Raw genomic sequence first — 57,671 nt, 5'->3', positions numbered from 1 at the left:
GAATGACCCCGAATCCGGTTCCGGCAATCCCGAACCCAACCAGCATTTCCAGAAGCTGGTGCTGGCCCGGGGTAATGGCGAATGCCGAGGCAACCAGCCCGACCACGTAACAGATACCGCCCACCAGGATAGCTTTGCGATCACCGTAGCGTTCAGCAAAGGCACCAAAGATGGGTTGCCCGATTCCCCAGAACAGGTTCTGAATGGCGATGGCCAGAGAAAACGACTCCCTTGGCCAGGCAAATTCCAGGGCAATCGGCAGTTGAAACAGACCAAACGAGGCCCGCACGGAAAAACCAACCAGAATAATAATACAGCCTGCGACAAGTACAGGGTTGATAAGTCGATCGTAGGTGCCGGAGGCCGTGCCAGACATGGTTACAGATTCCCGGAGCTGAACAGTCGGTGCGCCATAATAAGCGCGAAGCCAATGAGTATACCTGAAGCGGCGAAAGCCAGTGTAAAGCCGCTCAGTTCAAGTAGCAGGCCAAAGAACAGGGGCGCCAGAAAGTGCACCGCCCGGTTTGCCATCAAACGCATACCCAATGCCCCTGCGCGCCGCTCACGTTCCACAGACTCCGCCAGGATCACCATGGATAAAGGCTGGGTAAGGCCGGAACCGATACCGACCAGCATGGCCAGGGCAGCCATCAGCAGCAACTGCTCAGACGCCCCCAGAAAAGCCAGGCCAGTGGCAAGGGTACCGAGCGAGAGCAACACTGTCGGCACGCGGCCCCCGGCGAGCGCAATAATGCGCGCCATAAACGGCCGAACCAGCATGGAAACGCCGGCTCGAAGACTGACCAGAACTCCAATAATCAACGGGCTGATGGCCAGGCTCTCCAGATACACCGGCAGGTAGCTGCCGTAGACCCCGAGCGCGAACATCCCCAATACCGTGACCAGAATCGACAACTGCACCCCGCGGTTACTGCCGACAAGCTGCCATTGCGCCCGGAAGCCCGCCTGCTTTCGGGTAACGTGAATACGTTCCCTCGCCTGCCCGGTCAGGCGGAGTATTACAACGCCCGAGGCCAGCGCAAACAGAGCCATCACAAGGAACACGTACTGGGTACCAGAAGACTTCAGCACAACACCGGCCAACAGCGGGCCGATAACCTGCCCGCCCGACAGCCAGGTGGCATACCAGCCAAAGTACTGCTCCAGCCTCGGCCCGGTGCCCAGGTTGGAAATGATGGTTTGGGCGGCCAGAACCATCTGGAGGTGAGCCAGCCCCACCAGCAACTGACCAGTCACGAGGCCCGCATAGCCATACCACGCATGCATCGATAGCAAACCTGCCACCATAATGCCCGCCCCGGCCAGCAGCGTGGCCCTGCCACCAAACCGGCTCACGATGCCGCCCAGGGGAATAGCCAGGATCAGCGGCAGCAGATACTGGGCGCTTAACACCGCACCCAAAACAAGCGGAGACGCGCCAAGCTGAAGCCCATACACAGGCACCGCCACAATCAGCATTGAGTAGACGACAAAACACAGCGTCAGTGACAGACAGACCGCGAAGAAATTTTGCGAGGCCTCAGAGGCTCGCCCGGAAGGGTCGCGGTGGCTGGAATGGTTGCTTTGCAAGTGGATGCCCGATTCGAATGATGCAGCTAAAGCGGGCTATGGTAACGCGAATGGCTCGCAACAGAAATGCGAGGAAAGGAGAAGCCGGGGGAAGCGATCCCCCGGCCCAAGCCGGCTTTATTCAGCCGACGCAATCAGGCTGGCGTTACCGCCGGCCGCTGTGGTGTCGATACACAGATGCCGCTCAATCACGTAGCGCTGATCCAGCTTGTGTTCTGTGATCACCGGCAACAGCGCGCCCTCACGCTTGCACAGCGCCATGCGGTACTGCTTGAGCAGAGGCTTCTCGGCTACGCTCACCACCGCTTCAAAGCCGGTCAGGTGGCTCAGAGCGTCCGGATCAAGCATGCCATCGCTAGCCACAACCGGAAGGCCCGCCTTGATGGCATCGGCCAGTGCCTTCTCGGCGCCCGGTGCAATCACCACCACCTTGTTACCCTGCGACAGGGCGGTGCCGGCCTGCTCCAAGGCAGACTCGGCGTCTGGTCCAAGGCACAGTACCAGACCGCGACCATGGCAGGACAGATGGTTCTGCTCGCCAGTCGGCCCCGGCATTTCCTCGTACCCCTCGTCCAGAGGCGCCGGCACCTTGCCGAAGAAGGGAACCAGCAACGCCTGGCGGCCTTCTGCCTCCGGTACCTCCACTTTAGCGAGCTTATCGATCAGCTTCTGGGCCTTGTCAGCACTGAGCACCTTGTCGCTAGACTGGGCCGGCTTTTCAACCACCTCACCGCGCAGGAAGCGACGCACGTATTGCGGGCCACCGGCCTTCGGCCCGGTCCCAGACAGCCCCTCGCCACCGAATGGCTGGGAGCCGACGATGGCACCAATCTGGTTACGGTTCACGTAGGTGTTACCCACCTTGATACGACTGGCAATGTGCTCGATCCGGCGGTCAACGCGGCTATGAATACCGAAGGTCAGGCCGTAGCCCTTGGCGTTGACGGCATCAATCACCTTGTCGATGTCCTTGGCTTCAAACGTAGCCACGTGCAGAACCGGGCCGAAAATCTCCTCTTCCAGTTCTTCAATTCCGCTCACCTGAAGCACTGCCGGCGATACGAACAGGCCCTTCTCCGGTACGTTCAGTTTCTTGAGCAGCTTGCCCTGCTGCTCGAATTTCTGGCAATGGTCGGTAATCTTCTTGCGGGCATTTTCGTCGATCACCGGGCCCACATCGGTCGACAACTGCCACGGATCACCAATACCCAGTTCCTCCATGGCACCGTAGAGCATTTCCAGCAGATTATCGGCAATGTCCTTCTGCACATACAGCATACGAAGTGCAGAACAGCGCTGACCGGCACTCTGGAAGGAGGATGCCAGCACGTCACGCACCACCTGCTCCGGCAACGCGGTGGAATCCACAATCATGGCGTTCAGACCACCGGTTTCTGCCACCAGCGGTGCATCCGGCTCCATGTGTTCGGTCATGGCCTTGTTGATCCGCTGTGCGGTCGCGGTTGAACCCGTGAAACACACACCGGTCACCCGGGCATCTGAGGTCAGCCCGGAACCCACGGTGGCGCCGGTACCAGGCAATAGCTGGATTGCAGCCCGGGGGATGCCCGCCTGATGCATCAGCTCCACGGCCCGGAAGGCCAGCAGCGAGGTTTGCTCTGCCGGCTTGGCCACCACCGCGTTACCGGCCGCCAGGTTCGCCAGAATCTGGCCAGTAAAGATCGCCAGCGGGAAGTTCCAGGGCGAGATGCAGCACATCACACCACGGGCTTCGCCGTCATGCTTGTAACGGATGCCTTCGTTGGCATAGAACATGGCAAAATCCACGGCCTCGCGAATCTCGGCCACGGCATCCAGCAGGGATTTACCGGCTTCTCGGGTGGTTAGCGCAAACAGCTCGTGCACGTTCTCTTCGTACAGGTCGCCGACCCTGCGAATCATGGCCGCACGCTCTTCCGCCGGTACCGAAGACCACTGCTTGAAGCCCTCCTGAGCAGCGTCCAGAGCTGACGAAATATCCGCCTCTGAGGTATAGGTGATGTGACCGACCAGGTCGTCCGGGTTTGCAGGATTCCGCACCTCAACCACTTCGTCACTGACAGAATCCACGGCCAGTATCGGGCCACCTTTCCACTGATGGCTCTTGTAACGATTACGACCTTCATCAATCTCGGCCACCGTCACCGGATCCGTAATATCCCAGCCCTTGGAGTTTCGACGCTGCTCACCAAGGATTTTAGACGGATGCACAATCGCTTTGCTGGACAGGTTATGGCCAAGGCCCACCACCACATCAATAGGGTCTTTGGCGATTTCTTCCGGGGTGATGCTGGTATCCACAATCTGGTTAACAAAGGAACTGTTGGCACCGTTCTCCAGCAACCGGCGAACCAGGTAAGCCAGCAGGTCTTTGTGGGCACCCACCGGCGCGTAGATCCGGCAGGGCACACCACTGTCCTCCAGAACCTGATCGTGCAGGGATTCCCCCATACCATGCAGGCGCTGGAACTCGAATTTATCCCGACTCAGATCCTTGGCCAGTTCCAGTACCGCTGACACCGAATGGGCGTTGTGGGTGGCGAACTGCGGGTAGATACGGTCGGTCATGCCCAGAAGCTTGCGAGCACCAGCCAGGTAAGCGACGTCGCTGCAGGCCTTGCGGGTGAAGACCGGAAAGTCTGACAGGCCCATCACCTGGGCACGCTTGATCTCGGCATCCCAGTAAGCACCTTTAACCAGCCGCACCATGATGCGACGATCCAGCTTTTCAGACAGCGCATAGAGCCAGTCCAGGGTCTGTGAGGCGCGCTTGCCGAAAGCCTGAACCACGACACCAAAGCCTTGCCAGTCTTTCAACTCCGGGTCGGACAGGATGGCTTCGATCACATCCAGGGAAAGATCCAGACGATCCTGCTCCTCGGCATCAATATTGAAGCCCATGTTGGCCGCCGCCGCCTTCCTGGCGAGCTTGAGTGCCCGTGGCATGAGCTCACTCATCACCCGCTCTTTGTGCCCGTACTCATAGCGCGCCAGCAGCGCCGAAAGCTTCACCGAGATCCCCGGATTCGTTCTTACATCGCCTTCGCAGCGCTTGCTGATGCTGTCAATAGCGTCTGAGTAGGCCTGGTAATAACGCTGGGCATCGGCATCGGTGCGGGCGGCTTCGCCCAGCATGTCGTAGGAATAGGTATAGCCCCGCTCTTCCTGGGCCTTGCCGCGGTCCTGCGCCTCTTCAATGGTGCGGCCCAGTACAAACTGGCGCCCCATTTCCTTCATGGCCTGGCCCGCCACGGTGCGCACAACCGGTTCGCCCAGGCGCTTGACCAGCTTGCGCAAGGTATCCCCCACGCTCTGGCGCTCGGAATCCTTCAGCAGGTTGCTGGTCATCAGCAGGGCCAGGGTGGCCGAGTTGATCATTCCGGACTTGGCCTTGCCCACATGGGCGCCCCAGTTACCCGAGGTGATCTTGTCTTCAATCAGATCCTGGATGGTGAGATTGTCGGGTACCCGCAGCAGAGCCTCCGCCAGACACATCAGGGCCACACCTTCTTTGGTGGTCAGCCCGTATTCGGCCAGAAACTTTTCCATGATGGTCGGGCGGGCGCTGTTGCGCACATCCCGCACCAGCTCTGCTGCCCGGGCCGAAATGGCCTTGCGGGTTTCATCCGACAACTGGGCCTCAGCAATCAGCCGGTGGATCACTTCGTGTTCATCTGCCAGGTAGTTTGCTCGGATCGCCTGGCGAATGTCGTTGAGCTCCGGTGCCACGGATTGCTGAAGACTCATGGTGTACCCTCCTGATTGTTTGAATACTGACCGCATTTTAGCGAAGCAGGTACATGCAATTAGCCTGTTCAGCTGAAAAATAGATTATTATTTTCCTTTTTTAATATCCGAAAAATTATCTATAAGCCTGCACTTTCGCTAATATTAGACGTTTCGGCCTTTTAAAAAGATTCCATCCACTATCTCAAAGGATAGCAGCCATGGCAGATCTCGACAGAATCGATCTTTCCATCATCCGGGAACTGCAGAAGAACGGCCGCATTACCGTGACCGACCTGGCCTCCCGGGTAGGTTTATCAAAGACTCCCTGTCAGGTACGTATGAAACGGCTCGAAGATCAGGGGTACATTACCGGCTACAGTGCCATGGTGAACCAGACCAAGCTGGGGCTCTCTCATATTGCGTTCGCCCAGGTCACCCTGAATGACACCAGCAGCAAGGCACTGGCGGCCTTCAATGAGGCCGTCCGGCAAATCTCGGCGGTGGAGCAGTGCCATATGATGGCGGCGAATTTCGACTATCTTCTGAAAATACGTACACGCAACATGGCCGAATACCGGCAGGTTCTGGGAGAACAGATCTCCAGCCTGCCCCACGTACTGCAGACCAGCACCTTTGTAGTGATGGAAAACGTTAAAGACCGAGGACAGTAAGATGCGGATCGTTGTTGCCCCCGACTCTTTCAAGGAATGCCTCTCAGCGCAGCAGGTTGCCTCTGCCATCGCCCGTGGTTGGCGCAACGCTGCCCCGGAGGATGCGATTGTAGAAATCCCCCTCGCCGATGGGGGTGAAGGAACCACAATGGCCCTGACAGAGGCTCTGGGCGGGCAACTGCATACGGTGGCCGTCACGGGCCCGCTGGGTGAGCATATCGAGGCCCGCTTTGGCCTGGCCAATAACAACGAAACCGCCGTGATCGAGGTAGCTGAAGCCAGTGGCTTGCATTGTGTACCCGCCGGGGCCCGTGATGCGCTCCGGGCAACCAGCCGTGGTACCGGAGAGTTGATTCTGGCAGCCCTGAAACACCGGCCGAAAACATTGATCATGGGCCTGGGAGGAAGCGCCACAACGGATGGCGGCGCGGGCATACTGCAGGCTCTGGGGGCGCGCCTGCTGGATAACCAGAGCGAGGAAATCGGGCCCGGCGGTGCAGGCCTGGCACGACTGGCCACGGCGGACCTTGAACCTGCCATTCGCAGACTCAACGGCATCCAGTTGATTGTGGCCTGTGATGTTACCAATGCGTTGCTGGGCCCGGAGGGAGCGGCAGCGGTTTTCGGGCCGCAGAAAGGCGCCAATGAAGACGACGTTCGTCAGCTGGACGCCAATCTTGCGCATTTTTCCCGTCTGGTTAAGGCGCAGGGCCTGGACATTGCCAGCTTTCCCGGCAGTGGCGCGGCCGGGGGTATCGGTGGCACGGTCAAGGGTATTCTGGGCGCCCGACTCCAACCGGGAATAGAGCTGGTGATGGAGGCCGTCAAACTGGAGCAGCATATCCGCAACGCGGATCTGGTGATCACCGCGGAAGGTGCCATCGATGCTCAAAGCGCCTTTGGAAAAACGCCGGCCGGCGTGTCCAGACTGGCACATGCCTGCGGTGTACCAGTGATTGGCCTGTGTGGAAAATTAGGGGCTGAACTGGCTCCGCTCCATAGCGTTGGGTTAACAGCGGCTTTCTCGATCACCCCCGCGCCCATCACCCTGACGGAAGCCTATGGCCGGGCAGAAGCGAACCTCGAGAAGTCTTCAGAACAGCTGGCGCGCCTGGCGCACAGTTTATCACGCAGGTGAAGCGGTTTTCCGTAATCCGGTGAGTTCTACCCGGCCGCGGGCCAAACGAACCTGGCCCCGGCGTTCAAGCTCTTTAAGCAGTCGGCTGACCACTTCCCTGGCCGTTCCCAGCTCCACGGCCAGCTCCTGATGGGTAATATTCAGTACACTCTGACCAGCAGCCGCACGGACCTGAAGCCACTCCTCCAGACGCTCATCCATGCGGTGAAACGCTACTTCTTCAACCAACAACATCAGATCGTCAAGACGACGGCCATAGGACTCCATAATCCCCAGCCGGAACTCTGCCGACTGATCCATCAGCCGATCGAATAATCCGCGCGGGATAATGGCGGCTTCTGCCTCATCTTCAACGATGGCTTCAGCCCGGTAGCCACGCCCCGTCATCAGACAGCCAATGGACAACGTGCAGATATCGTCAGCGCCCATACGGTAGAGCACGATGCTGTGGCCAGATGCTCCGGTCATCTGCACCTTGATACTGCCATCCAGCACCAGGGGAAGCCCCCGGCAATGTTCTCCGGCACTGAACAGCACCTGCCCGGGAGGGAAACGCATGGCCTGGAGACCCTCCAGGGCATCTTTGCGCAGGGAGTCGTGTAGTGTGTCGAGAATACTGTGCCTGGCCATTCCGCATTGCCTTGTATCGAAAGTCGTCTGCCTGTGTGACTTTATCACTGAACCCGGCCAATAACAGGCCTATAGTCAAACCATCATCCGACATCACACAGGAGAGACCAAGATGACGGTAAACATGGGTTCCGCTGATCGTATTATTCGTGCCATCGTGGGTGTTGTCCTGCTGGCCCTAGTCTTTGTTGGCCCTCAGACACCCTGGGGCTGGATTGGCATTGTACCGCTGGCCACAGCACTGGTGGGTAACTGCCCTGCCTATTCCCTGCTCGGCATCAAGACCTGCAAAACAAGATAGGCCTGCAAGCTCCAGAAACACAAAGGCCAGAGCAGCTCGCGCCACTCTGGCCTTTTGTCGTTCTTCAATGCAGACAGGCTTACGGCTGCCTCAACGCACCGGCGTGTTCAGCACATCCAGCACTTCCTCAAGCTCGGTGATCATCTGACGGATCAACTGCCTGTACTGTGAGGTATCATCCTTCACTTCGCTGCTGCTGAGCTTCTGTTTGGCACCACCAATGGTGTAGCCCTGATCGTACAGCAGGCTGCGGATCTGGCGGATGGTGATCACATCCGCGCGCTGATAGTAACGGCGATTGCCCCGGCGCTTGACCGGCGACAGCTGCGGGAATTCCTGCTCCCAATAGCGCAACACATGCGCCTTGACCGCACACAGCTCGGCTACTTCACCAATGGTGAAATAACGCTTGCCCGGAATAACCGGGAGCTCATTGTTATGACTGGGTTCCAGCATACGCTTCTACTTTCTGCTTCAGTTTCTGACCTGGTCGAAACGTAACTACGCGCCGTGCACTGATGGGAATTTCCTCACCCGTTTTCGGGTTCCGTCCCGGTCGCTGCTTCTTGTCCCTGAGATCGAAGTTGCCGAAACCCGACAACTTCACCTGCTCGTTGTGGCTGAGTGCGCCTCTGATTTCGTCGAAGAAAGCTTCCACCATTTCCTTGGCTTCCCGCTTGTTAAGCCCCAACTCCTCGTACAAGCGCTCTGCCATGTCCGCTTTCGTCAAAGCCGCCATCTGTCAACTCCTCAGTGTTGCCCCCAACTCTTCTTTCAGGGCATCGATAACCCCATTGAAGAGCGAATGCACTTCGTCCTCGTTAAGCGTGCGTTCAGGATGCTGCCAGAACAGGCTCAAAGCCAGGCTTCGGTTACCCTCACCCAGGCTTTCACCTTCATAGACATCAAACACACGCAACGCCGTGAGGTGCTCGCCAGCATGTTTACGGGCCACATGTTCTACCTGGGCGAACGCCACATCGCTCCCGATAATGATAGCCAAATCCCGGCGAACTTCCGGGAATTTTGAAATATCTTTGAAATTAGGCACATAACCGGCAACGATCGAATTCAAGAATAGCTCAAACATCAGGATCGTGCCATTAAGTTCAAGATTTTTCTGAACTTGTGGATGCAGTGCACCCAGCCAGCCCACATGCTCGCCATCCCTCAACAGTTCCGCCGTCTGGCCCGGATGCAGCGCAGGGTGCTGGCTGGCAATAAAATCAACCTCGATGCCAAGCAGTCGGAACAGGCTTTCCAATTCCCCTTTTACATCAAAGAAATCCGTGGTTCTGCGACCGTTTACCCAGTTTTCGGGATTCTGGTTACCAACCACCACCCCTGCCAGCATCGGCTGCTGACTGATGCCATCGGCATCCTGAACGAATCGCAAACCGGTCTCAAACAGGCGAATACGGGGCTGCTGCCGGTTCTGGTTGTAGCCCACGGTTTTAAGCAGGCCGCTCCACAGCGTCGTGCGCATCACCGAAAGATCCGACGAGATGGGATTGGCCAACGCAATCCCCTCACGTTCCGGATCCACCAGCTGTTGAACCTTGGGATCAACAAAGCTGTAGGTCACCGCTTCCTGGTAGCCATGGGCGACGAAAAAGTTACGCACAGCAGACAGCGGCCGAACCGCTTCTTCCCGGGCCCGCAGCCCAAGCGAGCCGGTTGGCTCGGTGACCGGCAGATTGTTATAACCAAAAATGCGACCGACCTCTTCGATCAGGTCTTCTTCGATGGAAATATCCGGCCGGAAGCTGGGCACACTGATACGCCAGCCGTCTTTCAACAGCTTGTCGATGTGCAGGCCAAGCCGGCTGAGAATCTCTTCAACGGTAGTGCGGTCAATTCTAAGCCCCAACACATCCGCCAGGCGCTGCTCACGCAGATCAATCACCCGCGCCTTTGGCAGGTGTTCCTTGCTGGCCACTTCGACAATTTCGCCGGGCTCACCCCCGACAATAGCCATCAGCAGACCGGTTGCCCGCTCCATGGCATCCCGTGCCAGCTCATAATCCACGCCCCGCTCAAAACGGTGGGAGGCATCTGTATGCAGGCCATATTGACGAGCCTTGCCGGCCAGCGTGATCGGGTCAAAATAGGCGGATTCAAGCACCAGATCCCGGGTTTTCTCACTCACCCCGGAATGCTCGCCCCCCATCACACCGGCAATGGCCACTGGCTTCTCGTGGTCGGCAATCACCAGCGTTTCCGGAGTAAGCTCGACCTCCTGACCGTCCAGCAATACCAGTTTTTCGCCCGAGCCAGCCATGCGCACAACAATCCCACCTTTGATCTCATCCCGGTCAAAGGCATGCATGGGCTGGCCCAGTTCCAGCATGACGTAGTTGGTGACATCCACCGCCGCATCAATGGAACGGATACCGGAACGACGCAGCTTCTCCTGCATCCAGAGCGGCGTTTCTGCCTGCAGATTGACGTTTCTCAGAACACGCCCCAGATAACGGGGGCAACCCTCAGGGGCTTCCACCCGGATATCAGGCACTTCCGAGTGCACCGCTTCCACGTGCGGAATGGAAGGCGCATTGGTGACCAGGCTGTTCAACACGCCCACTTCCCGGGCCAGGCCCTTGATGGACAGACAGTCGCTGCGATTCGGGGTCAGATCCACATCAATGGTGATGTCATTCAGCTTCAGATAGTCAACCACCGGCTGCCCAACCTCGGCATCCTCCGGGAGCTCCATCAGGCCGTCATGGTTATCGGACAAGCCCAGCTCGGATTCCGAACACAGCATACCCTCGGAGGGCTGCCCCCGGAGCTTGGCTTTCTTGATCTTGAAATTGCCGGGCAGCACAGCGCCCACCTCGGCAAAAGGCACCTTCAGCCCGTCGCGAACATTGGGGGCACCACAGACCACCTGCACGGTCTGCTCGCCATTGCTCACCTGACACACCCGCAGCTTGTCGGCATCCGGATGGGGCGCAACGGAAACGACCTCACCCACAACCACGCCGGAAAATTCGCCAGCCACGGCCTCAAAGCCGTCGACTTCTAGCCCCGCCATGGTGATCTGGTCCATCAATTCCTGAGAGCCAATGTTCGGGTTTACCCACTCGCGCAGCCACTGTTCACTGAATTTCATTATCCTGGTCCTGTCCTGATTCGGTTGATTCTGAGCCTGTTACGCCAATTCCTGGTGTCGTATCAACGGAACTGACGAAGGAAACGCAGGTCGTTTTCGAAGAACATACGCAGGTCTTTTACTCCATAACGAAGCATGGCCAGGCGCTCAACACCCAGACCAAAAGCAAACCCGCGATATTCCTCGGAATCAATACCGCAATATTCGAACACTTTCGGATGCACCATGCCGCAGCCCATCACTTCCAGCCACTTGATGCTGCCATCCGGCTCACGTCCCCATTCAATATCCACTTCCGCCGATGGTTCGGTGAACGGGAAGTAGGAGGGACGGAAGCGAACTTTCAGATCCCGCTCAAAGAAAACCCTGAGGAATTCCTCCACGGTGCTTTTCAGGTCCGCGAAGCTGACATTCTTCTCCACCAGCAGACCTTCCACCTGATGGAACATAGGGGTGTGAGTCATATCGGAATCACAGCGATAGACCCGTCCGGGGCAGATCATGCGGAACGGCGGCTTGCCTGCCTCCATGGTCCGAATCTGTACCGGTGAGGTGTGGGTACGGAGCAAGGTACCCGGATTGAAATAGAAAGTATCGTGCATGGCACGGGCCGGGTGGTGCCCGGGAATATTCAGAGCTTCGAAGTTGTGGTAATCGTCTTCGATTTCAGGCCCTTGCTCTACGCTATAACCGGCACGGGCAAAGATTTCCTCAATGCGCTGCAGGGTGCGGGTTACCGGATGCAAACCACCCAGGTCCTGCCCCCGCCCCGGAAGTGTTACGTCAATGGATTCCGCCGCAAGCCTGGCTTCAATGGCCGCTTTCTCAAGATCTGCCCGCCGTGCGTTGATGACTTGCTCCACCTGCCCCTTGGCTTCATTGATCTTCTGGCCGGCCGCCGGGCGCTCCTCCGCAGAGAGCTTGCCCAGAGTTTTTGCCTGCTGGGTAATCACACCCTTTTTGCCGAGGTATTCCACACGAATTTGATCAAGCGCCTGCAGGTTGTCGGCCTTTTCTACGGCATTCAACCCGTCCTGAACCAGTTGCTCCAGGTTTTCCATTGACCCTGCTCCAAACCAGAAATGGGGTAGGTTAAAACAAAAATAGGGGAAGAGCGTGCCCTTCCCCTATCAGAAGGCGCCGTCATGAAACATGGGGCGCCCGGATCGATCAGCAATCGATGAAAGAGCTTAAGCGATCACAGGGACGCTTTGGCCTTCTCAACAACAGCGGCAAACGCCTGCTGTTCGTTCATGGCCAGATCGGCCAGAACCTTACGATCGATTTCAACATTCGCCTTCTTCAGACCAGCGATCAGACGGCTGTAAGACAGACCGTTTGCACGGGCGCCAGCGTTGATACGGGCAATCCACAGAGCGCGGAATGCACGCTTACGGTTGCGACGGTCACGGTAGGCATACTGACCAGCCTTGATAACCGCTTGCTTGGCAACGCGGTAAACACGGCTACGGGCACCGTAGTAACCTTTGGCCTGATTGAGAATCTTCTTGTGACGACGACGTGCTACCACGCCACGCTTTACACGAGCCATACTTTAATCCTTCTACCTTTACTTTCTAAGGAATGATTCGCGCGGCTGAATCAGCACGCGGTCATGCGCTTGATAGACGCTACGTCCGACTTGGCGATGAGCTTGGTACCGCGCAGCTGACGCTTACGCTTCGGGCTCTTCTTGGTCAGGATGTGGCTGGTGAAGGACTGCTTGTGCTTGAAGCCAGTGGCGGTCTTCTTGAACCGCTTGGTAGCTCCGCTCTTGGTTTTCATCTTCGGCATTTTTAAAACTCCGCATTCTATTTTGGATAAACAATTGTGCCCCTGAACGACAAATCCCCCGCTAATGCGGGGGACCCGTCACGGGATCAGGTTCACTTCTTCTTACGGGGTGCGATAACCATGGTCATCTGCCGGCCTTCCATTTTCGGCCGCATCTCAACCTGGGCTATTTCTGCCACATCTTCCTCAATCCGCTGCATGAGCTTCATACCAATTTCCTGGTGTGCCATCTCACGTCCACGGAACCGGATTGTGATCTTGCCGCGGTCCCCGTTCTCAAGGAAACGTACCAGGTTGCGTAGTTTGACCTGATAATCCCCTTCTTCCGTTCCTGGTCGGAACTTCAGCTCTTTGACCTGCGTCTGCTTCTGCTTTTTCTTGGCAGCCGCCTTGGCCTTTTTCTCTTCAAAGATCTTCTTGCCGTAGTCCATTATCTTACAGACGATCGGATCGGAATCCGTAACCTGCACCAGATCCAGGGTCGCCTCTTCCGCCATACGCAGGGCGTCTTCGATCGGAACAATCCCGACCTGATTGCCTTCGGCATCAATCAGTCGGACTTCAGTTGCGTCAATATTCTCATTGATAGGCGCCTTGGGTGCGCGCCCACCCCGATTCGCTCGCTGTTTAATAATCAGATCTCCGTTTTGGTTCTACCTTTGCGCTCGACGTCAGCTGCAAGCAGCTTTTCAAAATCGTCGACCGACATGGTTCCCAGGTCTTCGCCCTTACGTGTCCGGACGGCAACGGCGTTGTTCTCGATTTCTTTATCGCCAACAACAACCAGATAGGGAACCTTATTTAGAGTATGCTCGCGGATTTTAAAGCCGATCTTCTCGTTTCTCAAGTCAGCATTAACCCGATAGCCTAAAGAATCCAGTTTTTTGGCCAGATTCTGACAGTAATCACGCTGTTTATCGGTAATATTCAGGACAGCAACCTGTGTCGGTGCCAGCCAGGTTGGGAAAGCACCCTCGTACTCCTCGATCAGGATACCGATGAAGCGCTCAAAGGAACCCAGTACAGCCCGATGCAGCATAACCGGCGTTTTGCGCTCGGAATTGTCGGCCACATACTGCGCCCCCAGACGACCCGGCATCGAGAAGTCGACCTGGATGGTACCACACTGCCACACCCGACCGAGGCAATCTTTCAGAGAAAACTCGATCTTGGGGCCGTAGAAGGCACCTTCGCCCGGCAACAGCTCCCAGTCAACCCCTTCACGGTTCAGCGCCTGCTCGAGCGCTGCCTCGGATTTGTCCCAGACTTCGTCCGACCCGACCCGCTTTTCAGGGCGGGTGGACAGCTTGTAAAGGATTTCACTGAAGCCGAAGTCTGCATATATCTCGTGCAACATGGCAATAAATGCAGACACTTCTTCCTGGATAGCATCTTCCTCACAGAAGATATGGGCATCATCCTGGGTAAAACCACGCACCCGCATCAGTCCATGCAACGCGCCAGAAGCTTCATTCCGGTGGCAGGAGCCAAACTCGGCCAGGCGCAGCGGCAGATCCTTGTAGCTCTTCAGGCCCTGATTAAACACCTGCACGTGACACGGACAGTTCATGGGCTTGATGGCGTAATCGTGCTTCTCGGACTCAGTGGTAAACATGTCGTCCTTGAACTTGTCCCAGTGGCCGGACTTTTCCCACAGGGTCCGCGACACCACCTGAGGTGTCTTGATCTCCTTGTAGCCATGCTTATGCTGCTGGGCACGCATGTACTGTTCCACCTCCTGATAGAGGGACCAGCCATCCGGATGCCAGAACACCATACCCGGGGCTTCTTCCTGCATGTGGAACAGGCCCAGCTTCTTGCCAATCTTGCGATGATCCCTTTTTTCAGCTTCTTCCAGGCGGTGCAGGTAGGCCTTGAGGTCTTTCTTGTTACCCCAGGCAGTACCGTAGATACGCTGCAGCTGCTCATTACTGGTATCGCCACGCCAATAGGCACCGGCCACCTTGGTCAGCTTGAAGGCCTTGAGCTTACCGGTGCTGGGCACGTGAGGACCACGACACAGATCGATGAAGTCGCCCTGACGATAGAATGACAGGTCTTCCTCTCCCGGAATGTCTTCGATGATGCGAACCTTGTACTCCTCGCCCATCTCGTTAAACAGCTTGATCGCTTCGTCCCGGGACATAATGGAGCGGGAAACCGGCAGATCCTGTTTCGCGAGTTCTTCCATACGCTTTTCAATGCGCGCCATGTCTTCATTGGTAAACGGGCGCTCATATTTGAAGTCGTAGTAGAAGCCGTTCTCGATTACCGGACCGATGGTGACCTGGGCGCCAGGGAACAGCTCCTGAACCGCCATGGCCATCAGGTGAGCAGTGGAGTGGCGAATAATATCCACGCCGTCTTCATCACGCTCCGTCACAATCGCCAGCTCTGTATCGTTTTCAATCAGGTGGCTGGTATCCACAAGCTTTCCGTTAACCTTTCCGGCCAGGGCCGCTTTGGCCAGGCCCGCGCCAATGTCTGCGGCAACGTCGTGTACGGTTACGGGTTCAGCAAAACTGCGATGACTGCCATCTGGCAGGGTAATGACGGGCATGATGATCTCCTCGTGGTTTCTCAGCGGTGATCTATACCAAAGATCACTTGGTTGCCGGACTGCGCGACACAAACCGCGAGCCGGATTTGAGGGCGAGTCTAACAGAAAAAAACCCGGCAGCAACGCCGGGTTTTTACGGAGCCGAAGCCAATCAGGCCGGCTGGGGTTGAGCATCCTCCCGTGCCTTGCGCCTGAGCTGTCCGAAAGCGACCAGGCCCAACAGTAAAAGTGCCGGGATAAACATCAACTCTTTTGGTGGCCGCTCCAGCTCAATCTGTACTGCATCAATGGTCCAGCCAAACTGGATACCGGCATCTTCCGCGGCACTGCCAAAGTTGACGAAATCCACCACCAGATCACCGCCCTGCTCTGACACTTCCAGGCCTGCACCCGCCAGGCGCTCCTGCGCGGTTTCACCTTCAGGGATCTCAAGCTCGACGTAGGTGGTGACATCACTGCCATCCAGCGCCATGCCTGACACCTTCAGCACCACCTCACCGTCAGCAGGCACATCCGCCACATATTCCATAACGGCTGTCCCCGGCCGTTCTTCGTTCGGCGGATAGATCATGTCCCACCAGAAACCGGGCCGGAACATGGTGAAGGTAATCAGCAACAACAACAGGGTTTCCCACTTCCGGCTCCGGGTGAACCAGAAGCCCTGAGTTGCCGCCGAGAACACCAGCATGGCCGTGACGGCACTGAACACCGTAACCAGCAGATCAAACCAGCCAGTCAGGCCAATCAACAACAGCTGCGTATTGAAGATGAACATGAACGGCAGGATGGCGGTTCGAATATCGTAGGTAAAACCCTGGACACCCGTTCGGATCGGGTCTGCCCCTGAGATTGCGGCCGCCGCGTAGGCGGCCAACCCCACGGGCGGCGTATCATCCGCCAGTATCCCGAAATAGAACACGAACAGGTGCACCGCAATCAGCGGAACGATCAGGCCATTCTGGGCCCCCAGGGTTACGATAACCGGAGCCATCAAGGTGGAAACCACAATGTAGTTGGCGGTTGTCGGCAATCCCATCCCCAGAATCAGACTGATCACAGCAGTGAAGATGAGCATCAGCAGCAGATTTCCGCCAGACAGGAATTCCACGAACTGAGTCATCACCAGGCCGATACCGGTCAGCGTCACCGTACCAACTACGATGCCGGCCGTTGCTGTCGCAACGCCGATACCCACCATGTTCCTGGCGCCGGTCGCCAGCGAATGGAACAAATCACTGATGCCGCCGGTGAACTCAGAAACCAATCCGCCATGCTTGCGGAAAAAGGCCTTCAGTGGCCGCTGGGTAATAACGATAAAGATCATGAACAAGGTCGCCCAGAAGGCAGACAGCTGGGGCGAAAAGCGTTCAACCGTCAGACACCAGACCAGCACCACCACCGGCAGCAGATAGTAGAGCCCGGTTTTAACCGTGGGCCCCACCTCCGGCAACTCGGTCATCTCTTTGTTGGGATCGTCTTCCTCCAGCTCCGGGAATCGGGTGGCGTATCCAACCAGTCCCGCATAGATCAGAACCAGAATTGGCCCGAGCACCCAAGGCGCAGCCTCACCCAGCACCCCTTTGGTCCAGCCAACCCCGTAATAAACCGCGAAGGTCAGTACGATCAGGCCAATCAGAATGACCACCCAGTTCAGCATGCGCTGGGCCAGGGTTGGACGATTCAGCCGCTCTACCCCTTCCATCTTCAGCTTGCAGGCTTCCAGATGGACGATGTAAATCAGGGCAACATAGGAAATCAGTGCCGGCAGAATGGCGTGCTTGATCACCTCGAGATAGGAAATCCCCACGTACTCGACCATCAGGAAGGCCGCGGCCCCCATGATTGGCGGGGTAAGCTGGCCGTTGGTGGACGCAGCCACTTCAACCGCGCCGGCTTTGGTTGCCGGGAAACCGACCCGTTTCATCAGGGGGATCGTGAAGGTACCGGTGGTCACCACATTGGCGATGGAGGATCCGGAAATCACTCCACTCAGGCCACTGGAAACCACCGCCGCCTTGGCCGGGCCTCCGCGCATATGCCCCAGCATGGCGTAAGCCACCTTGATAAAGTAGTTACCGGCTCCCGCCCGCTCAAGCAAGGCACCGAACAACACAAACAGGAAAACAAAGCTGGTAGATACCCCAAGAGCAACCCCGAATACCCCCTCGGTTCCGAGCCATTGGTGGGAAGCCAGCTTGTTCAGACTCACGCCTTTATGAGAAATCACATCCGGCATGTAAGGGCCGGCCAGTGAGTAGGCAATAAATACCGCCGCAACAACAGTCAGCGGGAGCCCAAGGGCCCTCCGGGTAGCTTCCAGCAGCAATACCAGGCCACCCAACGCCACCCAGAGATCCATGGTGGTTGGTGCCCCCGGCCTCTGCGAAAGAGCATCATAAAAAACATAAAGATAGGAAGCCGCAAATGCAGCAGCCAAAGCCAACACCCAGTCATATATGGGCACCTTGTTGGCATGCACCCCCTTGATCATCGGGAATGCCGAGAATGCAAGAAACACCGCAAACGCCAGATGGATTGAGCGCGCTTCGGTGGAATTGAATATTCCGAAATTCAGAATGAACGGCAGGGGTGATGCAATCCAGAGCTGGAACAACGACCAGCACACCGGAACGATGAACAGGATGACCGCTGCAGGCCCGGTCAGCGCCCGGCCTCCGGTTTCGGTCTGCAATACCTGTTCTACCTTGCTGGCATCCACTCCCGCCCCGGTACCGGGGTCATTCTTTGCCATAGAATGTTCCTGTGATGGGAAATAACCTTACTGAATCAACAGAGCGGGCCTCAGCCCGCTCTGTTGACATGCCTGGCCGATCAGTCGATCAGGCCAGCCTCGCGATAGTACTTGGCCGCGCCCGGGTGCAGCGGCGCACTCAGGGCATCAGAGACCATTTCTTCTTTCTTCAGGTTGCCGAAGGCAGGGTGCAGACGCTTGAAGCTGTCGAAGTTCTCGAACACGGCCTTGACCACTTCGTAAACGACATCTTCCGGAACGTCAGTTGAGGAAACGAACGTAGCAGCCACACCAAAGGTGGTTACATCTTCGTCGGAACCACGGTACATGCCACCCGGAATCACTGCCTTACGGTAGTATGGGTTTTCCTTGATCAACGCTTCTGTCGCCTTGTTGTCAACGGCAACAATTACACTGTCACAGGACGTGGTGGCTTCCTTGATGGCACCGGAGGGGTGGCCAACGGTATAGAAGAAAGCGTCAATGTTGCCATCGCACAGCGCCTGGGACTGCTCGGCAGCCTTGATCTCAGCCGCCAGCGAGAACTTATCCATAGTCCAGCCCATTTCATCCATCAGCACTTCTGCTGTGGCGCGCTGGCCAGAACCCGGATTACCCACAGACACGCGCTTACCTTCCAGGTCTTCAAAGGTCTTGATGCCGGAACCTTTGCTGGCAACCACGGTGAACGGCTCAGGGTGCAGAGAGAAGACCGCACGCAGCTTCTCGTTCTTGCCCGCATCTTCAAACTGGCTGGTGCCATTGTAGGCGTGGTATTGCCAGTCGGACTGGGCAACAGCCAAGTCCAGCTCGCCCTGGCGAATGGCGTTCAGGTTGTAAACGGAGCCACCGGTACTCTCAACCGAGCAACGGATACCATGCTCCTTGCGATCCATATTCACCAGGCGACAGATAGCGCCACCCGCCGGATAATAAACGCCGGTAACACCACCGGTACCGATGGTCACGAAGCGCTGTTCCTGCGCGGAAACCGCAGAGGACGCGGCACCCAGGCTCACGGCGGCTGCAACGGCAAAAGCGGACGCTTTGAGTTTCAGTGTCATGTGTGCTCTTCCTTTTCTTGATAGTTATAGTCGATTACCCGCACGGGTATACGGGCAAACATCCGGTTCGTTCTAGAACATAGAACACTTCTGGCCATAAATAAAGGAAGGATTAGCACGCTAACCAGCTGACCTATCAACAAAAAAGCCCGCACAGGCGGGCTTTTTTGCTGGTTCAGGGCGATTTTCAGGACTTCGCAGCCCGTGCTTTCGCCAGCATCTTGTCCGGGCGAAGCAGGAATCTCGCCAGGGCCGGCAGCAGCCAGATTGCCCCTACCATGTTCCACAGGAACATGAAGAACAGCAGGAAGCCCATGTCCGCCTGGAACTTTATCGGAGAGAATATCCAGGTCACAACACCAAGACCCAGAGTCACACCGGTAAAGATAACCGCCTTACCGGTGGAGCGCAGGGTTTCATAGTACGCCTCCTGCAGCGTCTTGCCCTCCAGCAGGAACTTTTCAAGTTTGCTGTAGATATAGATACCGTAGTCCACACCGATACCCACACCCAACGCAATCACCGGCAGCGTGGCCACCTTGATGCCGATACCGGACACCGCCATGATCGCCTCACACAGGATGGAGGTCAGGCCCAGCGGAATCACAATACAGGCCACAGCCCTGATGGAGCGGAAGGTCAGGAAGCAGAGCAAACTCACTACGCCATACACCAGCAGCAACATCATGTCCTTGGCGTTCGAGATCACCTCGTTAGTCGCCGCTTCGATACCGGCGTTACCAGCTGCCAGCAGGAAGGTATGCTCCTCGTTGCTGTTGGCATCGGCGAACTGTTCGACCCGCTCGACTACCGTTTCCAGAGTTTCCGCCTTGTGATCTTCCAGGAACACCAGAACCGGCGTGAGGCTGCAGTTGGTATTAATCAAACCTGCCGGCGCGTCACGAATGGAGGCATTGATGATGGTCTGGTTGCGGGAAATCTCGTACCACTTCCAGTTACCCTCGTTCAGAGCCTTGGTAACCAGCTTGGAGACATCAGCCAGGGAGGCGGAGCTCTGCACACCCGGAGTGTTCTGCAGCTCCCACTGCAGACTGTCCATGGCCCGGAGTACGTTGTACTGGGTACATTGTTCTTCCGGGGTCTTCACCATCACCACAAGCACGTCTGCACTGGTGGAATAATTGTTGATGATGTAGGCGTTATCCTTGTTATAGCGGGAATCCGGGCGCAATTCGGGCGCACCCTGGTCCAGGTCACCCACTTTCAGGTCCTGCTTGTAGTACATGCCCAGCCCCAGGCCGATCACCGCGATCAGCAGGGAAATCGGCGCAACCCCCGGATGGGAGAAGTAGGACATGACCCGCCACTTGCGGTCCTGCTTTTCACCATGATTCTGAACATGCTGGACACCGCCTTTGGAGATGCCGATGTAAGACATGATCAGAACGTGCAGCACCAGGTTGGTGATAATGACGAACGCCACACCCAGACCGGCCGCCACAGCCAGATCACGAATAACGTCGATTTCGATAAACACCAGCGTGAGGAAGCCGACAGCATCAGAAATCAGCGCCAGCATGCCCGGAATGTAAAGAGCCCGGAACGCCAGACGTGCTGAGGTGACGGCATCGAAACCTTTGGCCGACTCAACCGCCATGGCATTAACGATCTGAACACCATGACTGATACCGATCGCGAACACCAGAAACGGCACCAGTACCGAGTATGGATCCAGGCCATAGCCCAGCAGCCGCAGGGCCCCCAACTGCCAGAACACGGCAATGATTGAGGTAAAGATCGGCACCAGTGTTCCGGCGATGCAGCGGGAATACCAGAACAGCAACAGCGTGGTCAGCAGAATGGTAATGCCGGCAAACCAGGCAATGGAGCCGATGCCCTCAATCAGGTCACCGACTTTCTTGGCGAAACCAACAATGTGAATATTGACGTTCGGATTCTGTGCTTCGTACTTCTCCCGGATCTTCTCTTCCAGCTCACGGGAGAATGCTGCGTAATCCAGAGCCTCACCAGTTTCCGGATTTTTCTCATACAGGGGCGCATACACAATCGTGGATTTGAAGTTGTCTGATATCAGACGACCCACTTCGTTCGAACGCAATACGTTCTGGCGCAACTGCTCCAGGCTCTCCCGGGAGCCATCGTAGCCATCCGGAATAACCGTACCGCCCTGGAAGCCCTGCTCGGTAACCTCTACCCAGCGAACGTTCGATGTCCACAAGGTTTTCAGGCCGGAACGGTCCACCCCATTCAGATAGAACACCTCATCGGTGATCTGCTTGAGGGTTTCCATGTATTCGGCAGTAAAGATGTCGCCTTCTTCCACGGCAACCGCAATCCGGACAAAGTTACCCAGGTTGTCCAGGTCGTCCCGGTGATCCAGCATATTGACGATGTACGGATGTTCCAGCGGAATCATCCGCTCAAAACTGGCATCCGGCTGAATTTTGATGGCGTTGTAGCCAAGAAACAGCGTCAGCACAAAAAAGGCGACCAGGATCAGCGCCCGGTTGTTGAAAAGTAAACGCTCAAGGAACGGTTCCGCCTTGGGCGTTGTCAGGTAATGTTCACCCCTGTCATGCATCGGGTCAGACATTAAAAAACCCCTCTATCCATTAATCCGTTGATGCCACACCAGGGCGTTAATTCAGGTTCCGGCCGCGAGCGTCGGTAATCTCAACACCGCCTTCGCCGACCAGCAATAGATTGGTTCCCGGCAATGGAACCACACCCATGACACCTTCCCGGTCATTGCGGAAGTAGGGGCGGAAGCTTTCACCATTGTTGGTGCTCATCAGCACTGCGCCGCCATTTCCCACCAGGGTAATGCGTCCATCCTCGGCCACCGCCGCGTTATTCAGGGTGGCGCCGCCCTCATTGGGCACCATGGTCCAGCTACGGCCAAGATCGGTCGACAGCAGAGTGTTGCCCCGCAAGCCGAACGCCAGCACCTCGTTCACCCGTCCGGTTCCGGTGACGCCAAACAGGGAGCCATCGTATGGGCTTTCCCGCTTCTCCCAGGATTCGCCGCCGTCAACAGAAACGTGAATCTGACCAGCTTCACCGACCACCACCAGCGCGCCACCCGCTACCTCGGTGATGCTGTTGTAGTGGAAGTTGGTTGGGTTATCGAGTTTCGGCGCCCAGTCTTCCCAGGTCTGCCCACCATCCTGGGTTCGCAGAATCATGCCATAGGCACCCACCACAAAACCGTGGTTCTCGTCTTCGAACCAGACATCAAGGAACGGGTTAACCGGCCCGATTTCCATATCTGCCTGGGTGTTTTCGAGGGCGAAGAACAGATCGTCAAGCGCCCACTCCAGGTCAGCCTTCTCTTCTTCCGGAGCCTGTTCAATGCGCTCTTCCAGCTCAGCAATCTGGTCTTCCTTGCTGGCAATCACCAGCTCGGCGGCCTGAATACCATCGAGCTGCAGCTCCCAGGTCTCCCCGGAATCGCTGGAATGCAGCACAACACCGCTGTGGCCAACCACCCAGCCATGCTGCTCGGTGCCAAAATCAACGGCGGTCAACGTGACCGCCACCGGCACCTCGGCCTGCGTCCACGACTGGCCCTGATCGTCGGAATAGATTACGTGCCCACGCTCACCCACTGACACGATTCGATCGCCTGCGCGGGTTGCGTCGGTCAGTAGTGACTGGGGAGCCAGTTCTGTTGGCCTCGCCGGTGTCTCGATAATATCCGCGAGTGCAAATGCCGCTGGAGCTGCCAGTGCCATAGAGAGGCCAAGGCAGGCAGTTCCCAGTGTCTCGCACATGAACCTTTTAGCCATTCAGATTGCCTTTACGTTGGTTAAATCCTGATGCGCCTGCTGCACGACTGGCAGCAGCCTTCGCAAACAAACCGGCAGACCCCTGGGCCGCCGGTCGACATCCTGCTTGTGGCCTCAGGCGCCGGATCAAACCGGCGCCGAAGCCTCAGCGTACGCTTCGCCTGCGCAAAGAAGCTGGCGAGAAGTACCGTGTGTTTGGTACATCATTGGTAAATACACGGGTATTCGGCTCTTCGGTATCCAGACCCAACACGTGATATCGACGGGCCTGGAGATCGTGATACACATCAAGCACCGTCCAAACTCCCGGCAACTCGTAGTAGTTCTTGGGAATACCCATGGTCACACGCCAGAGATTGCCGCGACCGTCATACTGGTCGAGCAATACGGTGTTCCAGCTGTCTTCATCCACATAGAAGCGACGCTTACCATAGATGTGACGCTCACCTTCCTTGAGGGTCGCTTCGACCACGTGCACGCGGTGCAGCTCCCAGCGGGTCAGATCAGGATTGAGGTGGGACATACCCAGAATTTCAGAGTAAGGCGTTCCCTTCTCACCGATTCGGTAGTTGTTGTAGGGAATGTAGATTTCCCGAACACCTTCGTAATCCCAGTTATAGCGGTCCATGGCACCATTGAAGATATCGGTGTCATCAGCGGTACGCAGGTTATCAGAGGCCGCAATCGGTGAGTCGTAGCCCAGGTTCGGAGCACGGCGGACACGACGTTGACCAGCGTTATAGCCCCAGCCATTGCGCGGATTGATGATCTGGTTCAGGGTTTCGTGAATCAGAATGGCGCCACCGGCAAGACGGGGTGGCGACTGAGTGAACGACAGATAGTAGAAGATCACGTTGTCCAGATCTTCTTCACCACCCTCAGGGTTGTAGAAGTTGAAGAACGCTTCCTGCTGAGAGGTCACCAGGCTGTAGTCGCCGTTGGTCTGAACCGCCACCTCACTGGAGCGCCGGGTGACAGAAACACCGCGCCAACGGGTCAGGTGGTTCCAGATTACCTGCCAGGCCTTTTCTTCGTTATTGCCGTGAAGAATCGGGAAAGGATAGCCACCAAAGGCACCCTCAATACCCTCTGCCTCACCCACAATCTCGGCATTCACCGCGTTCTTACGGGTGTTTTCAGCCACCCATTCGGGCACCGCGTGGGTGCGCCGGGACTGATACACGGGTATGCGGAAGGTGGTCGGGTAGGTTTCCAGCATCGCCCGGACGCCATCGGTCAGATACTCGCTGTACTGATCCATGTTGGAGGCTGTTATGGTAAACAGCACTTCGTCGTCGGGGAATGGATTGATATGGTGCTGCCCGCTGCCTTCGTAGCCAGCCGGCGGCTCCGTCAGGCCGCCATCCCACGCCGGAATGGTGCCGGCATCGTTACCGGCCTTGGGTGAACCGAACGGGGTGAGATCCTGGCCAAGGCGCGCTGCCTCGGATGACGACACTGCCGCCTGAAGTGGCGAAGCAGCAAAGGACAGAGCCAGCAACCCGCCAAACAAAACGTTTTTGTTGTATCTCATTGTGCAACCTTAAATCCGTCTGGAAGCCTCTGTGGGCCTTTTTGTTATCGTCTGATGCAATCGCAGACTTTCTGACAGATTAGCCGATCCGGCAACATTGTCTATCGACCGAAAGTGCGATTTTGTATCCGGCTGTGACGACGGCTTTACAATCACAGCCAGACAAAGGGCCCCACGGCATCAGTCGCGGGGCCAGGCTCCGGCGTCAGTCTGCCAGGCTCTTGTGCACTACTTCATACACGTCTCTGGACAACTCGGCTTTATCGCGAATCCGCTCCAGTGCCGATTTCATCTGTTTGCTATACCCGGGAGCGAACTTCCGCCAACGGGTCAGCGGTGCCACCAGTCGCGCCGCAATCTGGGGATTGCTGTCATCCAGTCGGCATACCTGCTCGGCAAGGAATTCATACCCGCTGCCGTCAGGATTGTGGAATGCCGCCAGGTTCTGGGCCGCAAAGGCACCCACGACAGAGCGCACCTTGTTCGGATTCTTCCAGTCAAACGCCGGGTGATCGAGCAACTGCCGTATCTGCGGCAGCTGACCTGCACGATCGCTGGAGGCCTGCACCGAGAACCACAACTCTACCACTTGCGGGTCGTCGCTGAATCGCTTGTAAAAGGCTTCCAGGGCCTGTGTACGATCTTCCGCGAAATCAGAATTCACCAACGCTCGCAGTGCGCCGAGCCGGTCAGTCATGTTATCAGCACCCCGGAACTGCTCTTTGGCCAGCGCCAGCGCTTCCTGATCACCAATATGCAGCAACCAGCCCAGCGCGGTGTTACGGAGACTGCGGCGGGCAATGGCCTCGGGCGTCAGCTGGTAATCGCCCTGCCCGGCGTTACGCTGATAACAGGCCATGAGTTCATCCCGCAGGCCTTCAGCCAAATAACCAAGCACCTTTTCACGGGCCTGGTGAATGGCAGCAACATCAGCCTGCTCCGCCAGCTCAATGAGATAGGCCTCGGAAGGCAACTGCAGCATCTTTGCCATCAGAGCCTGATCCAGCTCGCTGTCCTGCAGCAACGACCGATAGGCATCCACGAGGCGCGGCTCCACCTCGGCAGACTCAAACTCTCCCACCAGAGACTGAATCACATCCACGGCCAGGCGCTGGCCTGCGTCCCAGCGGTTAAAACCGTCCGGATCATGGCTCATCAGGAACAGTAGTTGTTCCCGCGTCCAGGGGTAGTGCACCCGCACGGGGGCAGAAAAATCTCTCAGCAGAGAAGGTACCGGGCGCTCCGACAGGCCCTCAAACTCAAAGCAGTGTTCCGCCTGGCTCAGCTCCAGCACCCGCTCCAGAGGCGCTTCGCCACTCTCACCACTCAGCTTCAGGGGCAGAGGCTGCCCGTCGGCGCCCAGAAGGCCGAGCGCAAATGGAATATGCTGCGGCTTCTTGCCGGTCTGGCCTGGCGTGTCAGGAATACTCTGGCGCACGGTAAGCCGATAGATACCGCTCGACTCGCCGTACTCATCAGACACCGAAACCACCGGCGTGCCGGCTTGCTCATACCATAGCCGGAACTGGCCCAGGTCCCGCCCGGAGGCGTCTTCCATAGCGCGAACAAAATCATCGGTGGTGACCGCCTGCCCGTCATGGCGCTGGAAGTACAGATCGCTGCCCTTACGGAACATCTCGTCACCAAGGAGGTTGTGGATCATCCGAACCACTTCGGCACCCTTTTCGTAGATGGTCAGGGTATAGAAGTTGGAGATCTCCATGTAAGACGCCGGGCGCACCGGGTGGGCCATGGGGCCGGCATCCTCAGCAAACTGTGCTGTGCGCAGCAGGGTGGCATCCTCTATTCGTTTCACAGTCGGCGATCCCATATCGGCAGAGAACTGGGAATCCCGGAACACCGTAAAGCCCTCTTTCAGGCTCAGCTGAAACCAGTCGCGGCAGGTTACCCGGTTGCCGGACCAGTTATGGAAGTATTCGTGGGCGACGATGGCCTCGATACGCTGGAAAGCGGCGTCCGTGGCGGTCTCCTGACTGGCCAGCACGCACGAAGAGTTGAAAATATTCAGCCCTTTGTTTTCCATGGCGCCCATATTGAAGTCGTCCACCGCCACGATCATGAAGATATCCAGGTCGTACTCCCGCCCGTAGACATCTTCGTCCCAGCGCATGGAACGCTTGAGGGCATCCATCGCGAAATCACACTTCTTCGCGTTGCGGGGCTCGACATACATCCGCAGATCAATGTTGCGGCCGGAACAGGTGGTGAAGGTATCTTTTTTCTCCACCAGGTCTCCGGCTACCAGGGCAAAGAGGTAAGCCGGCTTGGGGAACGGGTCTTCCCAGGTGACAAAATGGCGACCGTTTTCCAGCTCGCCGTTATCCACCGGGTTACCATTGGAAAGCAGCACGGGATAGGCGCTTTTGTCTGCCTCGATACGGGTACGGAAGCGTGCCATGACATCCGGCCGGTCCGGATAGAAGGTAATGCAGCGAAACCCTTCCGCCTCGCACTGAGTGCAGAACATACCGGAGGACTTGTACAAACCTTCCAGCCGGGTGTTGTTCTGAGGTTCGATCCAGGTCACTACCTGCAGCTCGAATTTTTCCGGCACCGAGGGCACGACCAGCGCATCGCCACGGTCTTCGAACTCACCGGTGCGTAGAGGCGAGCCATTCAGGGCAACCGATTCCAGTTGCAGACTATCACCGTGCAGAAACAGAGGGGCAGCGCTCTCCCCGGAGTCCGGGTTGCGGCGCACAGTCAGGGTACTGTGCACACGGGCGCCGTCTTCAAATAATTCGAAACGCAGATCCACCTGATCAACCAGATACGCAGGAACCTTGTATTCACTCAGGTAAATGGTTTGTGGCTGGTTGGTTCGCATTCATACTCTCCAGAGAAAAGACATGGCGGATTCAGTCAAGAACCCGGAACCGGACTTCATAGCCGGTAAACTTGCGGATATTGATTACACCGGTGTCGAGCATCAGATACTGGCCTTTGATACCTTCCAGCAAGCCTTCCACTTCCGGCGTTTTGTCCAGATTATGGGTTTTCACCTTGGCCGGCCATACCTGAACCGGATAACCCAGCCCAAGTGTGGCTTCGTCCACAATTCGTATGCTGTCTTCACCATGCTGCGCCCGCAATTGCGCCAGGTCGTCTGCGATCAAGTCCAACAGGCGCTCACGCTCCTGCACCAGATCCAGCTCCGGCACATCACCCTTTAGCATGGCTCGCCAGTTGGTGCGGTCGGCCACGTGGTTCTTGCACGCCACTTCCACCAGACCAGACAGGTAACGGCTGGCGACCCGCAGCATCGGTATCGCCGTTACCGCCCCCTGATCAATCCAGCGGGTCGGTACCTGGGTGGCCCGTGTTATACCCACTTTCAAGCCGCTGGAATTGGCCAGATACACAACATGTTCAACCATGCAGTTGGCCTCGCCCCACTCCGGCTCCCGGCAGGTACCCAGGTGATAGTGGCATTTTTCCGGGCTCATGATGCAGCTGTCGCAGGCGGCCAGCTTTCGGAAACACGGATAGCAGTAGCCCTGATTGAAACTCTTTTTGGTGGTGCGATCGCAATGAATACAGCGAATCACGCCATCAAAATTCAGCCGGACCTTATGACCAACAAGGTCATTCAGGGTAATGCGGTTGTCGCCGATGGCCAGGTTATAGGCCACCGGGTCGCCGGCCTCGGCCGGCATCTTACGAAGCCGGCCGGTTACATCAATGGATTCGCTCAAACCTTGACCTCAACAAACTGATCGGGGTCCACATCGTTGTTGCCCTGGCGATCTTTGCGGAACTGAACAGACGGATCGCAAGCGGTACCGGCTTTCTCGCCACGGTCCAGGTATCCCACTCGCTGTTCTTCCGGCACGTTGTGCTTCTCTTCATAATAAATCACCGCTTCCAGGCTGATAGCACGCTGCTCACGGGTCAGCGCGCGACCATCTGGCCATTTGCCAAGCTCAATGGCCCGTTTCAGGTTGCGGTAAACCGTCGGGTCCAGCCGCTCAATCAGTTCTTCGTATGTCATTCCCGCCTCCTGAACGTTTCTTCATATAAAAAAATGCCAAGACCGTTTGACAATTAAAAATGATAACGATTATCATTAATTCACCAAATGACAACGGTCGTATCATTTGGTCTCTCTCATCAGGAGCTAAAAGCTCTTTTAACAGCCTCACCTTTTGGTGGGGCTTTTTTTTGTTTCAGCGTCGGTATCGACGAGGAGGCATGATCGCCGCCATCGCCAACCCGGCCAGAAAACCGCCCAGGTGTGCCTCATTGGCCATGCGACCCACGCCAATCATCTCCGGCACTGGCGTAAAGCCAATGATCATCCACACCAGCGCAAAGGTCACGAGTGCCGGCGGGAATTGGAAACGCGGCAGTCTTCGCTGGCTCAACCAGCAATAACCGAGAATACCGTACACCACCCCCGAGAGCCCGCCGAACAGCGGGCCGGACACCAGATACTGTAGAAGATTGGACGCCAGACTGGTGGCCAGAAACAGTCCTACCAGCCGTGCCCGGCCGTCCATCCATTCGATCTGACTGCCCAGGAACCAGAGCATCACCGAGTTGAAGATGATATGGGTCCAGCTGAAATGCAGGAAATCCGGCGTCAGCAGCCTCCAGACCTGGCCTCCCGAAAGGGTGATAGAGAGCGCTTCCAGGCGCCCTGCCAGTGTGCTGAAGGTATCCCAGCTGAACGGCCGGGGGTCGACAATCATCATAGCGGCGGCAAAATTACTCTGCCCCATGCCGGTCAGCCATACCATCACCACGGCAACCACGATGACGCCAATGACAAAAGGGGCATGACGGGGCGCCGGCTGCCAGCGGCCGCCAGGAGTGATCGGAGAAGACGACGGACTATCCAAGACTACCTCTCTGGTGTTAGCGGGCGACACTATCTTCGCTGGTCGGGTAATCGGGCTGCTCCGGCCGGTCAACATCAACCCAGACAAATTTGTCCGAAGAGAGCACCTTTTCCCCATCAAACCGATAGGCCACCAATTTGCCATACTTCACGGCGCTGAAATCAATACACGCCACATTGTGCTTGAGCGGAGCAGGGGCACCCTCCATCCAGTAATGCCCGACAAACACCGGCGGTGCGTCCAGTGGATAGGTAATCAGCTGCTTGCGCTCCTCCTCGCGCAAAGTCCTGCTGGCCACCTCCGGCGGCAGCGGGTCCGGCTGGAACACCACATCTGCATAGGTTTGCGGGTCGTCTGCCCAGAACTTGGTACGGAAGAACTGCCGGACGTAGCCATCCCGGCCCGTAATGGACATCCCTTCCGGCAGGCGCAGGTCAGTTCCGCGCAACAGGGTATCCATCACCTGCCCGGCAAAGGATTCGATGGCCGCCGAGGCGTGCAGGAAATCCTCGTCGATACAGGCGCCGCCCTGGCTCTGGCGGAACTGATCAATCAGGGTCTGATCCCAGCAGGCATGCACCACGCGGAAGCCATCCTCATCAATGAACAGCGGAATGCTATAAAACCACTCCAGAAATTCGTTCCATTCATGTGGATACGCATCAAACTGCTCAAGGGTTTCCTTGATCAGCCGATCGTGGCGGGCATTGTGTTCCCTCAGAAATTTCTTGCCGCTGCCTGGCCGTGCCCGGGTGCAGTAACCCAGTGCGTTGTACTCGTGGTTGCCCATGACAATTCGGGCAAAGCCGTGTTCCACCATGTCACGCACCAGGTGCAACGCTTCCCGGATTCTCGGCCCACGATCAATAATATCGCCGATAAAAATGGCCTGTCGGCTGGGGTGCTGGTAAATGCCGTTCCGCTTACGATACCCCATCTGCTCCAGCAATCGCTCCAGGGTATGGGCGCAGCCGTGGATGTCACCAATAACGTCGTAGCCGCGATGTGCGGTTGTCTTGATTGCCGCCATGATCAACTCGCTGCTATTTCGCTTGCCCAGCCCAGCTTGTCCCGGCAGGTCGCGTAAAAATTGTGATCGGTGGGATGAATCAGACGGATCTTGAATGGTTTTTTGGTGATTCTGATGATATCCCCCGGGGCACAGGCAATGTTCATCTGACCATCGAAGCTGACCTGTGGATAGGTCTCATTGGTTTCGCCGATCACCAGTTTGATCTCGCTTTTACCATCCACCACGATCGGCCGACTGCTCAGGGTGTGGGGGAACATGGGCACCAGCACCACCGCATCCAGCTTGGGATGCATAATCGGGCCACCAGCCGACAGAGAGTAGGCTGTAGAGCCGGTCGGCGTCGCCACAATCAAACCATCTGAACGCTGGCTGTAGACGAAATGACCGTCGATAAACAGATCAAAGCCAATCATGCGCGTGGATTTGCCCGGATGCAGAACCACATCGTTGAGTGCCGAGCCATACCCCAATGGCTGGCCATTGCGCTCAACGTGACCATCCAGCAAAAACCGGGACTCTTCGATGTAATCGCCCTCAAGAACCCGGGCCAGGCGCTCTTCAAGATCTGACGGCGAGATATCGGTCAGAAACCCCAGTCGGCCGCGGTTCACGCCAAGAATCGGAATCTTGGACTTGGCCAACTCCCTGGCGGCGCCCAGCAGGCTACCATCGCCCCCGACCACGATCACCAGATCACAGATCTCACCCAGGAGCTTCTTGCTGGCCACCTGCAGACCATGGCCCGGAATCATGGTGGAAGTGTCTTCCTCGATGATCACATGGTAATTGTTGGCGGTAAGGTACTGCTTGAGCTGCCGTAAAGATTCCACCACCTTGACGCTACCCATGCGCCCGACGATGCCGATATTCCTGAACTGGTCCATGAAGTGTCCCGTGGTCTCTGAATGAAACAGGAAACAGTTTAACGAAACTCGGGCAGATTCTGAAAAAAGATACCGATCAGGCCTTGTGCTGGTCGCAGCGATCGTCCTGTCCGGGCTCGAATTCGGCAGGCTGGGTCACGCGCATGATGGGCTCGCCACAGGCTTTGCCTTCGTCATCAACATGTTTGCATACGGGGTGTTCATAGTGGGCAAGCCATTCCCGATAGGCTGGCTCATTCATGCCACAGCGCTCTGCGGCATAGGCCAGTGGGTTCCCGAAGTAAGTGTCGATGTCTTCGTAGGGCAAAGTAATATGCCCGACACCGGGGTGGTAGGCCACCAGGAATACCGCCTGGGTGCGCAGCTGCTCCAGCAGGGAATCTTCCGGAGGCTGGCGATGGCGGAGTTCATGGTTCTCCTGCTCCAGAGCCACGATCTTGTCGTCACGCAATTCCAGCTCCCGTTGTTTGCGCTCCAACTGTTCCCGCAACAACACCGTCTCGGCATTGGCGTTGGCATCTTCCCTGCCTTGTTCGGCACTGCCCTCCGCCATTTTCTCCTGCATGCTCAGGTATTGCTCATTGCGCTGGGACAGGCGTTTTTTCAACTGCTCGTTGGTCAGTTTCAGGCGTTCGTGTCGCTGCTCCAGGTCCGCCAGCTCACTGCGCAGCCCCTGCATTTCATTGCGATGCTCACGCTGAAGGTCAGCCAGTGAATCCCGATGGACGCTCTGGAGCGTCTTGATTCTGAGCCGTTGCTCGCGGAGGACCTGAGCCAGACGCGCGCGGTCACGGCTACCATCGTCACTATTCGATTGCGGAGTCGGTGCCGTGAGTACCGGGATATTCTCTTCTTCGGGCTCGATCTTCTGAAAACGGAGAGTATTGGCGTCAACCGCCTTGCGAATGGCCTGAAAATGGTTGTTTCCGGGGGTCATGTCCGGGTCCCAGAGTTCATTGGCAAACTCCGGATCCGGACACTGACTACGACACACCAGCCTGATAGGGCCGCCCCCCATGTTGGGGCCTTTGGCGCCCTGCTCTGCCAGCGCTTCAATGGGGACGTTCCAGTGGCTGTCTGCGCGCCCCTCCTCATCAAACCAGATGCGGAAGAACACCAGAGAACGCACCTTCAGATCGGTGCTGAGATTGACGAGAACCGCCCGGACATCAGTCTCGGCCAGGTCTGACAGACCAACATAGCCATCCAGGAAAGCGCCAAATTCCGACAGTCTCATCTGCCGGGCAACCTGGCTACCGTCCATAAAAAATACCGCCGAATAACCTTCAGCGGCCTGGCTGGCATTTACCATCAACCTTCTCCGTGCCCCGGGAATCTCAGTTCCGGACGCCCGCCAGCGCCCTTTGGTTCCAATTCAAACACTTTCCGACATAGTCTAGCCAGACAAGTGCCGAAGCACAGAGAAAAACTGCAACGATTTGTGATCAAATCTCCGCAGCGAGCCGGCTACCCTGGTTAATGGCCCGCTTGGCATCCAGCTCCGCCGCCACATCGGCGCCACCAATCAGGTGTACCGGAATGCCCGCTGCCTCAACACCGGCCTGCAGTTCGCGAAGCGGCTCCTGACCAGCACATACAATGATGGTATCCACCGGCAGGATCTTGTCCTCACCCTGCTCTGCGCCTTTCGGCGTAACCGTGATGTGCAGACCTTCATCGTCGATCTTGCGATAAGTCACCCCCGGCACCATCTGAACATGGCGATTCTTCAGCGAGGTTCTGTGAATCCAGCCCGTGGTCTTGCCCAGGTTCTTGCCCACTTTGGAGGCCTTACGCTGCAGCAGATAGACCTCGCGAGCCGGTGCCGGCACTTCCGCCGTAACGCCCTGGATACCGCCGCGATGCTCTACCGACAGGTCCACGCCCCACTCCTTCATGAAGTGTTCGGTATTCAGCGAGGGAGAATCGCCCTTGTGGACAATAAACTCGGACACATCAAAACCGATACCACCGGCACCGATCACCGCCACTCGCTGGCCCACCGGCTTGCGCTCCAACAGGGCGTCGAGGTAGCCGATAACGTTCGGGCGATCAATGCCCTCGATATCCGGAGTGCGGGGTTCCACACCAGTAGCCAGAACCACTTCATCGAAACCACCCGCTTTGAGTTCCTCGGCGGAAACCCGGGTATTCAGACGTACATCGACCCCGGTCTTGTCGAGCATTTTCCGGAAATAACGCAGGGTTTCGTAGAATTCCTCCTTGCCCGGAATACGCTTGGCCACGTTGAACTGGCCACCGACTTCGCTGCCGGCATCAAACAGGGTCACCTTGTGACCACGCTCCGCGGCCACGGTGGAAAACGCCAGGCCCGCAGGGCCGGCACCGACTACCGCGATGGACTTGGGCTGCGCCGCTTTAACGTAAGCCAGCTCGGTTTCATGGCAGGCCCGCGGGTTGACCAGGCAGGAGGTCAGCTTGCCGCTGAAGGTATGATCCAGACAAGCCTGGTTACAGCCGATGCAGGTGTTGATCTCGTCGGCACGATCCTGCTCCGCCTTCAGCACCAGCTCAGCATCGGCCAGGAACGGCCGGGCCATGGAGACCATGTCGGCATCGCCGTCCGCCAGGACTTTTTCGGCGACATCCGGCATGTTAATCCGGTTGGTGGTCACCAGGGGAATGCTGACCTCGCCCTTCAGGCGCGCTGTTACCTTGGTAAATGCAGCCCGGGGCACCGAGGTGGCAATGGTCGGTACACGGGCTTCGTGCCAGCCGATACCGGTGTTGATGATGGTGGCCCCGGCTTTCTCGATTTCCTTGGCCAGGTGAACCACTTCTTCCCAGGTGCTGCCGTCTTCGATCAGATCCAGCATGGACAACCGGTAGACAATAATGAAGTTCTCACCCACCCGCTCACGGACCCGGCGCACGATCTCCAGCGGCAGACGGATACGGTTTTCGTAGCTGCCGCCCCACTGGTCGGTGCGGTGGTTGGTGTGAGCGACGATAAACTGGTTGATGAAGTAACCTTCAGACCCCATGATCTCGACGCCGTCATAGCCGGCCCGCTGCGCGAGAGCGGCGCAATTCACGTAATCTTCGATCTGCTTCTGGATACCGGCTTCGTCCAGCTCCCTGGGTTTGAAAGGGTTGATGGGCGCCTGAATAGCAGAGGGCGCCACCAGCTCCGGAGAGTAGGCGTAGCGGCCAGCATGCAGAATCTGCATACAGATCTTGCCACCTTCGCCGTGAACCGCCTTGGTGATGACCTTGTGCTTGTCGGACTCTTCCTCGGTATTCATCTTGGCCGCATGCTGGAATACCGCACCTTCCGTATTCGGGCCAATACCACCAGTCACGATAAGACCAACGCCGCCACGGGCGCGCTCAGCGTAGAAAGCAGCCAGGCGCTCAAAACCGTTTTTCACTTCCTCAAGGCCGGTGTGCATGGACCCCATCAGGGTACGGTTGCGTAACGTGGTAAAGCCCAGATCAAGAGGCTTCAGAAGATTCGGGTATTTGCTCTCGCCGGAAGCAGTGGTCATGAAATTCTCCTCATCTGATCAGGTATCGGGACATCCGCCCATTTGTTATGGGCATAACACTACCGACCCTGCTCTGCGCCAACAATATCCAAAAATAACATTTGATTATCCCTGAACAACATCAATAATAGACCCATGATCAAATCCCGAATGCCGGCCCGGAATGCTCTGGGCGATATCAGCCTGCTCTACGTGTCCGTACTACTGCGGGCCGTTGCTGCCGAAGGTGGAGATGCGGAACAGCTGAAAGCACGGTTCCATCTGAGCGCTCCGGAACAGGCGGCCGTCGATGCCCGTATCAGCATTCCCAGATTCATGCGACTGGGCCACGCCGCTATCAAAGCCACGGGGAATCCGGCGCTGGGGCTGCGCATGGGGGCGCTGTCACGCCCGGTCGACGCCGGCATCGCGGGGCTCGCCGCCGAAACCGCCGGGACAGTCGCCGGGGCACTTGAATTGCTGGTGCGATATTCACTCCTCACCAGCCATAATTCCCGCGGGGCTCCCAGCTTTCAGCGCGCAATGAAAACCGTGAGCTTCTATTCCATTCGCCCCTACAACCAATACAACTATTTTGTCGTGGATTCTGTGCTGGCCGCCTGGACCCAACTGATTCGACATATGACCGGCCGCTACGATGTACTGGAGCGTGTCCGCATTGAGTACCCATCCATTGGCCAGGACGACCTGTTCGAGAGCTGGTTCCGATGCCCCGTGGAATTCGGGGCTCCGGCAAACGATATCCGGATCAAGGACACAGTCTGGGAGCTGGTACCGGCACAGGCGCAGAAAGGCATGAACGAGAAACTGGTGAGCCTGTGCGAACAGGAACTGCAGCGAATCCAGCGAGGTTGGCGGATTGCCGATCGCGCTCGTCATCACATGGCGCCGCTGCTGGTGGGAGGCAAGGTGTCACTGGAATCTCTGGCGGCCAAAATGGGCCTGACAGCCTGGACACTGCAACGACAACTGGCCGAAGAAGGCAGTGGATTCCGGCAATTACTGGACGATACCCGCCAACAACTGGCATGGGATTACTTGAAGGAAACAGACAGCTCGCTGGCAGAAATTGCCTGGCTGCTCGGCTTTGCCAACCCACCGGCATTCCACAAGGCATACCAGCGATGGCATGGCATCAGCCCGGGCGAACATCGAAAGATTCTGAGGATTAAGAAAAACTGAGAAGACTTCAGGGGAGGTAAAAATGGCGGAGCGGACGGGACTCGAACCCGCGACCCCCGGCGTGACAGGCCGGTATTCTAACCAACTGAACTACCGCTCCGCGTAGCTGCCTGAGCTGTCTTGCGACTGCTCTGTGACAACGAGGGCGCATTATAAAGAGGCCCTCGTTTATGTCAACGATTTTGCCAAACTTTTTTCAGATTTGCCTGAATCGCCACTTACATGGCATCAACCATGGCATCCTTGCCCTGGGCGGTCTTGCGGTATTCAATCGGTGTCATGCCAGACCAGCGCTTGAACGCCCGATAAAACGTGCTGGGTTCGGAAAACCCGGTCAGGTAGACGATCTCATCGATGGACTCATCGGTGGTGGCCAATAACTGCCGGGCCAGACGATAGCGGAAATCCGCCAATACCTGATTGAAACTGGTCTCGGCCTCGGTCAGCCGGGTGCGCAGGGTCCGGGGCTTGATCCCCAAACGCTCGGCCACGGCATCGAGCGTGACTTCGCCGCTATCGAGCAGCTCAGCAATGATGCGCTCCACCTGCCCGACAATGTCCTTCTTCTCGAGCCGCGCCACCTGCTCACTGGCGAAGCGTTCATGCAGGGCCAGCAACTCGGGTTCAGCGTGGGGTGAAGCATGGGAAAGCAACTCTGCCGGGAAATAGAGCCGGTTCTCTTCCGCGCCGAAAACCACTTCACAACCCACAACCTCACGAACATGGTCCTGGCCCTGATCCCGGTCATGCTCGAACTCAATCCGGGATGGGTAGAAATTGCCGTCGGTAATGGATTTAAAAAAGGTAATCAGCCCCTGAACAAAACACTCATTGAAGTGCTTGAGACGACGAACATCGTCAGAGGCGGCATCCAGAACCATGCAGGCTTCATCACCATCCACGAAGAAATCGGTGTTGGCGGCATCACTGAGCAAGCGCTGATAATTCTGGGCGCGGCGCAATCCCTCGCCAAATGTTGGACTGCTCAGGAACAGGTATTCAAGCACCTGCCCCTTGTAGGCGGGGAGCAATGGCCCGAGGTGCAAGCCAACATCAGGATCACCGGAAACATCCTCCACCGCCTGCCAGAAATAGAGCTGGGCGCTGTGGGGAGTCCTAAGCTGATCCGTGTATACATACTGCTCGTTAACGCCAAGGCGGCTGAAGATGGCGTCGGTATCAATACCTCTTCGCTTCATCGCCTCGTATATCAGGCGTAGCATCACGCCTGCATCACGTAGTTCCTGCATAGTATCCCGCTTTTTTATTTATTGGTTACTACTTTGACCCGCCGGACAGGGCCCGGAGCACGCCAGGTCAATGCCAGATCTGGCCGGGTTTGCCAGACTTTCGTCGTACATTAGAGCATATCAGGCCACAGACGCACAGTTGTACCAGAAATTGGCAATGCCCAGAATAAAACCACATTGCCATCAAGACATGCACATGGACGCCGGCCCCGGGCCGACCAAGGAGAACGCTACGATGTCCGCGCCACTGGTTTATCACCACACGCCTCCTGCCCTCTTGCCTCTGTACGGCAGGGCACTGCTGCCGAAATCCGGAACGAACAACCCGGAAGCGGTGCAGATTCCAAGACTGGAGGCCAGCCTCCTGGGCGTTACCACGGACACCCCTGCACTCCGTGATTATCTGAAAATCTGCAGTTTTCATCCGAGAACCCGGCTGCCTGTGACCTGGCCGCATATCCTGGTGTTCCCCCTGCATCTGAAACTGCTGACCGAACCCGCATTCCCGCTGCCGTTGCTGGGCCTGGTGCATCTGAGAAACAGCATCACCCAGCATCGCCCTCTGGCCGCAGGCGAAAACCTGGACCTCAGGGTTATCCTGGGCAACCAGCAACGCACCGACCGGGGGCTGGAATTTGACCTGGTGACGGAAGCGAGGGCCTCAGGGCGCCTGGTCTGGGAGGAAGTCAGCACCAACCTGTTCCGGATGGCCAACGGACACAGTAAAGCCGGCTCAAAACCGAAACCGGAGCTGGAAACCTATCCATTCTCCGAAGCGATCAAGGCCCCGGAAAACCTGGGCCGGCAATACGCCAAAGTCTCGGGGGATCGAAACCCGATCCACATGCACGCCCTGAGCGCCAGAGCCTTCGGCTTTCCACGGGCCATTGCCCATGGCATGTGGAGCAAAGCACGGGCATTGGCGCTGCTGGAGAATCAGAAGGGATGGAAGGATGGCCCGGTGCGGGCCAGTTGCCAGTTCAAGAAACCCCTGCTGCTGCCGGGAAACGCGATGCTCAACTGGCAGACAGGAAAGGATGGCTGGGATTTCCAGTTACTGAATGCGAAAGGCGATGCCCCGCATCTGACCGGGCGCATCGACTGGCTGTAGCGCTTATTCCTCCGGAGCGCAGAGTTCTCCTTCGGCTCCGGAAACAGGCAGGGTAAACCAGAAGCAGGCGCCACCATCGTCCGGTCGCTCGTATCCGATTTCGCCGCCCTGAGCCTGAATCAATGAGCGGCAGGTGGCCAGCCCGATGCCCATACCCTCGTCCTTGGTGGTATGAAACGGATGAAACAGTTTCTCTTCGGCTTCCTCGGCGACGCCGATGCCATGGTCCCGCACCTGAACCCGGACACAGTGGTCGCCACAACGGCGGGCGCTCACTTCAACCGGCGTTGCCGCGCCGGCACTGCGGGTGGCTTCCAGGGCATTGCGTATCAGGTTCAGGGCGACCTGCTGCACCTGTATGGGGTCGGCCAGCACATCCGGCAGCGAATCCTCTACCTGTACGTCGATGCCACCTTCGTTGTTGCGCATGTCGACCTCGGCAAACTGGCGGGTATCCTCCAGCAAACCGGGAACCGAGAGTATTTCCTTACCGGTGGCAGGTTTTTTCATGAATCGCCGGATCCGGCGGATGATTTCGCTGGCACGATGGGACTGAGCCTCAACCTTGTCCAGGGTTTCCTGCAGCAAACCCAGATCCGGTTGCTCCTTTCCCATCATACGCTTGGCCACACGGGCGTAATTGGTGATGGCCGTCAGTGGCTGATTGACTTCGTGGGCAAATCCCGCCGCCATCTCACCCATGGTGCTCAAACGGGAGGTGTGGGCCAGTTGATCCCGCTGCTCCTGAACCATGGCCCGGGCATCCTCCAGTGCCTGCTCGTTTTCCAGCTCGGTGGTGATATCCCGGAACACCACCACCGCACCGTGGAGTTCTTCGTCATCCAGTTTTGGCGTTGAGCGATACTCCGCGGGGAAACCGGAACCATCAGCCCGCAGCATGCGGATATCGCGCTGATTCTCGGCCACACCTTGCCGGCAGGTGGCCATCACCGGCAAGTTGTCTTCCGAATCCGCCGCAGTCGAGAAATGCAGTTCAAAAAAACTTTTGCCGATCAGGTCCTCAACCGGACAGCCCATGATCATGCCCGCGGCGGGATTGGCAAATTCAATGATGCCATTCTCGTCGAGGCCGTAGATACCCTCGCTGATGGAGTTGAGAATCCGTGCCTGATCACCCTGGAGCTCGCGGTTCCGAGCCTGCAGCTCTCGCTCAAGGCGGATCACCTGGGCATGGGTTTTCACCCGCGCAATCACTTCCTGGGACTGAAACGGCTTGGAAATGTAGTCCGCGCCACCAAGAGAGAAACCTTTTACCTTGGCCTCCAGATCATCCAGTGCCGACAGAAACACCACCGCGCAGTCGGCCGTTTGCGGATCGGCTTTCAGGCGCTCGCACACCTCATAGCCGTCCATTTCCGGCATCATGATGTCCAGAAGGATGACTTCGGGGTGGTGCCGGTGGGCAAGGTCCAGTGCTTTTTCGCCTTCGTTGGCGATCAGCAACCGGTAGCCTTTGTCTTTCAGGGTCTCGTAGAGGACTTTCAGGTTCTGCGGGTTGTCGTCCACCAACAGAACCGTCACCTCGGAGTTCTCACTGACAGTTTCAGTCATAGAAATACGGCCGGTTAAAAACGTTCGGACATGATGACGGTGCCGGCCGTCCTAGTCGATAAGGTCCTTTACGGACAGGACCATACGTACCAGATGGGCCAGGGAATGGGTGCCCATTTTGTGCATGACGCGGGAACGGTGAATCTCCACGGTACGCTGGCTGATCTCCAGCTCAATGGCGATGACCTTGTTGGCCTGGCCGGCAATCATGCGATCCATGATCTCACGCTCACGGGGCGTCAGGCTCTTCACCCGGCGGATGATTTCCTGTTTTTCGTCCAGGGATTTACGCTGTTCCCGATCCTGCTCCAGGGCCGCCTCGATTTTCTCCAGCAGAGCCTCTTCACGGTAGGGCTTCTGGATAAAATCCACGGCGCCCTCTTTCATGGCGTCCACCGCCATCGGCACATCGCCATGACCGGTGACAAAGATGATGGGCAAAATCGAATGCTTGTCGTTAAGCTTCTTCTGCAGCTCCATGCCATCCATCCCGGGCATACGGATATCCAGCACGATGCAGCCGGCCATCTTGTCGGAATAGTCCTTCAGAAAGGCATTGGCGCTTTCGTAGGTTTTCACCGGCTTGCTATCGGATTTCAGCAACAACTCCAGTGAATCACGAACGGCTTCGTCGTCCTCTACCACGTACACAGTTTGCTGGATATCAGTCATGGATCTGTACTCTCCTGTCCGTTTTATTATGGTGCCGGTCAGTGAATGGACGGATCTTTATGATCGTCCCGGGCGTGTTCCTGCCGCTCATGCTCGCGCATTTTTTCGAGCCGTTGCTGGATAATGCCAAAAACACTCTGCTTGGGGTACCTGCCTTTATCATCGGCTTTACCCGCCGGCTTGCCCAGTAACAGTGTAATCGCCTCTTCCACCCGGGCAACCGGGTACACCGCAAACCGCCCTGCCCGGGCCGCCTGCACCACTTCGCTGTCCAACATCAGGTTCTGGACATTGGTGGTTGGAATGATGACGCCCTGGCTGCCGGTCAGACCACCTTTAAGCTCACAGGTGGCATAGAAGCCTTCCACCTTTTCGTTCACGCCACCAATCGGCTGCACCTCGCCAAACTGGTTAACAGAGCCGGTAATGGCCAGATCCTGGCGCACGGGAATGCCGGACAAGGCCGAAATCAGCGCACAGAGTTCCGCCAACGAGGCACTGTCGCCATCCACCTCGCCATAGTTCTGCTCGAAGGTCAGGCTGGCAGACAGGTGCATGGGATCGTTCACGGCAAAGTGGGAAGCCAGCCAGGAACTCAGAATCATCACGCCCTTGGAGTGGATATTACCGCCCAGCTTCACATCACGCTCGATGTCCATGACTCCGCCATCACCATAGTAGCAGCTTGCGGTCACCCGATTGGACAAACCAAACTCGAAGCCACCGGTGGACAATACCGAAAGTGCGTTGACCTGGCCAACGCAGGTGCCCGTGGTGGTCACCAGAGTGGAGCCGTCCCGCATGGAATCATAGAACTGATCACGGATGCGGCTGCTGCGGTAACGGGCACTTTCCAGCGCACGCTCCACATGCACCTCAGAAATCAGCTTGGCACCAGCCTGGCGGGCCCAGAAATCCGACTCGCGCAACAGATTGGCTATGTCGGCAGCATGCAACGACAGCCTGTCCTGATGGTCCGCCATACGGGCACTGTGCTCGATAATGCGGGCCACCGCCTTGTTGGTGCAATGCAACAGCTTCTTCTCAACCACCAGGCTGGAGATGAACTTGGCGTACAGCAGCTGGCTTTCTTCGGTACGGTACATCTCGTTTTCGAAATCCGCCGTTACCCGGAACAGCTCGGCAAATTCGGAGTCGTATTCCTGCAGCAGCATCCAGGTTTCCCGGTCGCCGAACAACACGATCTTGACGTTCAGGGGCACCGCTTCCGGCTCAATGGAAATGGTGCCAGACAGGGTCAGCTCCCGCTCCAGGGAATTGATCTGGATAGATTTCGAACGCAATGCCCGCTTCAGGCCATCCCACACGAACGGCTGCTCCAGCACCTTGATGGCGTCCATCAGCAGATAGCCACCGTTGGCCCGATGCAGGCTTCCGGACCGAATCAGGGAGAAGTCGGTAAAGACCGTGCCCTTGTAGGTCACGTTTTCCACGTAGCCGAACAGATTGTGATAGGTGGGATTATCCTCCACCACCACCGGTACTTCATTGGTTTTCTGGTGCACCAGCACGTTGATCAGGTAGCGCCGGGGCATTCTCTTGTCCAGCGCGGCCCAGGCGATGGCGGCCTGCTCCTCGTCGTCTTCCAGGAAGATATCCAGGTTATCCACCAGGTCTTTGCGAACTGCCTCCAGGTAAGCAACCACATCGGGCTGCTCACGGTATTTCTCCACCAGCTCGTCAATCTGATGGCCAGAGATACCTTCCAGGGTCTCCTGGTTCAGGGCCTGCTGTTTGTCGGCATACTCCTGTTCCCAGTCCGCCATTTTCCGCAGTGCCTGGCGCAGCTTTTTCTCAAGCTTGTTGATGACATCCTCGAATCTGTCCCGCTGCTCTTCTGTCAATGCCTGGAAGCTTTCTGCTGTGTGAGGCTCGTCACCATTCATGGCCACCAGGCGGTAGCCACCGGGGGTGGTCACCGTCAGGCTGACCTTTTTCCGTTTGGCCTGGGCCGCCACTTTGGCCAGCTCGTCTTCCTGCCTCTTGCCGTAATCATTCTTCAACTGCTCCGAGCGTTCCAGAAAGCTGTCGCTGTCAAAAGTCTGGGGGATCGTTTTCACCAGCCGGGTCATCAGCTTTTCCATGTCCTGCTTCAGCTGGGTACCCATACCTCCCGGCAGCTGCAACAGCTTGGGATTACGCGGTTCCTCGAAGTTGGCGACATAACACCAGTCATGGCTTTGCTGCAGCGTGTCCACATGATGCTCAAGGTAACGCAGCATCATGGTTCGCTTGCCCAGCCCATTCCGACCCACGGCATAGACGTTGTAGCCGCCATGGGGCATGGCCAGGGCGAAGCGCACGGCCTCCTGGGCACGGTTCTGGCCCACGATTTCGGCCAGGGGCTCAAGTTGCCTTGTGGTCTTGAATGGCAGGTCTTTGAGGACGCAGGCTTTATACAGCTGATGCAGGGGCAGAGACTTCAAATTGGCTTCCCGTAACGGTCAGTTTTGTCGGATTTCAGGCCCGCCATTGTAGTGCCTGGGGGCGGGTCTGTCGCGTACCTCGTCCGGTTTTATCGAAAGGGGCCAGAGCCGACAGCAAGTGCCAACTTGGTCACAAATCCGGCCGTGGTCATTTTTCATGCAAGCCGTCGATTACTACACTTCATCTCCCGGACGGAATCCGGCCACAACAAGTACAAGACACGTGATGACTGAAAACATGACGAATAATTCTGCAGATCGCCGTATCAAGGATCGTTTTCCGGCGTCCTGCCTGAGAGTACAGCTGCGTGAGCGCGGTTTCTTCGGCCGCGGCAAGCAGCCTGTGGCAGTTACCTGCCTGGACATGAACCGTTATGGTATGGCGGTTCTCTGCCCTCGGCCGGTGGATGTTGGTGTGCGACTGTTCCTTGATATCGAAGGCAAGTACATCAGTGAATCCCGGGTCGGCGCCCGGGTTATCGCCTGCCAGCCCTACCAGGCGGGATATCGGGTCAGTCTGCAGTTTGCCTATTGCCTGGACAAAAATGCCTACTCACGAACGATGGACAACGCACTGTCCCGTATTGAAGGCTTCTACAACCGCTACGCCAGTTGATCAAATCAGGCCGGCGTCAAGGCTGGCCGCCACTGCCATACCCAACTCGTAACACTGCTCTTCAAACTCGGGCCGGAATTCACCCCGGCATACCAGTGCATCCTGCACCAGCTTCCAGCGCAGCCCTGTGGTTATGGTCTCAATAGCTCGGCGGGTCCCGGTACCATCATGGCCGGCACGGATATAAAAGGCAAAAGGCAGGCCCTGGGTTTTCTCCAGGCAGGGATAGTAGCTGCGGTCGAAAAAGTCTTTCAGGGCGCCCGACATGTAGCCGAGGTTTTCCGTGGTGCCCAGGATGATGGCGTCGCATGCGAGGATGTCTTCGGGGCCAGCTTCGAGAGGCGCCTTTACCACCACCTCTACCGCTTCGATGTCCGGATTACGAGCGCCATTTTCGATGGCGCTCCGTAATCTCAGGGTATTCGGAGACGGGGCATGAGCCACAATCAGCAGTCGCTTCATGTCTCGCCTCCCTATCTCTCTCTCTTTTTAGAATTTACAGCAGTTCGCCATTGGCTTCAGCAGGAGCCTCCGCCGTCTCTTTCTTGACCGGCTTGGGCATCAGCTTGTCACGCACTTTAGCCTCGATTTCATTGGCGATATCCAGGTTCTCTTCCAGGAACTTACAAGCGTTTGCTTTGCCCTGGCCGATTTTGTCGCCGTTATAGGCGTACCAGGCGCCGGATTTGTCCACAAAGCCTTCTTTCACGCCCATGTCGAGCACTTCCGCCATGTGGTAGATGCCCTTGCCGTACATGATCTGGAACTCCGCCTGCCGGAACGGCGGCGATACCTTGTTCTTGACGACTTTTACGCGGGTTTCGTTGCCCACCACCTCGTCGCCGTCTTTCACCGAACCGATACGGCGAATATCAAGGCGCACAGAGGAGTAGAATTTCAGGGCGTTACCACCGGTGGTGGTCTCGGGGCTACCGAACATAACGCCAATCTTCATACGGATCTGGTTGATGAACACCATCAAACAATTGGCGTGCTTCACATTACCGGTAAGCTTGCGCAGTGCCTGTGACATCAGGCGAGCCTGAAGACCCACGTGGCTGTCGCCCATTTCGCCTTCAATTTCCGCTTTCGGGGTCAGCGCCGCAACCGAATCGACAATGATCACGTCCACCGCGTTCGAGCGCACGAGCATGTCGGCGATTTCCAGCGCCTGCTCACCGGTATCCGGCTGGGAAACCAGCAGCTCATCAACGTTAACACCCAGCTTTTCCGCATAAACCGGGTCCAGTGCGTGCTCGGCATCCACAAAGGCACAGGTTTTACCCTGTTTTTGCGCTTCCGCGATAACCTGCAAAGTCAGCGTGGTTTTACCGGAGCTCTCCGGGCCGTAAATCTCAACGATCCGGCCGTAAGGAAGACCACCAATGCCCAGAGCAACATCCAGCCCAAGAGAGCCGGTGGATACGGCAGGAATCGCCTCACGGGGCTGGTCGCCCATCTTCATTACGGCACCTTTACCGAACTGGCGTTCGATCTGGCTCAACGCTGCGCCGAGTGCTTTCTTGCGGTTATCTTCCATTCTTGCAAACCCTCGTTACCAGGGCCGCTCAACCTTGTCGGCCAATGCGGCAGAATCCGGAGAAAACCTGAATAGCCATCCAGTGTTTTCCTGTATATTTGAACAGTATTAAAACATATGGCCAGAAGGAGACCAACCCCCGGAAAGGTGAAAATCCTCACAGGGTTTCGACAAATCCGGTAACTCCTTCTAATACATACAAAACCGACTGCCGGCGCACCTGATCCCGATCGCCATCGAAATGCGCTACCCGGGCTTCGGTGTTGTCAGCCCGGCTGCCCCAGGCAAACCAGACCGTACCAACCGGCTTGTCTGCACTACCCCCACCCGGCCCGGCAACACCGCTGACAGCGACAGCGATATCCACGCCTGTGGCACGTATGGCACCTGTCACCATCTGTCGCACCACCGGTTCACTGACCGCCCCGCACTGCTCCAGAGTATCAGCCTGTACGCCAAGGATGGCCTGCTTCGCGGCGTTACTGTAGGTCACCAGACCCGCCATAACATAGGCGGACGAACCCGCTCGGTCAGTCAGCACCTTGGCCACCCAGCCACCGGTGCAGCTTTCAGCGGTAGCGATGGTCATCCGCCTGCGCTTAAGCGCCGCCGCCAGCGCGTCACCAGCCTTGGCCAATTGTCCGTCGGTCACATTCATACGGTTCTCCCGTTTCCTATAATGCCCGTCGCCAGTCTCAGGCTCCGGGAAAACTGTCAACAAATCCGCGATCAATGCGGTCTTTCCACTTCCAGACCCAGGCCCCCGAAAACGTCAAGGGGCCATAACTACCAATCGCCGTGCAGTCTCCCGCCGCCAACAGGTACAACGAAAACCTGCGCGGATAGAAACGCACCAACGGTTTACCCGATATCGCAGCCGCAAGATTGCGGGCCAGTATTGGCCCGGCACGAACCGCGTGTACCCCGGAACGGTCCAGCCGTTGGTCAACCCGGCTACAGGCATCTCCGGCCACAAACACATTGTGGTGAGACGTGCTGCGATGGCTGGCGTCTACCCTGACAAAACCGGCTTCGTCTACGGCCAGGCCGCTGGCTTCCAGAAAGGGCAGAGCCCTGCCACCGGTAGATACCAGAACCGCATCGGCCCGCATTCGTCGCCCACCAGCCAACCGGACCCCATCAACCACCGGTTCGCCATACTCCTCAACAATCTCGACACCGCAGCGCATCAGCGCCCGCCGCACCAGGCGGCGAAAGCGGGGACGAAAGCCCGGCACTACACCATTGCTGCCGGCCACCAGAACAACGCCCGCCTGGTCGCAGTCCGCTGATCGCCGGGCCAGGGCCATAGCGATCTCCGCACCTCCAGCGCCTCCACCAAGAACAACAATGCGCGGGCGCGCTCTGGCGCGCAGGGATCTTTCGGTTGCCGGCCAGTCTTCAGCAAATCGTTCGACGGGCTTAACACCGAGGATCATGCTGTCCGGCTCGTTCAGCACGGCACTGTCACTGGCCGATCCAACATCGACAGAGAGCAGATCGTAGGGCACCCGTTCACCACTTGCCAACACGACCTCCTGCTCGGCTGCCCGCAATTCAACAGCCCGATCGAGCACCAGCCTGCCACCGGCGGCGATCACCGTGGGCTCGACCAGGACACGACACTGATCGAAGCGATAGTGCCCGGCCAGCCAGCCCGGGATCATCCCGGAGTAGTACTGCCACCGGGACGGTGACACCACCACCAGCTCAGTTTCCGGCAACGGCTCGCGCGCGAACTGACGCAACGCCACCATGTGAGCGTGGCCGGCACCCAGCAAAACCAGTCGTTTCATAACCTCATCTCCCGCCTGCCATGCTCACCACCCCGAGCTCTGATATGCTCCTCTCAGGAGGCCACCAAAATCCATGTTGCGACACCCAATACGCGAAGAAGATCCCCGGATGGCGATCATCGTCCCCGTTCTCAACGAGATCGACGGTATCGAATCACTGCTGAGCCACCTGGAAATCTGGCGTCAGCGGGGCGCCGAAATCATTGTGGTGGATGGCGGCAGCGACGACAAATCGGACAGTCTCATTGAAGCGAGGGGGTTTCCCCTGATTCGCTCTGCCCGCGGACGCGCGACCCAGATGAATGCTGGAGCACGCAGCAGCCAATCGCCTTTCCTGATATTCCTGCACTCGGACACCCGGTTGCCGGAGCATGCGGACACGCAAGTAATGACTCACCTGGCACGCTCAGAAACCAGCTGGGGCCGTTTTGATGTTCGTATCGACGGCCGCTCCCGCCTGTTGCCGATCGTTGGCGCCATGATGAACCTGCGCTCAAGACTGACCGGCATCGCCACGGGCGATCAGGCCCTGTTTATGACTCGAACCCTGTTCGAGCAGGTCGGAGGCTTTCCGGAACAACCACTGATGGAAGATGTGGAAATCTGCAAACGCCTGAAACACATCACGCCCCCGGTGTGTCTGAGTGACAGAGTGGTCACCTCCGGCCGGCGCTGGGACCAGCGCGGCGGCTGGCGGACGATCTTTTTAATGTGGCAGTTGCGCTGGGCCTATTGGCGCGGCGTTCCCGCAGACCAACTGGCAGCCCGTTACCGATGAATCAGACACGTATTATTGTTATCGCCAAAGAACCCCGGCCCGGAAAGGTAAAAACCCGCCTGATCCCGGCGTTGGGCGAGGCCGGTGCCGCCCGGCTGGCAGACCGCATGCTGCGGCACACTCTGGCGCAGGCCCTCGACGCCAATATCGGCCCGGTGAAGCTCTGTGTCAGCCCGGATCCTGCGGCAGAATACTGGCAACAGTTGGACCCTGGTGACCGAGCCATCCTGTCTTCCCAGGCTGACGGTGACCTGGGCCATCGCATGGCGGAAGCCGCCAGAAACGCCCTGACAGCCGGTTTGCCGGTGATCCTGATCGGAACGGACTGCCCGGATCTTGACGCCAACCGACTGAGGCAAATGGCCGGCAAACTCCAGAACCACGATGCTTGCCTTTGCCCGGTCGCCGACGGCGGCTATGCCCTGCTGGGGCTCCGGCGTTTCAGCCCGACCCTCTTCACGGATATTCCCTGGAGCACCGAACAGGTGGCCGCCATCACCCGACAGCGTCTGGCGACCCTGGGATGGCGCCTGGCAGAGAGCGAGACCCTGCACGACGTCGACGAGCCAGCTGACCTGCAATGGCTGGCGACAGACTATCCCGGGCTGATGATGTCCTGAATGACTGACCGGCTGCCGACACCTCCGGACCGTGGTACCATCGCGGGTTTTGGTATCCCGAACGGCGTGCCACCGACCTTGCCGATGTTTACCCGGAAGAATTGAGGAACTATGACGGACCTGTCCAAGCACACCCCGATGATGCAGCAGTACCTGAAAATCAAGGGAGAACACCCGAACGAGATGGTGTTCTACCGCATGGGGGACTTCTACGAGCTGTTTTACGACGACGCTAAAAAAGCCGCAGAATTGCTGGACATTACCCTGACCGCCCGGGGCCAGTCCGGAGGTAATCCGATTCCCATGGCAGGGGTACCCTTCCATTCGGCCGAAGGCTACATTGCCCGCATGGTTCGCGCGGGCCAATCGATCGCCATCTGCGAGCAGATTGGTGACCCAGCCACCAGCAAGGGCCCGGTGGAACGCAAGGTCGTGCGGATTGTCACTCCGGGCACACTGAGTGACGAGGCCTTTCTGGAAGACCGCCGCGATAACCTGCTGGCAGCCATCTACCATCACAAAGAGCAGTTCGGTTTTGCCTCACTGGATATTTCCAGCGGCCGGTTCGCGGTGTCGGAACTGGAGAGCCTTGAAGCCCTTCAGGGTGAGCTTCAGCGCCTGCGACCCGCTGAAATCCTGATCAGCGAGGATTTTCCCTATACCGACATCCTTGAGGGTTTCACCGGCGTACGCCGCCAGGGCCCCTGGCTGTTTGAATCGGACACCGCCCTCCGGGTGATCACCCAGCAGTTGCAGGTACGCGATCTCACCGGCTTTGGCTGCGAAGACCTGACCCTGGCCGTTTGCGCTGCCGGCTGCCTGCTGCAATACGCCAAGGAGACCCAGCGCACGGCACTGCCACATATCCGAAAACTGACCCGCGAACGCCGGGAAGACGCCGTGATACTGGGTGCCGCCAGCCGCCGGAACCTGGAAATCGACACCAACCTGATGGGTGGCCAACAACACACCCTGGCCTGGGTGATGGACCGCACCGCCACCGCCATGGGAGCCCGGGAGCTCCGACGCTGGCTGAACCGTCCACTTCGGGATGTTGAGCGCGTGCGCCAGCGCCAGCAGGCAGTATCTGCGCTGCTGGACGGTTTCCACTATGAGCCGGTGCACGATCTGCTGAAACGGGTGGGTGATATCGAACGGATTCTGGCCCGGGTTGCCCTGCGTTCTGCCCGCCCCAGGGACCTTGCGCGCCTGCGCGACGCTTTTCATGCCCTGCCAGAACTGCAGGAGGCACTGAAACCGGTCAACTCACACCATGTCGTGAAGCTGGCCACCGTCATCGGTGAATACCCGGAACTGGCCGACCTTCTGGAACGCGCCATCATCGACAACCCGCCCGTGGTGATTCGTGATGGCGGTGTAATTGCCGAAGGCTTCGACGAAGAATTGGATGAACTCCGCAACATCAGTGAAAACGCCGGCCAGTACCTGCTGGATGTGGAAACCCGGGAGCGTGAACGCACCGGCATTTCCACCCTGAAAGTGGGGTACAACCGGGTGCATGGTTATTACATCGAAATCAGCCGGGCGCAGTCTGACCAGGCGCCGGTGGACTATATCCGCCGCCAGACCCTGAAAAACGCCGAACGCTTCATCACCCCGGAACTGAAAGAGTTTGAGGACAAGGCACTGAGCGCCAAAAGCCGTGCCCTGGCCCGGGAAAAAGGCCTGTACGACGATGTCCTCGAAACCGTGGCCGAACAGCTGGCCCCGCTACAGGACGCCGCCCAGGCCCTGGCCGAACTTGACGTGCTGAGCAACTTCGCCGAACGAGCCACTTCCCTGCGCTTCACCGCGCCGGAATTTACCGACCAGCCAGGATTTGATGTGGAGGAAGGTCGGCACCCGGTGGTGGAGCAGCTGCTCGACGAGCCGTTTGTGCCCAACAACCTGTTGATGGATACCAGACGCCGCATGCTGGTGATCACCGGCCCGAACATGGGCGGTAAGTCCACCTACATGCGCCAGGCCGCCCTGATTGCCCTGCTGGCTTACACCGGTAGCTTCGTGCCTGCCAACCGCGCCGTGCTTGGCCCGGTGGACAGGATATTCACTCGCATGGGCTCCTCGGATGACATAGCCGGTGGCCGCTCCACCTTCATGGTGGAAATGACTGAAACCGCCAATATCCTGCACAATGCCACCGAACACAGCCTGGTGTTGATGGATGAAGTGGGCCGCGGCACCAGCACCTTCGATGGCCTTTCGCTGGCCTGGGCCACGGCCGAGCACCTGGCAAAGTACATCCGGTGTTACACCCTGTTCGCCACCCACTACTTCGAGCTGACCCAGTTGGCCGATGACCTCGAACATGCGGTTAACGTGCACCTGACCGCCACCGAGCACGACGACTCCATCGTGTTTCTGCACAATGTGCACGATGGCCCGGCAAGCCAGAGTTACGGGCTGCAGGTGGCAAAACTGGCCGGTGTACCCCAGGATGTGATCCGCAACGCCAAAACCCAGCTGGCGCATCTGGAAGGCCTGGAAGCAGGCAGCAACCCGTCGCCGGCGCCCGTGAGCGTTAATGAGCCGGAACCGGCTACGCCATCTGCGGCTAAGACCGCCAGTGTGGATCCAGTGTACCAGGGCGACATGTTTGCCGTGGCCGAGCCGAGTGTAGTGGAACAGGCTCTGGAGAAGCTCGATCTGGACGGCATTACCCCTAGAGACGCCCTGAACCAGCTTTATGAACTCAAGGAGTTACTGGCAAAATAACAGCATTCTGCGCCAAACTTGATCTGGGTAATAACGATATAGCAGGCCAACGCTTGCGGCAGTGTGGGGGGCTCCCTACAATATCGCTCCAAATTATAAACGGGGCCGGGTAACTGACAGGCTCCTGATGAGACTGAATCTTCTACGAACCAGGGATCTGACTATGGCGTTTATCGTTACTGATAACTGCATCAAGTGTAAATACACCGACTGCGTGGAAGTCTGCCCCGTGGACTGCTTCTACGAAGGCCCCAACTTTCTGGTCATCGACCCGGACGAGTGCATTGACTGCGCCCTGTGCGAGCCAGAGTGCCCGGCCGAGGCCATCTTCTCGGAAGACGAGCTGCCGGCAGGCCAGGAAGCCTTTGTTGAAATCAACGCAGAGCTGGCCGGCAAGTGGCCCAACATCACTGAAAAGAAAGACCCGCTGCCAGATGCCGAAGAGTGGGACGGTAAGCCCGACAAACTCAAGTACCTGGAGCGCTGAGGCCAGGCCGCGCGCAAACGAAAAAGGCCGGAGGCATCACCTCCGGCCTTTTTTGATTGGCCCTGATGCGTTTCAGCCAGCGGCCGCCAGCAGCTTTTTCGTCGCTGCCGAACGATAGAACGGTTCCAGCCTGCGCCGCAACAGCGCTTCCAGATAGCCCTCCTGCCGGAGCAGATCCACCAGCGGCAAGCCCACCGCTTCAAGTTCCGTGACAATCACTTCCCGCGTGACGCCGATATCCGCGAGCAGGTTCATCACCGGTTGGTTACCATAACGGGCATACAACCCCTCCACTACTGCCTGAACGCAGCCCTCAAAATACGGGGTCTGGCGGAAATGCAGCCAGAAGTCATAGCCCAGCACCACAAATTCCTGCAGCTGAACATCACCCAGTCCGTCCTGCAGATCCTCGATGGTTCGGTCTTCGAGAGACACCCAGGCCGCCATGACTGTGTCACGCAGTTCGTCATCACTCAAAGCCTTGTGGAGGAACTGCTCACTTCGGGCAATCAGGCTCGGCAGGCTGTCCGAAAGCCAGGCCTTGATGCGGCGTTCAAAGGTCTCATCCAGCCCCGGCACCGCCTTGTTAGCCATTTTCTTGCCGAACTTCATCATCGAGCCCACCCCGGGTACTGAGCGGGTAATCAGATTATCCTCGTAGAGGTAGTTCACCAGCCCGTGATAGACCACATTCGACACCAGCTCCTGATAAACCGGGTGAGCCATAATCTCACTGATCACCCGTTCCCGCTGATGGCGCAACTCCAGGGCTTCCTCAACAAACGCACTGGCCTGCTCACGGGACAGAATATCGCCCAGTCTGGTCTGGCTCTGAACCGGGGCCTTCAACACTTCGGTTGCCAGGTCCGCTGCCAGCTCCGGAATGCCGGCATCCAGCTCCATGCTCACCACCACCCGCCGGATCAGGCCCATAATCTGCTCGGCACTAACCACACGCTCCAGGGTCACGCTATTGGCATACTCCAGCAGTTCGTCCACTTCCTGATGCAGGAACTTTTTCAGTTTGGCGCCTTTCAGGGCATTCAGCTCGTGCCGAACGTGGGCTTCAAGTAATTGGTCCGCCAGGGATGAGGTGGTCTCGGTCATAAGCCTGTTTTCCTTTGCCAGGTTTTCTTGTCTGGCAAAGAGGCTAACACGTTCCGGCGTATGGCGGGTTTGCCCGAACTACACCATCAGGCGTGATACAGGGCCAGTCTGGCGACCGGCCCGTTCGATTTACTGAAAATCACTGAACTCGTGAGGCTCGGCGGCCAAAGCCAGGCAGATACTGCCCGGCCCCACATAAATGGCACTGGTAATACCCATCTGGGACAACAACAGCTCAACGCCGTTCTGCTCACACGCGTCCCGAAGGCGATTCAGGCCCGGCAGATCCTCGATCTTGGTCCAGCTCAGGCCACAGGAAAGGCTGACATACGGCGTCAGCAAACCCGCTTCCACCCGGGCGACCGCGTAATTCATCACCTTCTCCACAGCCATGTCGAAGTTACGGGTCTTGGCAACCGGTTTGCCTTCCACACCCTGCCCGAAAATCACCGGGATGATGTTCAGCGCCTTACCCAGGAAAGCCGCTACCGCAGACACGCTTTTGTCACCTCGGCGCCGGGCGCGTTCACGGATGTAATGCAGATCCCTGGGAATGACACAGGTGTAGATTTTGTCGGTGAAGGTTTCCACTTCATGGCGAAGCGCATTCTTCGATACTTTCTGCCCAATCAGCTTCAGCGTGTGAGCCGCCAGCAGCCCCTGGCCGGCAAATATCTGTTTGCTGTCGATCACCCGCATGGAAAATTTGCCATCCCGGCCTGCAGCCTTGCGCGCCTCTTCATAATGCGCCATCACAGAGTTCATGGCTTCAGATGCGTTCTGGTAAATCAGGCTCCGGCTGCGGGTAACAGTTTCGCAGATAGCCACATCAAATTCGGTGACAATTTTTTCCATGAAAAGATCATGAATCTGCTCGGCGCTGAACGCCTCCGTTTCCGCCTGGTGCCCCTTATCGAGCAGGCCGCTCTGATAGAACTCCTGGGTACGGACAGGATCGTGGTTATCGATGTAGGTCTGGCCATCAATTATGGCCGTGACGGGCAGCACAAACAGGTCGTGTTTGCGGGCGAATTCATAGGGTAGATCACAGGCGCTATCAACGATCAGACCAACTCGCATGCTGAATGTCTCCGGGTTCGGGCGCGTCCTCTGGCGGGTACGCCCTTTCTTATGATTATTTTGCAGCGCCCCAGTGTTACACAGGCTGATGAAAATTTCAGCAACCCGGGAACCGGATCAGGCTTCCAGTTCCCTCAGATTGGCTTCCAGCAAACCGCGATTGTCCTGCTGCCACGGATGAAAATCCCGCCGGAAATAGGCCAGAAAATCCGGCAGGCACTTGCGCAGAACCCCCGGCTTGCCCCACAGGAAATTCAGACCGCCCAACCAGGTTCTCAGGCTCCAGAGCTTGCCGTCGGTTTTCAGGAGGCTGCAGGTATTAAGGAAGGTGTAGCGGAAGAAATTCCAGGTCACGAACAGGAACACGATCCGGCGAAGCTTGTCATTGCCGATACAGGCACGGTATACGTCGAAGGCCACCGACTTGTGTTCGGTTTCCTCAATGGCATGCCAGCGCCAGAGCCTCTTCATGGTCGGAGTCGCCCCTTCCATCCACTCCGGATGACTGAGAATGGCGTTGGCCAGAACGGCCGTGTAGTGCTCTGCGCCACAGGTTCCGGCCAGTTGGCGACTCGGCGGCAGGCGCCCGACCCACTCCATATGTTTGCGGAACCGTTCGTCCAGGGAATCAATATCGTAGCCCCGGGCTTTCAGAGCCTCGTTGTATTCCTTGTGCTCGCGGCTATGCAGAGCCTCCTGGCCGATAAAGCCCTTGATCTCCTCTCTCAGCTTGGGATCGGTAATCTGATCCCGGTAGAGTCGAACCGCATTGATAAACTGCTGTTCGCCATCCGGAAACTGCAAGGACAAGGCATTGAAAAAGGCCGTTCGAAAGGCATCGTTACCATGCCAGAGCGTTCTCAGTTCGGTACGAACATCGAACCGCAGGTGCCGGGGTTTGACCGTGACACCATCGGGCGTGGAGCTGATCGTCATGGCAGCCTCCTGTGGTCTGTTTGTTGTTATCGGGAGTTTGACTGCGGATAGTTTTTAACCAACTGGATCAGTTTACCCCCAGGTAACCGCAAACCGGAAGGCATACCTCACGAAAAAAAGACGCTTTGTCACAATATGACAACTTGTCAGAACCCCGGACAGAAACAAAAAAGGGAGGCGCTCAGGCCTCCCAAGGACACACAGTGGGTAGATGCCACCGCCGAACACGGCGGCATCAGGTTCAGTGCTCGTTGACCGGCTCCACGCCCGGTGCTTCCGGATCTGGGGTAAAGCCGAGAATGTGGGTGCGCTCAATCAGGAAGTACAACACCGCACCGGTGGCCAGACCCCAGCCTGCACCGTACACGGCCAGTACCACGCCCATGGTGCCGGCAATACCGCGCTCGGTGTTGTTCTCCAGCTGCTCCAGGCCCACCATCAGACAGATGTAGCCGGTCAGCAGCAGTGTCAGCGACAGGGCAATCGGCAGCACCGGCTGGAAGAAGCTCACCAGCGGCAGTACAAACAGCGCGATAAAGCCGGTAATCCAGAAGGTGCCACCACCGCTGTAGATGGAGTCCATGGCATTACGGCCATACTTGTAGCGCTCGGCCATGGTGGCGGTCACCGCCGTCCAGATCGGACCAGCCAGGCCAGGGTAAGGCGCGAAGAATGCGTGGCCGCCATTACGGATAGCGGTCACCAGGTGCACGCGGTCCACGCTGTTGTCGATGTCTTCGTCTTTGCGCAGGTGGTCGACACGGTTCATCAGGGACTGACCCACCACGATGTCACCGAAGGCAATGACGTAGGCAATGACTGCGGTCGGAATCGCATACAGGAATACATTCAGATCCGGGAAACCAACGCTAAACGGCAGGTAGTTCCACAGCTGGTCGAACGCTGGCTTGGTGATCCCCCACTCCACGTTTGGCACATCGTATTCGCCGGTGGCAAAGCCCACCAGAATGGCCACCACCATGCCCGGCACCATGCCGTAGTTGGCAATCTTGCGGGCCAGCACGTTCTTGTCGACAAAGCCTTTGAACGAGACCGAGAACATCAGATACAGACACACCAGACCACCCACGATCAGGGAGATCGGCGTGTTGGCCAGGCGGCCGCCGGCCTCGATTTCACCCATCAATGCCGCAATACCGGCACCGATAATGATACCGCCCTTCATGGAGCGCGGAATCCAGTTAACCAGTTTGCTGCCCAGACGGGTCACGCCCAGAATCAGGAAGATCAGGAACACCAGGAACTGCAATGCAAACAGCGCCTGGATGGCCTCAGGACCGGGTTCATAATCGGAAAGGAACAGCAGCACCACCGGAATACCCGGGGTAATCCAGCCGGGCACCAGAGGCACACCCAGCAAGGCTGGCAGCATAAAGCCGATACCGCAGATCACCACGTAAGCAAGGGCCACGTCGTAGGGAACACCGAGATATTTTTCCAGCAGCGGAATCATGGCCAGACTGACCACAAACATGATCAACGCCTGCACCATCTCCGCGAATTCCCAGCGGTAATGTACAAACGGAAGACGAACTTTGAAGGGACCAGCAGGCCAATACGGCTGCTCTTCACCGTTTTTTCTGTGGAACATTTGCATAAAGAAACCTCCAGACACCGTGTTTCAGGCGCCAGCCAGTGTTGTTTTTGTGGAGAGGTATGGCTGCGCCGGCAGGCGCAGCCGTTAAAGGATTCAGTTTAGGTCTTTGGCCTGGTCCCTCAGTACGAACTTCTGGATCTTGCCGGTTGAGGTTTTCGGCAGCTCCGTGAAGACCACGGTCTTGGGCACCTTGAAGCGGGCCAGGTGCTCGCGGCAGAAGTTGATGATGTCGTCTTCAGACACATCCCCGGCTTCCGGCTTCAGGGTGATGAAGGCACAGGGGGTTTCGCCCCACTTCTCATCAGGCCGGGCAACCACCGCCGCTTCCAGTACGGCCGGATAACGATAGAGGGTATCTTCCACCTCGATGGTTGAGATGTTCTCGCCACCGGAGATGATGATGTCCTTCAGGCGATCCTTGATTTCCATGTAGCCGTCTTCGTGCCACACCGCCAGGTCGCCAGTGTGGAACCAGCCACCACGGAACGCCTCTTCCGTGGCGGTCGGGTTTTTCAGGTAGCCCTTCATCACGGTGTTACCGCGCAGGAAGATCTCACCGATGGTTTTACCATCCTTGGGGACTGGCTGCATGGTGTTGGGATCCGCCACCATGGTGCCGCCCAGCGTGTGGTAACGCACACCCTGGCGGGCTTTGATCTTGGCGCGATCATGCAGGGGCAGCTCGTCCCACTCGGATTTCCAGGCACACACAGTGACCGGGCCATAGACTTCGGTCAGGCCATACACGTGGGTAACCTTGATGCCCATTTCTTCGATGGAACCAATCACCTGGGCGGGGGGCGCAGCGCCGGCAGTCATGGATTTCACTTCGTGGTCGATGCCCGCCTTGGCTTCCGGGGAGGCATTCAGCAAGGCATTGAGGACGATCGGGGCACCACACATGTGGGTAACCTGATGGTCACGAATCAGCTGCAGAATCTTCTCCGGGTCTACCCGGCGCAGGCACACGTGGGTACCGGCCATGGCGGTAATGGTCCAGGGGAAACACCAGCCATTGCAGTGGAACATCGGCAGCGTCCACAGGTACACCGGGTGCATGTCCATGGACCACACCGCCTGGTTGCCCAGCGCGTTGATGTAGGCACCGCGGTGGTGGTACACCACGCCTTTGGGATTACCGGTGGTGCCGGAAGTGTAGTTCAGGGAAATGGCATCCCACTCATTAT

General features: G+C 57.6%; 48 protein-coding genes and 1 tRNA gene (2 of these 49 only partly in view). 10 read left to right on the top strand and 39 right to left on the bottom strand.

Features of this window, described 5'->3' with window-relative positions; genetic code table 11:
* The 3 genes from ACF8YQ_RS05520 to putA form a co-directional block, all read right to left on the bottom strand.
* Nucleotides 1-376: the 5' end (the start) of an MFS transporter gene (locus tag ACF8YQ_RS05520; protein ID WP_011785521.1), read on the bottom strand. It extends 890 nt beyond the left edge of the window; the window shows 376 of its 1,266 coding nt (coding positions 1-376); the start codon lies at nucleotides 374-376; its stop codon lies beyond the left edge, outside the window.
* Between the two features lie 2 nt (nucleotides 377-378).
* A complete protein-coding gene (locus ACF8YQ_RS05515; protein ID WP_396622824.1) occupies nucleotides 379-1,590 on the bottom strand; it encodes an MFS transporter in 1,212 nt (403 codons plus the stop codon).
* A gap of 117 nt (nucleotides 1,591-1,707) precedes the next feature.
* Nucleotides 1,708-5,337, bottom strand: a complete 3,630-nt coding sequence (gene putA, locus ACF8YQ_RS05510) for a bifunctional proline dehydrogenase/L-glutamate gamma-semialdehyde dehydrogenase PutA (protein WP_396622823.1) — start codon at nucleotides 5,335-5,337, stop codon at nucleotides 1,708-1,710.
* Between the two features lie 200 nt (nucleotides 5,338-5,537).
* Here putA and ACF8YQ_RS05505 point away from each other — a divergent pair, with 200 nt between their 5' ends.
* Together ACF8YQ_RS05505 and ACF8YQ_RS05500 are read left to right on the top strand one after the other, a co-directional pair.
* Entirely contained in the window at nucleotides 5,538-5,990 is a 453-nt protein-coding gene (locus tag ACF8YQ_RS05505) for a winged helix-turn-helix transcriptional regulator (protein ID WP_396622822.1), read from the top strand.
* Between the two features lies 1 nt (nucleotide 5,991).
* Entirely contained in the window at nucleotides 5,992-7,128 is a 1,137-nt protein-coding gene (locus ACF8YQ_RS05500) for a glycerate kinase (protein WP_396622821.1), read from the top strand.
* Here the strand turns inward: ACF8YQ_RS05500 and ACF8YQ_RS05495 are convergent.
* Entirely contained in the window at nucleotides 7,117-7,758 is a 642-nt protein-coding gene (locus ACF8YQ_RS05495; RefSeq protein WP_224849247.1) for a Crp/Fnr family transcriptional regulator, read from the bottom strand. The genes ACF8YQ_RS05500 and ACF8YQ_RS05495 overlap by 12 nt on opposite strands.
* Before the next feature lie 112 nt (nucleotides 7,759-7,870).
* Between ACF8YQ_RS05495 and ACF8YQ_RS05490 the strand changes: the two genes are divergently transcribed.
* Nucleotides 7,871-8,059, top strand: a complete 189-nt coding sequence (locus ACF8YQ_RS05490) for a DUF2892 domain-containing protein (RefSeq protein WP_396622820.1) — start codon at nucleotides 7,871-7,873, stop codon at nucleotides 8,057-8,059.
* Between the two features lie 90 nt (nucleotides 8,060-8,149).
* Here the strand turns inward: ACF8YQ_RS05490 and ACF8YQ_RS05485 are convergent, their stop codons facing one another.
* The 21 genes from ACF8YQ_RS05485 to ACF8YQ_RS05385 form a co-directional block, all read right to left on the bottom strand.
* Nucleotides 8,150-8,515, bottom strand: a complete 366-nt coding sequence (locus ACF8YQ_RS05485; RefSeq protein WP_396622819.1) for a MerR family transcriptional regulator — start codon at nucleotides 8,513-8,515, stop codon at nucleotides 8,150-8,152.
* Nucleotides 8,496-8,798 (bottom strand): integration host factor subunit alpha, encoded by a 303-nt coding sequence (gene ihfA, locus ACF8YQ_RS05480; protein ID WP_011785529.1) that lies wholly within the window; start codon nucleotides 8,796-8,798, stop codon nucleotides 8,496-8,498. The genes ACF8YQ_RS05485 and ihfA overlap by 20 nt, the downstream gene beginning before the upstream one ends.
* 3 nt (nucleotides 8,799-8,801) lie before the next feature.
* On the bottom strand, nucleotides 8,802-11,174 hold the full coding sequence (gene pheT, locus ACF8YQ_RS05475) for a phenylalanine--tRNA ligase subunit beta (protein WP_396622818.1): 2,373 nt from the start codon (nucleotides 11,172-11,174) through the stop codon (nucleotides 8,802-8,804).
* Nucleotides 11,175-11,236: 62 nt separating this feature from the next.
* A complete protein-coding gene (pheS, locus tag ACF8YQ_RS05470; protein WP_396622817.1) occupies nucleotides 11,237-12,235 on the bottom strand; it encodes a phenylalanine--tRNA ligase subunit alpha in 999 nt (332 codons plus the stop codon).
* 137 nt (nucleotides 12,236-12,372) lie between these two features.
* Nucleotides 12,373-12,726 carry a 50S ribosomal protein L20 gene (rplT, locus tag ACF8YQ_RS05465; protein ID WP_011785532.1) on the bottom strand — a complete coding sequence of 118 codons (354 nt, stop codon included), beginning with the start codon at nucleotides 12,724-12,726 and terminating at the stop codon, nucleotides 12,373-12,375.
* A gap of 50 nt (nucleotides 12,727-12,776) precedes the next feature.
* On the bottom strand, nucleotides 12,777-12,968 hold the full coding sequence (rpmI, locus tag ACF8YQ_RS05460) for a 50S ribosomal protein L35 (protein ID WP_007151842.1): 192 nt from the start codon (nucleotides 12,966-12,968) through the stop codon (nucleotides 12,777-12,779).
* 92 nt (nucleotides 12,969-13,060) lie between these two features.
* Nucleotides 13,061-13,606 (bottom strand): translation initiation factor IF-3, encoded by a 546-nt coding sequence (infC, locus tag ACF8YQ_RS05455; protein WP_081432078.1) that lies wholly within the window; start codon nucleotides 13,604-13,606, stop codon nucleotides 13,061-13,063.
* On the bottom strand, nucleotides 13,603-15,528 hold the full coding sequence (gene thrS, locus ACF8YQ_RS05450) for a threonine--tRNA ligase (RefSeq protein WP_014420984.1): 1,926 nt from the start codon (nucleotides 15,526-15,528) through the stop codon (nucleotides 13,603-13,605). The genes infC and thrS overlap by 4 nt, the downstream gene beginning before the upstream one ends.
* A gap of 151 nt (nucleotides 15,529-15,679) precedes the next feature.
* The gene (locus tag ACF8YQ_RS05445) at nucleotides 15,680-18,280 is read right to left on the bottom strand and encodes a TRAP transporter permease (protein ID WP_396622816.1); all 2,601 of its coding nucleotides are present in this window, start codon (nucleotides 18,278-18,280) and stop codon (nucleotides 15,680-15,682) included.
* Nucleotides 18,281-18,360: 80 nt separating this feature from the next.
* Nucleotides 18,361-19,344, bottom strand: coding sequence for a TAXI family TRAP transporter solute-binding subunit (locus tag ACF8YQ_RS05440; RefSeq protein ID WP_011785536.1), 984 nt, complete (start codon nucleotides 19,342-19,344; stop codon nucleotides 18,361-18,363).
* Between the two features lie 187 nt (nucleotides 19,345-19,531).
* A complete protein-coding gene (locus ACF8YQ_RS05435; RefSeq protein WP_011785537.1) occupies nucleotides 19,532-21,919 on the bottom strand; it encodes an RND family transporter in 2,388 nt (795 codons plus the stop codon).
* Nucleotides 21,920-21,965: 46 nt separating this feature from the next.
* Nucleotides 21,966-23,114 (bottom strand): YCF48-related protein, encoded by a 1,149-nt coding sequence (locus ACF8YQ_RS05430; protein WP_023010629.1) that lies wholly within the window; start codon nucleotides 23,112-23,114, stop codon nucleotides 21,966-21,968.
* Nucleotides 23,115-23,259: 145 nt separating this feature from the next.
* Nucleotides 23,260-24,648 carry a DUF1329 domain-containing protein gene (locus ACF8YQ_RS05425; protein WP_011785539.1) on the bottom strand — a complete coding sequence of 463 codons (1,389 nt, stop codon included), beginning with the start codon at nucleotides 24,646-24,648 and terminating at the stop codon, nucleotides 23,260-23,262.
* 205 nt (nucleotides 24,649-24,853) lie between these two features.
* Nucleotides 24,854-27,496: an aminopeptidase N gene (gene pepN, locus ACF8YQ_RS05420; RefSeq protein ID WP_396622815.1), complete on the bottom strand. Its 2,643-nt coding sequence runs from the start codon at nucleotides 27,494-27,496 to the stop codon at nucleotides 24,854-24,856.
* A gap of 31 nt (nucleotides 27,497-27,527) precedes the next feature.
* Complete coding sequence (locus ACF8YQ_RS05415; protein WP_396622814.1) at nucleotides 27,528-28,364, bottom strand: DUF2797 domain-containing protein; 837 nt, start codon at nucleotides 28,362-28,364, stop codon at nucleotides 27,528-27,530.
* Nucleotides 28,361-28,660: a YeaC family protein gene (locus ACF8YQ_RS05410; protein ID WP_011785542.1), complete on the bottom strand. Its 300-nt coding sequence runs from the start codon at nucleotides 28,658-28,660 to the stop codon at nucleotides 28,361-28,363. Before ACF8YQ_RS05410 ends, ACF8YQ_RS05415 begins: the two co-directional genes overlap by 4 nt.
* Before the next feature lie 175 nt (nucleotides 28,661-28,835).
* Complete coding sequence (locus ACF8YQ_RS05405) at nucleotides 28,836-29,510, bottom strand: rhomboid family intramembrane serine protease (protein ID WP_011785543.1); 675 nt, start codon at nucleotides 29,508-29,510, stop codon at nucleotides 28,836-28,838.
* Between the two features lie 16 nt (nucleotides 29,511-29,526).
* Nucleotides 29,527-30,540, bottom strand: coding sequence for a metallophosphoesterase (locus ACF8YQ_RS05400; RefSeq protein ID WP_011785544.1), 1,014 nt, complete (start codon nucleotides 30,538-30,540; stop codon nucleotides 29,527-29,529).
* Nucleotides 30,541-30,542: 2 nt separating this feature from the next.
* Nucleotides 30,543-31,427 (bottom strand): NAD(+) kinase, encoded by an 885-nt coding sequence (locus ACF8YQ_RS05395; protein WP_011785545.1) that lies wholly within the window; start codon nucleotides 31,425-31,427, stop codon nucleotides 30,543-30,545.
* Between the two features lie 76 nt (nucleotides 31,428-31,503).
* Nucleotides 31,504-32,739, bottom strand: coding sequence for a DNA repair protein (locus ACF8YQ_RS05390; protein WP_396622813.1), 1,236 nt, complete (start codon nucleotides 32,737-32,739; stop codon nucleotides 31,504-31,506).
* Nucleotides 32,740-32,872: 133 nt separating this feature from the next.
* The gene (locus ACF8YQ_RS05385; RefSeq protein WP_396622812.1) at nucleotides 32,873-34,936 is read right to left on the bottom strand and encodes an FAD-dependent oxidoreductase; all 2,064 of its coding nucleotides are present in this window, start codon (nucleotides 34,934-34,936) and stop codon (nucleotides 32,873-32,875) included.
* A 135-nt stretch (nucleotides 34,937-35,071) separates the two neighbouring features.
* Between ACF8YQ_RS05385 and ACF8YQ_RS05380 the strand changes: the two genes are divergently transcribed.
* Nucleotides 35,072-36,118 carry an AraC family transcriptional regulator gene (locus ACF8YQ_RS05380; RefSeq protein WP_396622811.1) on the top strand — a complete coding sequence of 349 codons (1,047 nt, stop codon included), beginning with the start codon at nucleotides 35,072-35,074 and terminating at the stop codon, nucleotides 36,116-36,118.
* 23 nt (nucleotides 36,119-36,141) lie between these two features.
* Here ACF8YQ_RS05380 and ACF8YQ_RS05375 read toward each other — a convergent pair.
* A tRNA-Asp gene (locus tag ACF8YQ_RS05375) sits at nucleotides 36,142-36,218 on the bottom strand.
* A 118-nt stretch (nucleotides 36,219-36,336) separates the two neighbouring features.
* The gene (locus ACF8YQ_RS05370; protein WP_396622810.1) at nucleotides 36,337-37,368 is read right to left on the bottom strand and encodes an AraC family transcriptional regulator; all 1,032 of its coding nucleotides are present in this window, start codon (nucleotides 37,366-37,368) and stop codon (nucleotides 36,337-36,339) included.
* A gap of 235 nt (nucleotides 37,369-37,603) precedes the next feature.
* Between ACF8YQ_RS05370 and ACF8YQ_RS05365 the strand changes: the two genes are divergently transcribed.
* Nucleotides 37,604-38,479 (top strand): MaoC family dehydratase, encoded by an 876-nt coding sequence (locus ACF8YQ_RS05365; RefSeq protein ID WP_396622809.1) that lies wholly within the window; start codon nucleotides 37,604-37,606, stop codon nucleotides 38,477-38,479.
* Nucleotides 38,480-38,482: 3 nt separating this feature from the next.
* Here the strand turns inward: ACF8YQ_RS05365 and ACF8YQ_RS05360 are convergent, their stop codons facing one another.
* From ACF8YQ_RS05360 to ACF8YQ_RS05350, 3 genes are read right to left on the bottom strand one after another with little or no spacing between them, the layout of a single operon-like run.
* Entirely contained in the window at nucleotides 38,483-40,051 is a 1,569-nt protein-coding gene (locus ACF8YQ_RS05360) for a response regulator (RefSeq protein WP_396622808.1), read from the bottom strand.
* Between the two features lie 51 nt (nucleotides 40,052-40,102).
* Nucleotides 40,103-40,723: a response regulator FixJ gene (fixJ, locus tag ACF8YQ_RS05355; RefSeq protein ID WP_396622807.1), complete on the bottom strand. Its 621-nt coding sequence runs from the start codon at nucleotides 40,721-40,723 to the stop codon at nucleotides 40,103-40,105.
* A 38-nt stretch (nucleotides 40,724-40,761) separates the two neighbouring features.
* Nucleotides 40,762-43,170: a Lon protease family protein gene (locus tag ACF8YQ_RS05350; protein ID WP_396622806.1), complete on the bottom strand. Its 2,409-nt coding sequence runs from the start codon at nucleotides 43,168-43,170 to the stop codon at nucleotides 40,762-40,764.
* A 238-nt stretch (nucleotides 43,171-43,408) separates the two neighbouring features.
* Here ACF8YQ_RS05350 and ACF8YQ_RS05345 point away from each other — a divergent pair, with 238 nt between their 5' ends.
* Nucleotides 43,409-43,786: a PilZ domain-containing protein gene (locus ACF8YQ_RS05345; protein ID WP_031210250.1), complete on the top strand. Its 378-nt coding sequence runs from the start codon at nucleotides 43,409-43,411 to the stop codon at nucleotides 43,784-43,786.
* Here the strand turns inward: ACF8YQ_RS05345 and ACF8YQ_RS05340 are convergent, their stop codons facing one another.
* The 4 genes from ACF8YQ_RS05340 to ACF8YQ_RS05325 form a co-directional block, all read right to left on the bottom strand.
* Nucleotides 43,787-44,248 (bottom strand): flavodoxin family protein, encoded by a 462-nt coding sequence (locus ACF8YQ_RS05340; RefSeq protein ID WP_014420968.1) that lies wholly within the window; start codon nucleotides 44,246-44,248, stop codon nucleotides 43,787-43,789.
* A 34-nt stretch (nucleotides 44,249-44,282) separates the two neighbouring features.
* Nucleotides 44,283-45,326: a recombinase RecA gene (gene recA / locus ACF8YQ_RS05335; protein WP_011785554.1), complete on the bottom strand. Its 1,044-nt coding sequence runs from the start codon at nucleotides 45,324-45,326 to the stop codon at nucleotides 44,283-44,285.
* A gap of 157 nt (nucleotides 45,327-45,483) precedes the next feature.
* Nucleotides 45,484-45,984, bottom strand: a complete 501-nt coding sequence (locus tag ACF8YQ_RS05330; protein ID WP_396622805.1) for a CinA family protein — start codon at nucleotides 45,982-45,984, stop codon at nucleotides 45,484-45,486.
* Between the two features lie 37 nt (nucleotides 45,985-46,021).
* Nucleotides 46,022-47,122: an FAD-dependent oxidoreductase gene (locus ACF8YQ_RS05325; RefSeq protein WP_014420966.1), complete on the bottom strand. Its 1,101-nt coding sequence runs from the start codon at nucleotides 47,120-47,122 to the stop codon at nucleotides 46,022-46,024.
* A 73-nt stretch (nucleotides 47,123-47,195) separates the two neighbouring features.
* Here ACF8YQ_RS05325 and ACF8YQ_RS05320 point away from each other — a divergent pair, with 73 nt between their 5' ends.
* The 4 genes from ACF8YQ_RS05320 (at nucleotide 47,196) to fdxA (ending at nucleotide 51,743) form a co-directional block, all read left to right on the top strand.
* Nucleotides 47,196-47,900 (top strand): TIGR04283 family arsenosugar biosynthesis glycosyltransferase, encoded by a 705-nt coding sequence (locus ACF8YQ_RS05320; protein WP_014420965.1) that lies wholly within the window; start codon nucleotides 47,196-47,198, stop codon nucleotides 47,898-47,900.
* Complete coding sequence (locus ACF8YQ_RS05315) at nucleotides 47,897-48,520, top strand: TIGR04282 family arsenosugar biosynthesis glycosyltransferase (protein WP_396622804.1); 624 nt, start codon at nucleotides 47,897-47,899, stop codon at nucleotides 48,518-48,520. Before ACF8YQ_RS05320 ends, ACF8YQ_RS05315 begins: the two co-directional genes overlap by 4 nt.
* 111 nt (nucleotides 48,521-48,631) lie before the next feature.
* On the top strand, nucleotides 48,632-51,256 hold the full coding sequence (gene mutS, locus ACF8YQ_RS05310) for a DNA mismatch repair protein MutS (protein WP_396622803.1): 2,625 nt from the start codon (nucleotides 48,632-48,634) through the stop codon (nucleotides 51,254-51,256).
* A gap of 163 nt (nucleotides 51,257-51,419) precedes the next feature.
* Nucleotides 51,420-51,743, top strand: a complete 324-nt coding sequence (gene fdxA, locus ACF8YQ_RS05305) for a ferredoxin FdxA (RefSeq protein ID WP_011785560.1) — start codon at nucleotides 51,420-51,422, stop codon at nucleotides 51,741-51,743.
* A gap of 72 nt (nucleotides 51,744-51,815) precedes the next feature.
* Here fdxA and ACF8YQ_RS05300 read toward each other — a convergent pair whose 3' ends face one another.
* The 5 genes from ACF8YQ_RS05300 to ACF8YQ_RS05280 all read right to left on the bottom strand — a co-directional run.
* On the bottom strand, nucleotides 51,816-52,850 hold the full coding sequence (locus ACF8YQ_RS05300; protein ID WP_396622802.1) for a hypothetical protein: 1,035 nt from the start codon (nucleotides 52,848-52,850) through the stop codon (nucleotides 51,816-51,818).
* 129 nt (nucleotides 52,851-52,979) lie between these two features.
* Nucleotides 52,980-53,930, bottom strand: coding sequence for a DegV family protein (locus ACF8YQ_RS05295; RefSeq protein ID WP_396622801.1), 951 nt, complete (start codon nucleotides 53,928-53,930; stop codon nucleotides 52,980-52,982).
* A gap of 117 nt (nucleotides 53,931-54,047) precedes the next feature.
* Nucleotides 54,048-54,866 carry a metal-dependent hydrolase gene (locus ACF8YQ_RS05290; RefSeq protein WP_396622800.1) on the bottom strand — a complete coding sequence of 273 codons (819 nt, stop codon included), beginning with the start codon at nucleotides 54,864-54,866 and terminating at the stop codon, nucleotides 54,048-54,050.
* Nucleotides 54,867-55,107: 241 nt separating this feature from the next.
* Nucleotides 55,108-56,484 carry a solute carrier family 23 protein gene (locus ACF8YQ_RS05285; protein WP_396622799.1) on the bottom strand — a complete coding sequence of 459 codons (1,377 nt, stop codon included), beginning with the start codon at nucleotides 56,482-56,484 and terminating at the stop codon, nucleotides 55,108-55,110.
* A gap of 93 nt (nucleotides 56,485-56,577) precedes the next feature.
* Nucleotides 56,578-57,671, bottom strand: the 3' portion of a protein-coding gene (locus ACF8YQ_RS05280; RefSeq protein ID WP_396622798.1) for an acyl-CoA synthetase. The gene runs 535 nt beyond the window's last position; only the last 1,094 of its 1,629 coding nucleotides appear in the window; its start codon lies off the right edge, out of view; the stop codon is at nucleotides 56,578-56,580.

Origin of the sequence: Marinobacter sp. W-8 (assembly GCF_044342215.1) — a bacterium.
Lineage (GTDB): Bacteria > Pseudomonadota > Gammaproteobacteria > Pseudomonadales > Oleiphilaceae > Marinobacter > Marinobacter nauticus.
Note: the sequence above shows the minus strand (reverse complement) of the source record. Positions and strands in the feature narration are given on the sequence as shown.

Excerpts from the sequence above, each read along its gene's own strand:
- pepN (WP_396622815.1), bottom strand. The coding sequence starts at position 27,496 with ATGCGAACCAACCAGCCACAAACCATTTACCTGAGTGAATACAAGGTT.
- ACF8YQ_RS05490 (WP_396622820.1), top strand. The coding sequence starts at position 7,871 with ATGACGGTAAACATGGGTTCCGCTGATCGTATTATTCGTGCCATCGTG.
- putA (WP_396622823.1), bottom strand. The coding sequence starts at position 5,337 with ATGAGTCTTCAGCAATCCGTGGCACCGGAGCTCAACGACATTCGCCAG.
- ACF8YQ_RS05295 (WP_396622801.1), bottom strand. The coding sequence starts at position 53,930 with ATGCGAGTTGGTCTGATCGTTGATAGCGCCTGTGATCTACCCTATGAA.
- ACF8YQ_RS05360 (WP_396622808.1), bottom strand. The coding sequence starts at position 40,051 with ATGACTGAAACTGTCAGTGAGAACTCCGAGGTGACGGTTCTGTTGGTG.
- ACF8YQ_RS05345 (WP_031210250.1), top strand. The coding sequence starts at position 43,409 with ATGACGAATAATTCTGCAGATCGCCGTATCAAGGATCGTTTTCCGGCG.
- ACF8YQ_RS05430 (WP_023010629.1), bottom strand. The coding sequence starts at position 23,114 with ATGGCTAAAAGGTTCATGTGCGAGACACTGGGAACTGCCTGCCTTGGC.
- ACF8YQ_RS05500 (WP_396622821.1), top strand. The coding sequence starts at position 5,992 with ATGCGGATCGTTGTTGCCCCCGACTCTTTCAAGGAATGCCTCTCAGCG.
- ACF8YQ_RS05410 (WP_011785542.1), bottom strand. The coding sequence starts at position 28,660 with ATGACATACGAAGAACTGATTGAGCGGCTGGACCCGACGGTTTACCGC.
- ACF8YQ_RS05300 (WP_396622802.1), bottom strand. The coding sequence starts at position 52,850 with ATGACCGAGACCACCTCATCCCTGGCGGACCAATTACTTGAAGCCCAC.
- ACF8YQ_RS05320 (WP_014420965.1), top strand. The coding sequence starts at position 47,196 with ATGTTGCGACACCCAATACGCGAAGAAGATCCCCGGATGGCGATCATC.
- ACF8YQ_RS05445 (WP_396622816.1), bottom strand. The coding sequence starts at position 18,280 with ATGGCAAAGAATGACCCCGGTACCGGGGCGGGAGTGGATGCCAGCAAG.
- ihfA (WP_011785529.1), bottom strand. The coding sequence starts at position 8,798 with ATGGCGGCTTTGACGAAAGCGGACATGGCAGAGCGCTTGTACGAGGAG.
- ACF8YQ_RS05385 (WP_396622812.1), bottom strand. The coding sequence starts at position 34,936 with ATGACCACTGCTTCCGGCGAGAGCAAATACCCGAATCTTCTGAAGCCT.
- ACF8YQ_RS05290 (WP_396622800.1), bottom strand. The coding sequence starts at position 54,866 with ATGACGATCAGCTCCACGCCCGATGGTGTCACGGTCAAACCCCGGCAC.
- ACF8YQ_RS05340 (WP_014420968.1), bottom strand. The coding sequence starts at position 44,248 with ATGAAGCGACTGCTGATTGTGGCTCATGCCCCGTCTCCGAATACCCTG.
- ACF8YQ_RS05285 (WP_396622799.1), bottom strand. The coding sequence starts at position 56,484 with ATGCAAATGTTCCACAGAAAAAACGGTGAAGAGCAGCCGTATTGGCCT.
- rpmI (WP_007151842.1), bottom strand. The coding sequence starts at position 12,968 with ATGCCGAAGATGAAAACCAAGAGCGGAGCTACCAAGCGGTTCAAGAAG.
- ACF8YQ_RS05440 (WP_011785536.1), bottom strand. The coding sequence starts at position 19,344 with ATGACACTGAAACTCAAAGCGTCCGCTTTTGCCGTTGCAGCCGCCGTG.
- ACF8YQ_RS05380 (WP_396622811.1), top strand. The coding sequence starts at position 35,072 with ATGATCAAATCCCGAATGCCGGCCCGGAATGCTCTGGGCGATATCAGC.
- ACF8YQ_RS05370 (WP_396622810.1), bottom strand. The coding sequence starts at position 37,368 with ATGCAGGAACTACGTGATGCAGGCGTGATGCTACGCCTGATATACGAG.
- thrS (WP_014420984.1), bottom strand. The coding sequence starts at position 15,528 with ATGCCCGTCATTACCCTGCCAGATGGCAGTCATCGCAGTTTTGCTGAA.
- ACF8YQ_RS05325 (WP_014420966.1), bottom strand. The coding sequence starts at position 47,122 with ATGAAACGACTGGTTTTGCTGGGTGCCGGCCACGCTCACATGGTGGCG.
- rplT (WP_011785532.1), bottom strand. The coding sequence starts at position 12,726 with ATGGCTCGTGTAAAGCGTGGCGTGGTAGCACGTCGTCGTCACAAGAAG.
- fixJ (WP_396622807.1), bottom strand. The coding sequence starts at position 40,723 with ATGACTGATATCCAGCAAACTGTGTACGTGGTAGAGGACGACGAAGCC.
- ACF8YQ_RS05315 (WP_396622804.1), top strand. The coding sequence starts at position 47,897 with ATGAATCAGACACGTATTATTGTTATCGCCAAAGAACCCCGGCCCGGA.
- ACF8YQ_RS05485 (WP_396622819.1), bottom strand. The coding sequence starts at position 8,515 with ATGCTGGAACCCAGTCATAACAATGAGCTCCCGGTTATTCCGGGCAAG.
- recA (WP_011785554.1), bottom strand. The coding sequence starts at position 45,326 with ATGGAAGATAACCGCAAGAAAGCACTCGGCGCAGCGTTGAGCCAGATC.
- pheT (WP_396622818.1), bottom strand. The coding sequence starts at position 11,174 with ATGAAATTCAGTGAACAGTGGCTGCGCGAGTGGGTAAACCCGAACATT.
- ACF8YQ_RS05435 (WP_011785537.1), bottom strand. The coding sequence starts at position 21,919 with ATGTCTGACCCGATGCATGACAGGGGTGAACATTACCTGACAACGCCC.
- ACF8YQ_RS05365 (WP_396622809.1), top strand. The coding sequence starts at position 37,604 with ATGTCCGCGCCACTGGTTTATCACCACACGCCTCCTGCCCTCTTGCCT.
- pheS (WP_396622817.1), bottom strand. The coding sequence starts at position 12,235 with ATGGAAAACCTGGAGCAACTGGTTCAGGACGGGTTGAATGCCGTAGAA.
- ACF8YQ_RS05425 (WP_011785539.1), bottom strand. The coding sequence starts at position 24,648 with ATGAGATACAACAAAAACGTTTTGTTTGGCGGGTTGCTGGCTCTGTCC.
- ACF8YQ_RS05330 (WP_396622805.1), bottom strand. The coding sequence starts at position 45,984 with ATGAATGTGACCGACGGACAATTGGCCAAGGCTGGTGACGCGCTGGCG.
- ACF8YQ_RS05390 (WP_396622813.1), bottom strand. The coding sequence starts at position 32,739 with ATGGTAAATGCCAGCCAGGCCGCTGAAGGTTATTCGGCGGTATTTTTT.
- ACF8YQ_RS05505 (WP_396622822.1), top strand. The coding sequence starts at position 5,538 with ATGGCAGATCTCGACAGAATCGATCTTTCCATCATCCGGGAACTGCAG.
- fdxA (WP_011785560.1), top strand. The coding sequence starts at position 51,420 with ATGGCGTTTATCGTTACTGATAACTGCATCAAGTGTAAATACACCGAC.
- mutS (WP_396622803.1), top strand. The coding sequence starts at position 48,632 with ATGACGGACCTGTCCAAGCACACCCCGATGATGCAGCAGTACCTGAAA.
- ACF8YQ_RS05400 (WP_011785544.1), bottom strand. The coding sequence starts at position 30,540 with ATGGCGGCAATCAAGACAACCGCACATCGCGGCTACGACGTTATTGGT.
- ACF8YQ_RS05395 (WP_011785545.1), bottom strand. The coding sequence starts at position 31,427 with ATGGACCAGTTCAGGAATATCGGCATCGTCGGGCGCATGGGTAGCGTC.
- ACF8YQ_RS05495 (WP_224849247.1), bottom strand. The coding sequence starts at position 7,758 with ATGGCCAGGCACAGTATTCTCGACACACTACACGACTCCCTGCGCAAA.